Source organism: Belnapia sp. AC561 (genome assembly GCF_979252845.1).
In genome coordinates, this window is record NZ_CEEDBP010000015.1 from 55,683 (window position 1) to 110,221 (window position 54,539).

The 54,539-nt window shown below is 70.2% G+C and carries 54 protein-coding genes and 1 pseudogene (2 of these 55 cut by a window edge); 31 read left to right on the plus strand and 24 right to left on the minus strand.

Annotated elements, in window-relative coordinates:
- The 4 genes from AC0IW9_RS14215 to AC0IW9_RS14230 form a co-directional block, all read left to right on the plus strand.
- On the plus strand, positions 1-654 hold the 3' portion of the coding sequence (locus AC0IW9_RS14215; RefSeq protein ID WP_471648918.1) for an amidase. The gene continues 519 nt to the left of window position 1, outside the view; the window shows 654 of its 1,173 coding nt (coding positions 520-1,173); its start codon lies off the left edge, out of view; it ends in the stop codon at positions 652-654.
- A gap of 2 nt (positions 655-656) precedes the next feature.
- Entirely contained in the window at positions 657-1,052 is a 396-nt protein-coding gene (hpxZ, locus tag AC0IW9_RS14220; RefSeq protein ID WP_471648919.1) for an oxalurate catabolism protein HpxZ, read from the plus strand.
- 62 nt (positions 1,053-1,114) lie between these two features.
- Positions 1,115-1,390, plus strand: coding sequence for a BrnT family toxin (locus tag AC0IW9_RS14225; protein WP_471648920.1), 276 nt, complete (start codon positions 1,115-1,117; stop codon positions 1,388-1,390).
- Positions 1,353-1,682, plus strand: a complete 330-nt coding sequence (locus AC0IW9_RS14230; RefSeq protein ID WP_471648921.1) for a BrnA antitoxin family protein — start codon at positions 1,353-1,355, stop codon at positions 1,680-1,682. Before AC0IW9_RS14225 ends, AC0IW9_RS14230 begins: the two co-directional genes overlap by 38 nt.
- A gap of 6 nt (positions 1,683-1,688) precedes the next feature.
- On the opposite strand, the gene AC0IW9_RS14235 is transcribed toward AC0IW9_RS14230, so the two are convergent.
- Positions 1,689-2,141: a MaoC family dehydratase gene (locus AC0IW9_RS14235; RefSeq protein WP_471648922.1), complete on the minus strand. Its 453-nt coding sequence runs from the start codon at positions 2,139-2,141 to the stop codon at positions 1,689-1,691.
- Positions 2,138-3,286 (minus strand): MFS transporter, encoded by a 1,149-nt coding sequence (locus AC0IW9_RS14240; RefSeq protein ID WP_471648923.1) that lies wholly within the window; start codon positions 3,284-3,286, stop codon positions 2,138-2,140. The genes AC0IW9_RS14235 and AC0IW9_RS14240 overlap by 4 nt, the downstream gene beginning before the upstream one ends.
- A 102-nt stretch (positions 3,287-3,388) precedes the next feature.
- Between AC0IW9_RS14240 and AC0IW9_RS14245 the strand changes: the two genes are divergently transcribed.
- Together AC0IW9_RS14245 and AC0IW9_RS14250 are read left to right on the plus strand one after the other, a co-directional pair.
- A complete protein-coding gene (locus AC0IW9_RS14245; RefSeq protein WP_471648924.1) occupies positions 3,389-3,865 on the plus strand; it encodes a MaoC family dehydratase in 477 nt (158 codons plus the stop codon).
- Positions 3,862-4,848, plus strand: coding sequence for a tripartite tricarboxylate transporter substrate-binding protein (locus AC0IW9_RS14250; protein ID WP_471648925.1), 987 nt, complete (start codon positions 3,862-3,864; stop codon positions 4,846-4,848). Before AC0IW9_RS14245 ends, AC0IW9_RS14250 begins: the two co-directional genes overlap by 4 nt.
- Positions 4,849-4,854: 6 nt before the next feature.
- Here AC0IW9_RS14250 and AC0IW9_RS14255 read toward each other — a convergent pair whose 3' ends face one another.
- From AC0IW9_RS14255 to bdcA, 3 genes are read right to left on the minus strand one after another with little or no spacing between them, the layout of a single operon-like run.
- Positions 4,855-5,688 carry an HAD-IA family hydrolase gene (locus AC0IW9_RS14255; protein ID WP_471648926.1) on the minus strand — a complete coding sequence of 278 codons (834 nt, stop codon included), beginning with the start codon at positions 5,686-5,688 and terminating at the stop codon, positions 4,855-4,857.
- Positions 5,639-6,028, minus strand: coding sequence for a nuclear transport factor 2 family protein (locus tag AC0IW9_RS14260; protein ID WP_471648927.1), 390 nt, complete (start codon positions 6,026-6,028; stop codon positions 5,639-5,641). The genes AC0IW9_RS14255 and AC0IW9_RS14260 overlap by 50 nt, the downstream gene beginning before the upstream one ends.
- Before the next feature lie 50 nt (positions 6,029-6,078).
- Complete coding sequence (bdcA, locus tag AC0IW9_RS14265) at positions 6,079-6,792, minus strand: SDR family oxidoreductase (RefSeq protein WP_471648928.1); 714 nt, start codon at positions 6,790-6,792, stop codon at positions 6,079-6,081.
- Between the two features lie 75 nt (positions 6,793-6,867).
- On the opposite strand from bdcA, the gene AC0IW9_RS14270 reads away from it, so the two are divergent.
- Positions 6,868-7,494: a TetR/AcrR family transcriptional regulator gene (locus AC0IW9_RS14270; protein WP_471648929.1), complete on the plus strand. Its 627-nt coding sequence runs from the start codon at positions 6,868-6,870 to the stop codon at positions 7,492-7,494.
- Positions 7,495-7,525: 31 nt separating this feature from the next.
- On the opposite strand, the gene AC0IW9_RS14275 is transcribed toward AC0IW9_RS14270, so the two are convergent.
- The 3 genes and pseudogenes from AC0IW9_RS14275 to AC0IW9_RS14285 form a co-directional block, all read right to left on the minus strand.
- On the minus strand, positions 7,526-8,767 hold the full coding sequence (locus AC0IW9_RS14275; RefSeq protein ID WP_471648930.1) for an alpha/beta fold hydrolase: 1,242 nt from the start codon (positions 8,765-8,767) through the stop codon (positions 7,526-7,528).
- Between the two features lie 114 nt (positions 8,768-8,881).
- Positions 8,882-10,078: a dual-specificity RNA methyltransferase RlmN gene (gene rlmN / locus AC0IW9_RS14280; protein ID WP_471648931.1), complete on the minus strand. Its 1,197-nt coding sequence runs from the start codon at positions 10,076-10,078 to the stop codon at positions 8,882-8,884.
- A gap of 49 nt (positions 10,079-10,127) precedes the next feature.
- Positions 10,128-10,547, minus strand: a pseudogene (locus AC0IW9_RS14285) (invasion associated locus B family protein); the annotation flags it as partial.
- A gap of 78 nt (positions 10,548-10,625) precedes the next feature.
- On the opposite strand from AC0IW9_RS14285, the gene AC0IW9_RS14290 reads away from it, so the two are divergent.
- The 4 genes from AC0IW9_RS14290 to AC0IW9_RS14305 all read left to right on the plus strand — a co-directional run bounded on the left by AC0IW9_RS14290 (position 10,626) and on the right by AC0IW9_RS14305 (position 14,818).
- Positions 10,626-11,870, plus strand: a complete 1,245-nt coding sequence (locus AC0IW9_RS14290) for a class I SAM-dependent methyltransferase (RefSeq protein WP_471648932.1) — start codon at positions 10,626-10,628, stop codon at positions 11,868-11,870.
- A complete protein-coding gene (locus tag AC0IW9_RS14295) occupies positions 11,867-12,364 on the plus strand; it encodes a YdcF family protein (protein WP_471648933.1) in 498 nt (165 codons plus the stop codon). Before AC0IW9_RS14290 ends, AC0IW9_RS14295 begins: the two co-directional genes overlap by 4 nt.
- A 33-nt stretch (positions 12,365-12,397) precedes the next feature.
- Positions 12,398-13,297 carry a heme-dependent oxidative N-demethylase family protein gene (locus AC0IW9_RS14300; protein ID WP_471648934.1) on the plus strand — a complete coding sequence of 300 codons (900 nt, stop codon included), beginning with the start codon at positions 12,398-12,400 and terminating at the stop codon, positions 13,295-13,297.
- A gap of 306 nt (positions 13,298-13,603) precedes the next feature.
- Entirely contained in the window at positions 13,604-14,818 is a 1,215-nt protein-coding gene (locus tag AC0IW9_RS14305) for an acyl-CoA dehydrogenase family protein (protein ID WP_471648935.1), read from the plus strand.
- 141 nt (positions 14,819-14,959) lie between these two features.
- Here the strand turns inward: AC0IW9_RS14305 and AC0IW9_RS14310 are convergent, their stop codons facing one another.
- The 3 genes from AC0IW9_RS14310 to AC0IW9_RS14320 form a co-directional block, all read right to left on the minus strand.
- Complete coding sequence (locus AC0IW9_RS14310; protein WP_471648936.1) at positions 14,960-15,268, minus strand: DCL family protein; 309 nt, start codon at positions 15,266-15,268, stop codon at positions 14,960-14,962.
- Positions 15,269-15,281: 13 nt separating this feature from the next.
- Positions 15,282-16,133, minus strand: coding sequence for a BstA C-terminal domain-containing protein (locus AC0IW9_RS14315; RefSeq protein ID WP_471648937.1), 852 nt, complete (start codon positions 16,131-16,133; stop codon positions 15,282-15,284).
- 130 nt (positions 16,134-16,263) lie between these two features.
- The gene (locus AC0IW9_RS14320; RefSeq protein WP_471648938.1) at positions 16,264-17,244 is read right to left on the minus strand and encodes a Bug family tripartite tricarboxylate transporter substrate binding protein; all 981 of its coding nucleotides are present in this window, start codon (positions 17,242-17,244) and stop codon (positions 16,264-16,266) included.
- Between the two features lie 130 nt (positions 17,245-17,374).
- On the opposite strand from AC0IW9_RS14320, the gene AC0IW9_RS14325 reads away from it, so the two are divergent.
- Together AC0IW9_RS14325 and AC0IW9_RS14330 are read left to right on the plus strand one after the other, a co-directional pair.
- Complete coding sequence (locus tag AC0IW9_RS14325) at positions 17,375-18,133, plus strand: SDR family NAD(P)-dependent oxidoreductase (RefSeq protein ID WP_471648939.1); 759 nt, start codon at positions 17,375-17,377, stop codon at positions 18,131-18,133.
- A 13-nt stretch (positions 18,134-18,146) separates the two neighbouring features.
- Entirely contained in the window at positions 18,147-19,115 is a 969-nt protein-coding gene (locus tag AC0IW9_RS14330) for a tripartite tricarboxylate transporter substrate binding protein (RefSeq protein ID WP_471648940.1), read from the plus strand.
- Between the two features lie 648 nt (positions 19,116-19,763).
- On the opposite strand, the gene AC0IW9_RS14335 is transcribed toward AC0IW9_RS14330, so the two are convergent.
- Positions 19,764-20,498, minus strand: a complete 735-nt coding sequence (locus AC0IW9_RS14335; protein WP_471648941.1) for a DUF2459 domain-containing protein — start codon at positions 20,496-20,498, stop codon at positions 19,764-19,766.
- On the opposite strand from AC0IW9_RS14335, the gene AC0IW9_RS14340 reads away from it, so the two are divergent.
- Entirely contained in the window at positions 20,497-22,218 is a 1,722-nt protein-coding gene (locus tag AC0IW9_RS14340; protein WP_471648942.1) for a PAS domain-containing protein, read from the plus strand. The two genes, AC0IW9_RS14335 and AC0IW9_RS14340, sit on opposite strands and share 2 nt — an antisense overlap.
- 3 nt (positions 22,219-22,221) lie before the next feature.
- Here the strand turns inward: AC0IW9_RS14340 and AC0IW9_RS14345 are convergent, their stop codons facing one another.
- Complete coding sequence (locus AC0IW9_RS14345; RefSeq protein WP_471648943.1) at positions 22,222-23,010, minus strand: enoyl-CoA hydratase/isomerase family protein; 789 nt, start codon at positions 23,008-23,010, stop codon at positions 22,222-22,224.
- 133 nt (positions 23,011-23,143) lie between these two features.
- On the opposite strand from AC0IW9_RS14345, the gene AC0IW9_RS14350 reads away from it, so the two are divergent.
- A complete protein-coding gene (locus AC0IW9_RS14350; protein WP_471648944.1) occupies positions 23,144-25,201 on the plus strand; it encodes a calcium-binding protein in 2,058 nt (685 codons plus the stop codon).
- A 7-nt stretch (positions 25,202-25,208) separates the two neighbouring features.
- Here the strand turns inward: AC0IW9_RS14350 and AC0IW9_RS14355 are convergent, their stop codons facing one another.
- The 4 genes from AC0IW9_RS14355 to AC0IW9_RS14370 form a co-directional block, all read right to left on the minus strand.
- Positions 25,209-25,889 (minus strand): glutathione S-transferase family protein, encoded by a 681-nt coding sequence (locus AC0IW9_RS14355; RefSeq protein ID WP_471648945.1) that lies wholly within the window; start codon positions 25,887-25,889, stop codon positions 25,209-25,211.
- A gap of 91 nt (positions 25,890-25,980) precedes the next feature.
- The gene (locus AC0IW9_RS14360; protein WP_471648946.1) at positions 25,981-26,292 is read right to left on the minus strand and encodes an HU family DNA-binding protein; all 312 of its coding nucleotides are present in this window, start codon (positions 26,290-26,292) and stop codon (positions 25,981-25,983) included.
- A gap of 99 nt (positions 26,293-26,391) precedes the next feature.
- A complete protein-coding gene (locus tag AC0IW9_RS14365) occupies positions 26,392-27,360 on the minus strand; it encodes a Bug family tripartite tricarboxylate transporter substrate binding protein (RefSeq protein ID WP_471648947.1) in 969 nt (322 codons plus the stop codon).
- A gap of 61 nt (positions 27,361-27,421) precedes the next feature.
- Positions 27,422-28,348, minus strand: coding sequence for a ketopantoate reductase family protein (locus AC0IW9_RS14370; protein ID WP_471648948.1), 927 nt, complete (start codon positions 28,346-28,348; stop codon positions 27,422-27,424).
- A gap of 113 nt (positions 28,349-28,461) precedes the next feature.
- Here AC0IW9_RS14370 and AC0IW9_RS14375 point away from each other — a divergent pair, with 113 nt between their 5' ends.
- The 12 genes from AC0IW9_RS14375 (at position 28,462) to AC0IW9_RS14430 (ending at position 40,924) form a co-directional block, all read left to right on the plus strand.
- The gene (locus tag AC0IW9_RS14375; protein WP_471648949.1) at positions 28,462-29,055 is read left to right on the plus strand and encodes a glutathione S-transferase N-terminal domain-containing protein; all 594 of its coding nucleotides are present in this window, start codon (positions 28,462-28,464) and stop codon (positions 29,053-29,055) included.
- 59 nt (positions 29,056-29,114) lie between these two features.
- Entirely contained in the window at positions 29,115-30,332 is a 1,218-nt protein-coding gene (locus AC0IW9_RS14380) for an ABC transporter substrate-binding protein (RefSeq protein ID WP_471648950.1), read from the plus strand.
- Positions 30,333-30,371: 39 nt separating this feature from the next.
- Positions 30,372-30,797: an EVE domain-containing protein gene (locus AC0IW9_RS14385; protein ID WP_471648951.1), complete on the plus strand. Its 426-nt coding sequence runs from the start codon at positions 30,372-30,374 to the stop codon at positions 30,795-30,797.
- Between the two features lie 2 nt (positions 30,798-30,799).
- Positions 30,800-31,294: a GFA family protein gene (locus AC0IW9_RS14390; RefSeq protein WP_471648952.1), complete on the plus strand. Its 495-nt coding sequence runs from the start codon at positions 30,800-30,802 to the stop codon at positions 31,292-31,294.
- Positions 31,291-31,659, plus strand: coding sequence for a Rieske (2Fe-2S) protein (locus AC0IW9_RS14395; RefSeq protein ID WP_471648953.1), 369 nt, complete (start codon positions 31,291-31,293; stop codon positions 31,657-31,659). The genes AC0IW9_RS14390 and AC0IW9_RS14395 overlap by 4 nt, the downstream gene beginning before the upstream one ends.
- A 129-nt stretch (positions 31,660-31,788) precedes the next feature.
- Positions 31,789-33,723, plus strand: coding sequence for an acetate--CoA ligase (gene acs, locus AC0IW9_RS14400; RefSeq protein ID WP_471648954.1), 1,935 nt, complete (start codon positions 31,789-31,791; stop codon positions 33,721-33,723).
- A 293-nt stretch (positions 33,724-34,016) separates the two neighbouring features.
- Complete coding sequence (locus AC0IW9_RS14405; protein WP_471648955.1) at positions 34,017-34,967, plus strand: tripartite tricarboxylate transporter substrate binding protein; 951 nt, start codon at positions 34,017-34,019, stop codon at positions 34,965-34,967.
- A gap of 483 nt (positions 34,968-35,450) precedes the next feature.
- Positions 35,451-37,067 (plus strand): hypothetical protein, encoded by a 1,617-nt coding sequence (locus AC0IW9_RS14410; protein WP_471648956.1) that lies wholly within the window; start codon positions 35,451-35,453, stop codon positions 37,065-37,067.
- Positions 37,064-38,416, plus strand: coding sequence for a glycosyltransferase family 4 protein (locus tag AC0IW9_RS14415; protein WP_471648957.1), 1,353 nt, complete (start codon positions 37,064-37,066; stop codon positions 38,414-38,416). The genes AC0IW9_RS14410 and AC0IW9_RS14415 overlap by 4 nt, the downstream gene beginning before the upstream one ends.
- Positions 38,417-38,443: 27 nt before the next feature.
- Complete coding sequence (locus AC0IW9_RS14420) at positions 38,444-39,364, plus strand: hypothetical protein (protein ID WP_471648958.1); 921 nt, start codon at positions 38,444-38,446, stop codon at positions 39,362-39,364.
- Positions 39,365-39,527: 163 nt separating this feature from the next.
- Positions 39,528-40,202: an HAD family hydrolase gene (locus AC0IW9_RS14425; RefSeq protein ID WP_471648959.1), complete on the plus strand. Its 675-nt coding sequence runs from the start codon at positions 39,528-39,530 to the stop codon at positions 40,200-40,202.
- A 14-nt stretch (positions 40,203-40,216) separates the two neighbouring features.
- Positions 40,217-40,924 (plus strand): acylneuraminate cytidylyltransferase family protein, encoded by a 708-nt coding sequence (locus AC0IW9_RS14430; protein ID WP_471648960.1) that lies wholly within the window; start codon positions 40,217-40,219, stop codon positions 40,922-40,924.
- Between the two features lie 33 nt (positions 40,925-40,957).
- On the opposite strand, the gene AC0IW9_RS14435 is transcribed toward AC0IW9_RS14430, so the two are convergent.
- The 6 genes from AC0IW9_RS14435 to AC0IW9_RS14460 form a co-directional block, all read right to left on the minus strand.
- On the minus strand, positions 40,958-42,238 hold the full coding sequence (locus tag AC0IW9_RS14435; RefSeq protein WP_471648961.1) for an arsenic transporter: 1,281 nt from the start codon (positions 42,236-42,238) through the stop codon (positions 40,958-40,960).
- Complete coding sequence (locus tag AC0IW9_RS14440) at positions 42,235-43,464, minus strand: MFS transporter (protein ID WP_471648962.1); 1,230 nt, start codon at positions 43,462-43,464, stop codon at positions 42,235-42,237. The genes AC0IW9_RS14435 and AC0IW9_RS14440 overlap by 4 nt, the downstream gene beginning before the upstream one ends.
- Before the next feature lie 135 nt (positions 43,465-43,599).
- A complete protein-coding gene (locus tag AC0IW9_RS14445) occupies positions 43,600-44,763 on the minus strand; it encodes a hypothetical protein (protein WP_471648963.1) in 1,164 nt (387 codons plus the stop codon).
- A 341-nt stretch (positions 44,764-45,104) separates the two neighbouring features.
- Positions 45,105-47,573, minus strand: a complete 2,469-nt coding sequence (gene gyrB, locus AC0IW9_RS14450; RefSeq protein WP_471648964.1) for a DNA topoisomerase (ATP-hydrolyzing) subunit B — start codon at positions 47,571-47,573, stop codon at positions 45,105-45,107.
- Between the two features lie 55 nt (positions 47,574-47,628).
- The gene (gene recF / locus AC0IW9_RS14455) at positions 47,629-48,822 is read right to left on the minus strand and encodes a DNA replication/repair protein RecF (protein WP_471648965.1); all 1,194 of its coding nucleotides are present in this window, start codon (positions 48,820-48,822) and stop codon (positions 47,629-47,631) included.
- Positions 48,823-48,864: 42 nt separating this feature from the next.
- A complete protein-coding gene (locus tag AC0IW9_RS14460) occupies positions 48,865-49,191 on the minus strand; it encodes a TIGR02300 family protein (protein ID WP_471648966.1) in 327 nt (108 codons plus the stop codon).
- A gap of 138 nt (positions 49,192-49,329) precedes the next feature.
- On the opposite strand from AC0IW9_RS14460, the gene aroA reads away from it, so the two are divergent.
- The 4 genes from aroA (at position 49,330) to AC0IW9_RS14480 (ending at position 54,228) form a co-directional block, all read left to right on the plus strand.
- Complete coding sequence (gene aroA, locus AC0IW9_RS14465) at positions 49,330-50,679, plus strand: 3-phosphoshikimate 1-carboxyvinyltransferase (RefSeq protein WP_471648992.1); 1,350 nt, start codon at positions 49,330-49,332, stop codon at positions 50,677-50,679.
- Positions 50,679-51,317 (plus strand): (d)CMP kinase, encoded by a 639-nt coding sequence (gene cmk / locus AC0IW9_RS14470; RefSeq protein WP_471648967.1) that lies wholly within the window; start codon positions 50,679-50,681, stop codon positions 51,315-51,317. The genes aroA and cmk overlap by 1 nt, the downstream gene beginning before the upstream one ends.
- Positions 51,318-51,635: 318 nt before the next feature.
- Complete coding sequence (gene rpsA / locus AC0IW9_RS14475) at positions 51,636-53,354, plus strand: 30S ribosomal protein S1 (RefSeq protein ID WP_471648968.1); 1,719 nt, start codon at positions 51,636-51,638, stop codon at positions 53,352-53,354.
- A gap of 94 nt (positions 53,355-53,448) precedes the next feature.
- Complete coding sequence (locus AC0IW9_RS14480; protein ID WP_471648969.1) at positions 53,449-54,228, plus strand: enoyl-CoA hydratase/isomerase family protein; 780 nt, start codon at positions 53,449-53,451, stop codon at positions 54,226-54,228.
- Here AC0IW9_RS14480 and AC0IW9_RS14485 read toward each other — a convergent pair whose 3' ends face one another.
- Positions 54,229-54,539 carry the 3' portion of a tripartite tricarboxylate transporter substrate binding protein gene (locus AC0IW9_RS14485; RefSeq protein WP_471648970.1) on the minus strand. It continues 664 nt past the right edge of the window, so only the last 311 of its 975 coding nucleotides appear in the window; its start codon lies beyond the right edge, outside the window; the stop codon is at positions 54,229-54,231.

Here is a 54,539-nt window from a genome sequence, read left to right on the forward strand (position 1 = left end):
GATGCCGCGACCTTCGCCCGGGTGGCCGAGGTGATGCTGGGCGTGCCCATCCCCGAGGTGGCGCCGGCCAGGCTGCTGCTGGCGGAGGACTGTTTCGAGGTCTGCGATGCCGGCGTCGCCGAGGCGCTGCGCCCGGCCGTCGCCCGGGTGGCGGCGGTGCTGGGCGGCGAGCCAGTGCGGATGTCGCTCGGCCAGGGGGAGCTGGCGGCCTGGATGGACCAGCGCGGGGTGCTGCAGCGGGGCGAGACCTGGAAGACCTTCCAGCCCTGGATCGACGCGGTGAATCCCTGCTTCGCCTTCAACGTCGGCCGCAACCTAGCGGCGGCTTCGGCCATCACCCCGGCGCAGACGGCGGTGGCGCAGGTGGTGCGGGAGAGGGTGCGTGAGCGGGCGCGGGTGCTGCTGGAGGGTGGTGCGATCCTCTGCATGCCGACGACGCCCTATACCGCGCCGCGGGCGGATATGCCGCTCCACATGATCGATGCCTACTCGGACCGGCTGGGGCTGCTGACCTCCTTCGCCGGGCATGCGGGACTGCCGCAGCTGAACCTGCCGCTGGGGGAGATGTTCGGGAAGCCGATCGGCTTGTCGATCATCGCCTGGCGCGGCGGGGATGAGCGGCTTGTCGCGATCGCCCGGGCGCTGGAGGCATGACGATGCTGGAGCTGAACATCCCCGAGGTGGTGGCCGAGGTCCGGGCCGCCTTCGAGCGCTACGACGCCGGGCTGGATGCCAACGACGTGGCGGTGCTGGACGACAGCTTCTGGGATCATCCGCTGACGCTCCGCTACGGCGTGGGGGAGAACCTGTATGGCCATGCCGCCATCGCCGCCTTCCGGGCGGGGCGGACGCCGGCGCAGCATGCCTCCCGCGCGCGGCGGCTGGAGAAGACCATCATCACCACCTTCGGCCGCGACTTCGCCACGGCGAATACCGAATACGTGCTGCTCGGCAACGGCCGGCGCGGGCGGCAGAGCCAGAGCTGGGTGCGGACCGAGGCCGGATGGAAGGTGGTGGCGGCGCATGTGAGCATGCTGGCAGAGCCGGGCTAGGCACTTGAATCGGCCCCACAAAATGTATATACAATGAGTGCCCATCCCGCTCGGAGTCCGGCATGGAGTTCGAGTGGGATGAGCGGAAGCGGCTCGCGAATATCGACAAGCATGGCTTCGACTTCATCGATGTGTGGGAGCTGTTCGCCGGCGACAACATCAGGGCCGGCGCCAATCCGGGGCCGGATGGGGAGCAGCGGTTTCTCGCCACCGGTTTCATCCAGGGCATCCATGCCACCGTCATCGGCACGGTGCGGAATGGCGTGACCCGCGTAATTTCCCTTCGGAGGGCCAGGACAAATGAGCGGCGGCAGCACCAAGCGTTATTCGGCGGATGAACTGCGCGCCCTGGCGCAGCGTGGCCAAAGTCGCACTGACGCCGCCCGGATCCTGGGCCAGTCGGAGGAGGTGCTCGAACGTGCCATCGCCAATGATCCCGACTGGGACGACATGCCCGAGGATTGGCACGCGCGGGCCGAAGCCGTCATGCCCCGGCCCAAGGTGGCCGTCAGCATCCGGCTGGATGCCGATCTGGTGGACCAGTTACGCGCCAGCGGGCGCGGCTGGCAGACCCGGGTCAATGCGATCCTGCGGGCCTGGCAGGATGCGAAGAAATCCTCGGCCGCCTGACAAGCGTCATTCGGCCGGCCGCCGCGGCACCACCAGGTTCGGCAGGATGACCTGCACCGGCTGATCATCCTGGTTGAAGGTGGTGCAGCGGACCCGCAGCATGCCCTGCTGCGGCCGGCTCTTGCTGGGGCGCACCTCCAGCACCTCGATCTCGACGCGGATCTCGTCGCCCGGGCGCAGCGGGCGGGGCCAGCGCAGCTCCTCCATCCCACCGCCGATGATGCCCCCCTTGGGGCGGAAGTCGCTGCCGACCAGCAGCTTCATGGTCAGCGCGGCGGTGTGCCAGCCGCTGGCCGCCAGCCCGCCGAACATGGTGCCGCGCGCCGCGGCGTCGTCCAGGTGGAAGGGCTGCGGGTCGAACTCGGCGGCATAGGCGATGATCGCCTCCGCCGTCACCCGCAGGCGGTCCGAGTGGAAGACCTGGCCGGCGGTGAAATCCTCGAGGTACAGCTCCGTCATCCCCGCACTCCCCGTCTCGCATAGACCGTCAGGGCCAGCACGCCGAACGCCGCCAGGGCGAAGTCCCCGCGATAGCCGATGAATGCCAGCCCCAGCCCGAAGGCCAGCGATCCTGCGCTCTGGCCGAGGAAAAGCGCCAGGGCGAAGGCGCCGACGGCGGTGCCGCGGGCTTCCGGCAGGGCCTCGGTTGCCCGGGTCTGCAGCACGCCGTGGAACATGTAGAAGCCAAGGCCGAGCACCACCTGCACCGCCGCCACCATCGGCCAGCCGGTGGCCAGTGCCAGCACCGCGAGGCAGCCGGCGCAGCCGAGCCCGCCGATCGCCAGCAGCCCACCCTCCCCGAAGCGGCGCAACAGGGCGCGGGCGCCGCGGGTATAGGCGAAGGCGCCGATGCCGAAGCCGGCCACCACCAGCCCGGACTGCGCGGCGTTGCGGCCGAATTCCTCGATGAGGAAGGAGCCGACGAAGGGGAAGGCGCCGCCGAACAGCAGGAAGCCGTCGAGGAAGGCGACGCCCATCATCCAGCGACCGATCGGCCGGTGCAGCAGGTCCACATAGGCGGCCATGCCGCGGCCGGCGGCGGCATCCGCCGGGCGGCGCCAAAGGTTGCCGCCGAGCTTCCAGGCGAGGATGCCGCCGACGCCGAGCGCCAGGGCGCCGAGCAGCAGGAAGGGCATGCGCCAGCCCGCCGCCTCCGCCACCACGCCGCAGACCGGGCCGGTGATGAGCTGGGCCATGACCATGCCGGTAAGGAAGCGGCTGATCGCCACCTGGCGCTCGGCATAGGGCACGCTGTCGGCGATATGCGCCATCAGCAGCGGGATGACGGCGCCGGCGAAGCAGCCGGACCAGGCGCGCAGCAGCACCAGGGTCGGCAGCCCGGTGGCGAAGCCGCTGCCGAGCAGGCCGAGCCCGTAGAGCAGCACCGCGAAGCAGGCGATCCGCACCTTGCCCAGCCGGTCGCCCAGCGGCCCGGCGACCAGCTGCACCAGCCCATAGGGCAGGACGAAGCCGGCGATGACGGCGGTCGCCTGGGAGACGGTGACGCCGAGCCCGGCCGCGATCAGCGGCAGCAGCGGGTCCAGCATGCGCATCCCGGAGCCGGTGGTGAATCCGGCCAGGGCGAAAAGGGGGATGGGAATCATCGGTGCCCGATAGGGAACCGCATGCTGCGGTGCGTCAAGCCATGGCGGCGCGTTGACAGGCCCCACGGCGCCGAGGAGCCTGCGCAGCATAAGGAGACGCCCATGCCGGACCCGACCCCGCCCCTGCTCGGCCTCGGGCTGTACTGGCAGCAATTGGCCGTGGGCCAGCGCTTCCGCAGCTTCGGCCGCACCGTGACCGAACATGACCTGATGGGTTTCGTCGCCCTGACCGGGATGCAGGAGCCGCTGTTTGTCGATGCGACCCATGCCGGCGCGCTCGGGGCGCGGCCGGTGCCGGCGGCGCTGACCCATGCGCTGATCGAGGGGATGCTGCTGCGGGGCATGGTGCATGGCACCGGGCTGGCCTTGCTCGAGACCCATATCCGGCCGAAGGCGCCGGTGCGGGTCGGCGATACCATCGGCGCCGAGGTGGCGGTGACAGCGGTGCGCCCGACCTCGCGCGGCGGCCGGGCCGTCGTTGCCTGCGCGGTGCGGGTGGCCAACCAGCATGGCGAGGCGGTAATGGACTACGACGTGACCCGGCTGCTCGCCGGGCTGCCGGGAGAGAACGCAGAATGATCGACCGCCGCACCCTGCTGGCGCTGGGCGCCGCCACGCTTGCCGCCCCGGCCCTGGCGCCCCGGGCCTTGGCGCAGGGCAGCTTCCCCAGCCGGCCGATCCGCCTGGTGGTCGCCTTCCCGCCGGGCGGGCCGACCGACGTGGTGGCGCGCATCCTGGCCGAGCGCATGGGCCGCGACCTGGGCCAGCCGATCATCGTCGAGAACCGCGGCGGGGCGAATGGCAATATCGCCGCCGAGGCGGTCGCGAAGGCCGAGCCGGATGGCTATACCTACCTGTACAACACCTCCTCCATCGCCATCAGCCGGGCGCTGTACAGGACGCTGCCCTACGACCTGCTGCGCGACCTGACGCCCGTCTCCCTCACCGCCGCCTCCCCGCTGGCGCTGGTGGTGAACCCAGGCCTGCCGCCGCGAACGCCGGCCGAGTTCATCGCCTGGGTGAAGGCCAATTCGGGCAAGTTCAGCTATTCCTCGGGCGGGGTCGGCAATATCTCGCACCTCGTCACCTTCCTGGTGCTGCGGCACATCGGCGGCGATGCGGTGCACGTGCCCTATCGCGGCACGGCGGCGGCGCTGACCGATACCGCCGCCGGCAACGTGCAGTTCACCAGCGATACGGTGGTGACGGCGCTGCCGTTGATTCAGGACAACCGGGTGCGGGCGATCGCGGTCAGCAGCGCGGAGCGGACGCCGCTGCTGCCGGAGGTGCCGGCCATGGCCGAGGCCGGGCTGATGCCGGCGGGCTTCGATGTCGGGGCCTGGCAGGGCATCCTGGCGCCGGCCAAGGCGCCGGCGGCGGCGACCGCGCGGATGAATGCGGCGGCGGGCGTGGCGCTGGCCGACCCCGATGTGCGGGCCAAGCTGGCGGCGCAGGGCGCGCGGCCGACGGGCGGCAGCCCGGAGGACTACACGAAATACCTGACGAGCGAGATCGCGCTCTGGACCAAGGTGGTGCAGGAGAGCGGCGCGACGGCGGAGTAGCGGCGTTCAGGCGGGGAGCAGCAACGCCGGCAGCCCGGCGAGGTCCTTCAGCACGGCATCCGGCTGCCAGGCGGGGTCGAGGGCCTCGCCGTCCCGGTCGATCCAGACCGAGCGGATGCCGAGCTCGCGGCAGACCTTCAGGTCGGTGAACTGGCCCATCCCCACATGGATCGTCTCGTCCTGCGTCACCCCCATGCTGGCATAGGCATGGAGGAACAGGCGGTGGTCCGGCTTGTAGGCCCGGGCCTGCTGGGCGGTGACGACGAAGTCCACCGGCGTGCCGATCGCCGCCACGGTTCCGGCGATGAGGGCGTCGTCGGTATTGCTGATGATGGCGATCCGGTAGCGCTCGCGCAGCCGGGCGAGCGCGGCGGGCGCATCGGGATGGGGCGCGATCCTGCCGAGGATCGAGACCAGGGTGTCCTGGTCTGCTGCCGTGGCGGCGTGGCCGGCTTCGGCCAGCGCCTGGGTCAGGCTGGCCCGGAGGATCGGCCGGTAGTCCTGGAAGGGCGGCCGCTGCTGGTGCTCCGAGGCCAGCGCCCGCAGCCGGTCGGCCAGGGCGGCGGCGCGGTCGGGCGGGACCTCCGCCTGCAGATGCCGGGCCAGGATCGCGCCGGCCGCCTGCCGCACGGCATCATGCCAGCGGACCAGGGTGCCGTAGCAGTCGAAGGTGATGACCTTGGGCGGCGGATCGAGGGTGAGAATGGGACGGCCTCCGGAGGTGACGGGAGCAGGCGGGCCGCCACTCTGGTCGCCCGGCGCCGATCCGGGAAGCGGGGGGAGCCCGCGGTCACCCCGCCGGCGGGTCGAGCAGGACCCAAAGGCGGGAGATCCGGCCATCCACGACCTGCGCCGCGTCGGTGCCGGTCACGGCAACCGCCTCGCCCGGACCCGCGTGCCAGCGCAGGGTGCCGAGGCCGTGGTGGCCGACCGCCACGCCATCCGCGTGGAAGACGAAGGCAGGTCCGAATTGCTCCAGCAGGCGCCCCGCGACCTCGGAGATCGCCGCGCGGCCCGTCACGATGCCGGTGGGCTCGTACATCACGGGATCGGCGACGTAGAGCGCCTCCAGGGCCGCGGCGCGGCGGGCGGGATCGCGCTCGTTGAAGACGCGCTCGAGGTTCGCGCGAAGGAGATGGTCGAAATCCGGCTCCGGCGCTGCCGGGTCGTTGGTGGACATGATGAAGCCTCCTCAGGAATGGGGCGTTGCACGCAAGACGCTGCGCCGGATCAGGCGCCGAAGCCGCCGTCGATCGTGTGCATCGCCCCGGTCACGAAGCCCGCCTCGGGTCCCGCCAGCCAGGCCACCATGCCCGCCACGTCCTCCGGCCGCCCATGCCGCTTGAAGGCCATGGCGGGGTAGACCAATTCCTTGAACGGCCCATCCGCCGGGTTCATGTCGGTGTCGATCGGCCCGGGCTGCACGATGTTCACCGTGATCCCGCGCGGCCCGAAGTCCCGCGCCAACCCGCGCGCCATGCCCTGCAACGCCGACTTGCTCATCGCATAGGCCGAGACGCCGGGGAAGGAGACGCGGTCGCCGTTGACCGAGCCGATGACGATGATCCGCCCGCCTTCCGGCATCCGCCGCGCCGCCTCCACCGCCGCGTGGTAGGGCGCGGCGACGTTGATGCGGATCAGCCGGTCCACTGCGTCCGGGTCCTGCTCCAGCGGGTCGCCGAAGACGACGACGCCGGCATTCACCACCAGCACATCGAGCGGCCCGCTGCCCCGCACCCGCGCGATCACCGCATCGCGGTCGGCGCTGTCCGTCAGCGCCGCGGTGGCGCCGGTCTCGGTCGCCAGCCGCTCCGCCGCCTCGCGTGAGCCGGCATAGGTGAAGGTCACCGCCGCGCCCTCCCCTGCGAAGCGTCGCACGATCGCCGCCCCGATCCCGCGGCTGCCGCCGAGCACGAGAACGGACTTGTTCTGAAAACTGGCCATGAGACCCTCCTTGAGGTTCAACGTAGTAAGCGCTACATAAATCCTCTGAAGGGCCCGTCAAGGCATTTTGTATCAATGACTACAAATTCACCTCGCCCCCGGGGCCGCCCCCGGGGCCGCCCCCGGGGCTTCGACCCGGACCAGGCCGTCGCCACCGCCCAGCAGCTTTTCCATGCGCGCGGCTATGACGCGGTCAGCGTCGCCGACCTCACCGCGGCGCTCGGCATCAACCCGCCCAGCTTCTATGCCGCCTTCGGCAGCAAGGCCGGCCTCTATGCCCGCATCCTCGGCCGCTACAGCGCCGCCGACGCCCTCCCCCTGGCCGAAATCCTGCGGCCCGGCCGTCCCGTGGCCGAGGCCCTGGCCGCCCTGCTGGAAGAAGCCGCCCGCCGCTATGTCGCCGACCCGGCAGCCGCTGGCTGCACCGCCCCGGCCGCCGCCGGTTGCCTGGTGATCGAGGGCGCGCGCTGCAACGACCCCGAGGCGCGGCAGGCCGCCCGCGCCCTGGCCGCCACCGGCGAGGAGGCCATCCGCCGTTTCGTCGCCGCGAGTCATCCGGACACGGCCGAGCGCCTGGCCGACTACGTCGTGACGGTGATGACCGGCCTGTCCAGCATGGCCCGGGAGGGCCAGGGCCTGGATCGCCTGCTCGCCACCGCGCGCCTCGCCGGCCTTGCTCTGCCGCAGGCGCTCCAGGCCTGAGCGCCGATCCGGGACCGGCCGCGACAGGCGCTCAGCCGCCCGCCTTCGGCAGCGCGGCGCAGTTGCTCGCCGCGGCTTCCCCGGCGAAGCGGGCGGCAACCCAGGCATGGGCTTCCTCCGCCCCGCCGACCATCACGCCGTTATGGTCCCGCCCGGCGACCGGCCGATAGGCGAGGCCGGTGCCATTGGCGCAGAGCTGCCCGGCCAGGCTATCCGTCCAGCCCGGCGGCACGGTCCTGTCGGCGGTGCCCTGCATGATCATGGTGGGGGCGGCGATGCGCAGGCTGCCCGGCTCGTTCGCGGCGGCCATGGTGCCGAAGGCGGCGACGTCGGGCTCGGGCAGGAATTGGTCCTTCGCCGTGGCGGTGGACCAGTAGCCGGTGGTCAGCGCATGGGTCATGCAGCTCACGTGCAGGTCCGGCAGATGCACCAGCGCGGTCGGCGCCAGCATCCGCGTCAGGTCGATGGCGCGGTTGGTGCCGGCATAGGATTGCAGGGTGTAGAGCACGTAGGGCAGCGACAGCTCGACATCCGCCGCCTGCCGCACCGCATTCAGCCGGCCCATGATCTGCGAGCCGGGCGCGAAGGCCAGGGTGCCGACATGGGTGAACTCCGGCAGGTAGTCCGGCCCCAGCGCCCCGGTGAACAGCGCGGCATGGCCGCCCTGGGAATGCCCCAGCACGGCGTAGCGGGTGCCGAGGCCGGGCTCGACCTGCCGCGCGGCGCGCAGCATGTCGAGCGCGTTCCAGGCATTCGTCCGGCCCTGCAGGAAGGGATGCGGCTCCGGCGTGCCGAGGCCCTCGTAGTCGGTCGCCACCACCGCATAGCCGCGGGCGACGAAGCCATCGAGCAGGGTGCGGAGGCCGGCGAGATAGGGGTGCTCCGGCCCGGTCGGGGTATCCAGCGACGGTGCGCAGACCGGCGCCAGGCCGGTGGTGCCATGGGTCCAGGTGATGACCGGCCAGCCGCCGGCCGGCGGCTGGCCGGGCGGGATGGCGACGGTGCCGGAGACGGCGGTGCTGCCGCCGGCCGCGGCGGTGGAGCGGTAGAGGACCAGGGTATTGCGGGCGGCACTGGCGAGGGAGGCCTCGGCGGCCAGCGGCCGGGCCCAGATGACCGAGCCGCGTTCCCCCGCCGGCAGCGGGCTGGGTGCCTGGTAGAAGGCGGTGCCGGCCGGGCCGGGGCGCACCGGCTGCGCCATCCCGGCCAAACCCCATCCGGGCAAGGCCAATCCGGCGAGCAGCACGATGGTGCGCGACACGACAGCAAGCATGGCAGAATCCCCCGGATGCGGCCGCGCCCGGGACTCGTATCCAAGGCGAAGCGATGCAACCGCTATCGCCCAATGATTACCGGAAGGCAACCAGCGCGCGAGAACGCCGGGGCGTCAGGCGACGGCCTTGCGGCTCCGCTCGCTTTCCGTCTTCAGCTGCCCGCAGGCGGCCGAGATGTCCCGCCCGCGCGGCCGGCGGATCGGGCTGGAATAGCCGGCATCGTTGAGGATGGCGGCGAATTTCGCCGTCTGCTCATGCGTGCTGGTCAGGTAGGGACTGCCGGGCCAGGGGTTGAAGGGGATCAGGTTGATCTTGGCCGGCAGGCCGGCCAGCAGCCGCACCAGCTCCCGCGCCTCGGCCTCGCTGTCGTTCACGCCGCGCAGCATGACGTATTCGAAGGTGATGCGGCGGGCGTTGGAGGCGCCGGGGTAGCGGCGGCAGGCGTCGAGCAGCTCGGCGATCGGGTATTTCCGGTTCAGCGGCACGATCTCGTTGCGCAGCTCGTCCGTCACCGCATGCAGCGAGACGGCGAGGTTGACGCCGAGCTCCTCGCCGCAGCGGTCCATCATCGGCACCACGCCGGAGGTGGACAGCGTGATGCGGCGGCGGGACAGGCCGATGCCCTCCCCGTCCATGATGATCCGCAGCGCCTTGGCGGTATTCTCGTAGTTATAGAGCGGCTCGCCCATGCCCATGACCACGATGGTGGACAGCAGCCGCGGCTGGTCGTCCTTCGGGCTGGGCCATTCGCCGTAGCTGTCCCGCGCCGCCATGAACTGGCCGACGATCTCGGCGGCGCCGAGGTTGCGGACCAGCTTCTGGGTGCCGGTATGGCAGAAGCGGCAGGACAGGGTGCAGCCGACCTGGGTGCTGATGCAGACGGCGCCGCGGTCGGCGTGGCGGTCGGGGATATAGACCGTTTCCACCTCCTGCCCGTCGCGGTAGCGGAAGAGGAATTTGCGGGTCTCGTCGGCGCTGGTCTGGACCTCGGCCGCGGTGGGGCGGCCGACCACGAAGCGTTCGGCCAGGCGGTCCCGCAGCGGGCCGGCGATGCTGGTCATGCGGGCGAAGTCGGTGACGCCCTGGTGGTAGATCCAGTGCCAGAGCTGCTTGGCGCGGAAGGGCTTCTCGCCCAGCGTTGCCAGCTCGGCGACCAGCTCCTCCCGCGTCAGCCCGACCAGCTCGCGGCGGCCGTCGGGCAGCGTCGCCTCGGGCGGGTTGAAGAGCGCCGACTTGGCGAGGACCCGGTCGCGCTCGGCGACGGTCAGATCGCTCATCGCCGGGCGGGCATTCCTTGCTGATGGCGTCATAGGCCTGGCTGAAGCCGGCGAGGGAGAAGCTGTCGGTCACCGTGCCGCGGCCATTGGCGCCGGGGCCGCGCAGCACCGCGTCGCGGCCGCTGCGGAAGGCCCGCACCACGGCGGCGCCGTCCCGCGCGGCGGCGGTGGAGCCGGCGGTGTAGAAGAGCATCTCGTTGGCGCTGATGGTCGCCATCACGTCCGCATTGCGCGAATAGGCATAGCCGGCGGACATGGTGACGGTATCCCGCCCGGTATGGCGGTGGGTGACCGTCAGCAGCACGCCCTGGCGATTGGGGCCTTCGCTCCGTGTCGGCTTGGTGAAGGCGTAGCAGACCTTCTGCCCGCCCTCCGCATAGGTGGCGGCGATCCAGGACTGGAAATCGCCCAGCTTGCGCGGGCGCGCCTGCTGCTGTTGCGCGAGCGCAACCGGAGCCATGAGGAGAAGGATGGGAAGGGCGAAGCGAGGAAGCACGCGCATGGCCGCTAGATACGAGCCCCGGGCGCCACCAGCAATGGGGGTGGTCGTCCCGGCGCCATCCCCTTATGCAACCCGGCCATGACCGATGCCGCCGATGGCCACCTCGCCGCCCAGTACGAGGCCTTCCCCTACCCCGCCCGCGACCCGCGGGAGGAGGCGAAACGGCTGATCATCGGCAGCCCGAGCCATCTGCGGGAGATCGACCACTGGATCTTCGGCGCCCGGCGGCCTGCCTCCACGCCGCTCCGGGCGTTGGTCGCCGGCGGCGGCACCGGGGACGGCACCCTGATGCTGGCGCAGCAGATGGCCTGGGCGGGGCGGGGCGGCAGCATCACCTGGCTGGACCGCAGCACCGCCGCCCGGCAGGTGGCGGCGGCGCGGGCGGCGGCGCGCAAGCTGGAGAACATCCGCTTCGAGCAGGGCTCGTTGCTCGAGCTCGAGGGCTCCGGCCTCGGCCCCTTCGACTACATCGACTGCTGCGGCGTGCTGCACCACCTGCCGGACCCGCTGGCCGGGCTGCGGTCGCTGGTCTCGGTGCTGGCGCCGGGCGGCGGGCTCGGGCTGATGGTCTATGCGCCGCATGGCCGGACCGGCGTCTACATGATGCAGGATGCGCTGCGGCTGCTGGCCCCGGCGACCGAGGCCCCGGCCGCCCGGGTCGATGCCGCGCGGCGGCTGTGGCGGCAGGCGCCGGAGACGGCCTGGCTGAAGCGCAATCCCTGGCTGACCGATCACATCTCCGGCGGCGATGCCGGGATCTACGACCTGCTGCTCAACCCGCGCGACCGGGCCTATACCGTGCCGGAGCTGGGGGCGCTGGTGGCCGCGGCCGGGCTGCGGATCGCCTGCTGGGTGGAGCCGGTGCGCTACGACCCGGACAGCTACTTGGCGGACCCGCGGCTGCGCGCCCGCACCGCCGCCATGTCCCCGCTGGAACGGGCGGCGCTGGCCGAGGCCATCACCGGCAACATGGGCATCCACATCGTCTACTGCGTCCGCGCCGGGGATGCGGAGGTTTCGCCGCCCTGGGAGGATCCGGCGGCGGTGCCGACGCTGCGGGAGATGGATGGCGCGGCGCTGGCCAAGGGGCTGCCGCGGGACGGCACCATCCCGGTCAGCTTCGACGGATTGCGGGTGAACCTGCCGCTGCCGCGGCTGGCCGGGGCCATTCTGCAACGAGTGGATGGGCGGAGGTCCTTCGGCGAGATCGCCGACGAGATGGCGGCGAACGGCGTCTCGCGGGAGGCCTTCTGGCGCGACCTGGCGCTGCTGCGCAAAAGCCTGGAGGCGATGAACCGCCTGCTGATCACCGCGCCCCCGTGACGGCCGCCATCATCATCTTCGGCGCCGCGGTACGGCCGGATGGCAGCGCCAGCCCGACCCTGCAGCGACGGGTGGAGGCGGCGGCCCGCCTCGGCGCCCGGCTGGAGGCGCCCGTCTTCATCCCGACCGGGGCCAAGGGGCGCCATGGCGAAGCGGAAAGCACGGTGATGGCGGCACTGCTGGGCGAACTCGGCGTGCCGCGGGAGCAGATCACCGAGGAGCCGACGGGGACCGATACGCTGTCCTCCGCCATCGCCTGCCGGCGGCTGCTGCGCGGCCATGCCGGGCCGGTCTTCGCCGCGACCAGCCGCTTCCACCTGCCGCGCTGCCTGCTGGTGCTGCGGCTGCTGGGGCTGCCGGCGCGGCCGGTGCCGATCGGCGGCTCCGCCCGCGGCGCCGGGCTGCTGCAGCGCTGGTACTGGCGGCTGCGGGAGATGCCGGCCATCCCCTATGACGCCGGGCTGGCGATCTGGCACCGGCTGCGGGGCGGATAGGCTAGGCTGGCATCAGCCGCGCCGGAGCCCCGCATGCTGCCCCCGCCCCTCCTGCCACCACCCGTCCTGCACCTGCCCTATGGCCCCGGCCCCTTCCGCATGGCGATGGGGCTGGTGGCGATCCCGCCCTCCGCCTGGATCGAGATCGACGACCAATACGGCCCGCAGCTGGCCGAGCGCCGGCGCCTGCTGGCCGAGCGCCCGGCCGAGGTGGTCGCCGCCCTGCCCGGCACCGAACCCGTCCAGGCGGAGCTGCGGGACAGCCTGGTCGCGCATCTCTGCGACCGATACCCGGACTGGTTCCGGCGGGACGGCGGGCGGCTGCACAACCGGCTGACCGGCGAGGCGCTGGACCCAGCGGCCGCGCCGCTGCCCCTGGTCGGCCGGCTGGTACAGGAGGATTTCTGCCTGCTGCAGGAGGAAGCGGGCGGCCTCCGGCTGATCGGCGCGGTGCTGTGCTTCCCGAGCGGCTGGCGGCTGGGCGAGAAGCTCGGGCATCCGCTCGGCCCGATCCATGCGCCGGTGCCGATGTACGCGGAGACGCTGGAACGCCCGGTGGACCGCTTCCTGACCATGCTGCGCCCGGGACGGCTGGCGATGCGGCTGAACTGGTCGCTGATGGATGACGCGACCCTTCACCGCGCCCAGGCGCATGGCCGGACCGACCATGCGGCCGCGGTCACCGCGGCGAATGCCGGCACGGCGCTGGTGCTGCGGGTGGAGCGGCAGACCTTCTGGCGGCTGCCGGAAAGCGGGACCATCGCCTTCGGCATCCGCATCCACATCACCCCGCTGCACCGGGTGGTGGCCGTGCCCGGCGAGGCGGCGCGGCTGCGGGAGGCGGTGCTGGCGCTGCCGCCGGAGATGCAGCGCTACAAGAGCCTGCTGCCCTTCCGGGCGGCGGTGCTGGGCTATATGGAAGGGCTGGCCTAGCTGCGGGCGAAGGGTGGCGGGGCACCCGGGACGAGGTCGGCGCCGAAGACGTCGCGGTCGTCGGTGGCGACGCGGAGGTTGACGCCCGGGCTTCGTGCTCGGGTTCGATTGCGGGCAGAGCGAGCCGGTGGTCGAACCCAGCGGCGATTCCCTGCCGGCCAGGACCGCAGCCTCGCCGGGGTGGGCGCAAATGGTGACGTCGCGGCAAGGCCCGGGCCATGCCCTCCTGTCCCCGCCGTCATTGACAGCAGCCCCCCTCGACCCGAGATTTGGTCGGGCGACCAAGAACAAGTCCGAGGGACGGCGATGACGACAGCGATGGCACTGGCCGATGTCACACCCTTGCTGGCCCGCCCCGATCCAGGTCGGACCGAGCCCGCCGTCCGGGCCCGCGCGGTCGCCCCCCTCATCAACGCCGCCGGCCCGGTCATCGAGGCCAACAAGGCGCTGCCGCCCGAGGTACTGGAGGCGATGCATGGCGCGCGGCTGTTCCGCACCCTGCTGCCCCAGGCCTATGGCGGCGACCAGACCACCCCGGCCGCCTTCTACCGGATGATGGAGATCGTCGCCGCGGCGGATGGCTCCACCGGCTGGTGCCTCTGCCAGGCCTCGGGCTGTTCCATCGCCTCGGCCTATATGGCGCCCGAGGTCGCGCGGGAGATCTGGGGGCCGGCGAATGCGGTGCTCGCCTGGGGCTTCGGCAATGGCGTGGCCAAGATGGTGCCGGGCGGCTATCGTGTCAGCGGCACCTGGGCCTTCGCCAGCGGCAATCGCCACGCCACCTGGATGGGCGGGCATTGCCGGGTGATCGAACCCGATGGCTCGGTCCGCAAGAACCCCGACGGCAGCCAGCACGAGCGCAGCATGCTGGTGCCGCGGAGCGTGCCGCGCTTCCACGATGTCTGGAACGTGGTCGGCCTGCGCGGGACCAACAGCGACACCTATACCTACGACGATATCTTCGTGCCGGAGGAGTTCAGCGTCTGCCGCGACAGCGACGCGGAGCGGCGGGTGCAGGCGCCGCTGTACCAGTTCACCACCAGCCATCTCTACTCGGCCGGCTTCGCCGGCGTCTCGATCGGCATCGCACGGGGGCTGCTGGATGCCTTCGTCGATCTCGCCAAGGGCAAGACCGCCGCGGCGACGACCAAGCCGCTGCGCGACAGCGAGGTGATCCAGAACGGCATCGCCCAGGCCGAGGCCAAGCTGCGCTCGGCCCGCGCCTGGCTGATCGAGGTGCTGGAGGAGGCGCATGACGTGGCGGAGACCACCGGGCGCATCACCATGACCGAGCGGGCGATGATCCGGCTCGCCACGACCTCCGGCATCCAGCGCGCCAAGGAAGTGGCGGAATGGGCCTATCACGAGGCCGGGGCGAGCGCGATCATGCTCTCCGGGCCGTTCGAGCGGCGGATGCGGGACATCCATGCGTCATCGCAGCAGGTGCATGGGCGGAGCGCGCATCTGGAGATGTGCGGGCAGCATTTCCTCGGGATGAATCCGTCGGGGCGGTTTTTTTAGGGAAGTATTAAGCAGGGCCGGGAGAAGGTATTCTCCCGGACCCTCATCTATTTTTGGAAGTTTACTACTTTCATAGCAACGAGCATCATTCTCCCATCAATGTTGTATTTATACCTAGCTAACCACGCAGGAGCCACCCCATTAGTCGTAGGGTTTTGCCCCAAGGCAGTGCTTGTATGAGATATCTATCCGGCTTCCATCCAATCGCACTATCCAAAAGCATTTTCCTTTGTAGCCATCGGGAGCTGCTTCTACGACAAAGTAGTTGATACCCGACCCTATCTTCTCATCCCGTTCATCATGGCGGTTGAGAAGAGCGGTTAGCTCTGCGCCATCATTGTCATATACGCGATCCCCAACTCGGTAGCGGTTGAGCATAGCTCTAAAAAAACTCGTTCCGTATCCGGCTTTTTCAAATATTCTTGTATCAATTATTATTTTTCGAACCATGCTATTTCCCCATCTAAACCTTTTCTATTTGCTTTGGCTGGTACATAGCACCAATCTGTTGAGCGACCTGCTTTCCGCCAAGGAGATGAGATTTCGTCAGCAGGTATTTTGGATACTTGGTTGGAAGATAGTCGTGCTTAAACCAATGCCGAAATGCCGGTAGCGCTGCGTCAGGATAAGCCCACGGCTCTTGTGGATTGCTTTGCGATTGAGGGTAATAAGAAGGATAATTGTGTTGATATTTTATGCGAGGCCCATACAAAGCCTCTAAGTTTACCTCTGACTTCGACCAGTAGTTCCCCCACGTCAATCCGACGCTTATATCCGGAACAGTGCGGTCGTTTACAGGCAGTCCGGCATTGATCAAGTCAGAAATGAGGCCATTCACTTCATTGAAAATGATGAAATATCCATCTGGAGCACTATCTGTTAAAATGGAAACGCGGTCATGAAAATAGCGCCATTTGTCGGCAGGCACATAATCTAGCGCATCAAAAATATACTTTTGAAGGCCATACGTAGCCAATCTGCGATAATTATCCATCGCAATTTGATTTTTGTTTTGCGCTTCAAAAGCATAATACTCAATTATTGCTGTACAGACTATGTCAGGATAAGCGAAATGTGTTTGTCCAGACCTCTTTGTGGCAATATACAATTCAGGCTCATTGTAGCCTTTTCCAGCCAACGATTGGCGAAGCCAGGAGAACCGATTTTTACCGAGCACTTCATCATTGAAATGCTCTGCCCATTCTTGGGTAATATCATAGATAACACTTCGCGCGACATTGGCGATTCTTGAAAGCCCGCCCTGTGTCAGAAATGGAATGCCATTTTCTAAGACTCCCATTTCGACACCGTTCACGTCCTTCTGGACCTGAATCCCGATGTCCAAAATTAGTTGACTCTGGGAAATCGGCTGAGATGCCATTTGACCCTCTACACCAATAGATTGGTTTTTCCTTCATACCATTACACTATGATATCAACTGGCGCTACTCTGCAATCGCCCCGGCCCGCAGCGCCAGCGCGCCCCAGCGCTGGCCCTCGGCGGCGATCAGCGTGGCGAATTCATCCGGGCTGCGGCTCGCCACCGCCGCCGTCGCCGCCAGGGCGAAGCGGTGGCGGACATCGGGCAGCAACAGGACTTCCGCCACCGCCTGGTGCCAGCGGCGCAGGATCTCCGGCGGCGTGCCGGCAGGCGCCAGCAGCCCCTGCCAGGAGCTGGCGGTGAAGGCGGGATAGCCGGCCTCCACCATCGTCGGCACCTCCGGCAGCGCCGGCACGCGCTGCGCGGTGGTGACCGCCAGCGCCTTCAGCCGCCCCGCCTGCACCTGGCCGAGGGCGGAGGAGAGCGTCACGAAAAGCCCGTGCACGTCGCCCGCGGTCGCCGCCGTCACCGCCGGGCCGGCGCCGCCGGGATAGGCCACATGGACCATGTCGAGCCCGCCGGCCAGCTCGCGCAGCAGCTCCATCTCCAGCCGGTTGAGGCTGCCGGCGCCGGGCGAGCCGTAGTTCACCTTGCCGGGGTTGGCCTTCGCATAGGCCACCATCTCCCGCACCGAGCCGAAGGGCGCAGAGGGATGCACCACCAGCGCATCCGGGGTTTCCGAGACCAGGGAGATGGCGGCGAAATCCTCCACCGGCTTGATGCGCAGCGTGCGGGCGAAGACGGTCGGGTTCACCGCCAGCGTGCCGACATTGCCGAGGAAGAGGGTATAGCCATCCGGCGCCGCCCGCCCCGCCGCCTCCATGCCGACGTTGCCGGCGGCGCCGGTGCGGTTCTCCACCACCAGCGGCTGGCCCAGCGCGGCGGAGAGATGCGGCTGCAGGATGCGGGCGGCGAGGTCGGTGGCGCCGCCGGGGGCGAAGGGGACCACCAGGCGGATCGGCCGGTCCGGATAGCCCGCGGCGCGGGCGCCGGGTGCGGCCGCCAGCAGGCCAAGCGTCGCAAGCACTCCGCGTCGATCGATCATCCCCGCCTCCGTCCCTGGTCCGGCCTTCTCGGGGCCGTTGCGGCAACGATGGCATTCCCGCCGGATGCGCGCCAGCGGTGCCGGCCCGGATGGGGTGCTACACTCCGGCCATCGAAGGGGAGGCTCCGGCATGGACATCAAGGGCATCGCGGCATTGGTCACCGGCGGCGGCTCCGGCCTCGGCGCGGCGACGGCGGAGGCGCTGGCGGCGGCCAGCGCGCAGGTGGTGGTGATGGACCTGCGGCAGGAGGCCGCGGCGGCGGTCGCCGCGCGGATCGGCGGCGTCGCCGTCGCCGGCGACGTGGCGGACGAGGCCGCGGTGGAGGCGGCGCTGGATGCGGCGGCGGGCCTCGGCCCGCTGCGGCTGGCGGTGAACTGCGCCGGCATCGCCCCGGCGGCGCGCGTTGCCGGGCGGCAAGGCCCGCATCCGCTGGGGCTGTTCGAGCAGGTGGTGCGGGTGAACCTGATCGGCACCTTCAACGTGCTGCGGCTCGCCTCCGCCCGCATGGCGGCGCTGGAGCCGCAGGCGAGCGGCGAGCGCGGGCTGGTGGTGAACACCGCCTCCATCGCCGCCTACGAGGGGCAGATCGGCCAATGCGCCTATGCCGCGAGCAAGTCCGGCGTGGTCGGCCTGACCCTGCCCGCGGCGCGGGAGCTGGCGCGCTTCGGCATCCGGGTGATGACCCTGGCGCCGGGGCTGATCGAGACGCCGATGCTGGCCGGGCTCGCCCCGGAGGCGCGGGAGGCGCTGGGCAAGCTGCCGCTGTTCCCGAACCGGCTGGGACGGCCGGATGAATATGCCAGCATGGTGCTGGCCATCGCCGCCAATCCGCTGCTGAATGGCGAGACGATCCGACTGGACGGCGCGCTGCGCCTCACCCCCGCCTGAACGGGAGTTCGCCATGCTGCTGCGCCTGCTGTTGCTGACGGTCCTGGTGCTCGGCAGCGGCGCGGCGCGGGCGGCCTTCCCGGAGCCGGGGCGACCGGTGACGGTCATCTTGCCCTATCCGCCCGGCGGCGGCAGCGACCTCTCGGCCCGTGCCCTGGCGCCGGTGCTGGAGCGGGAGCTGGGCACGCCGGTGGTCATCGTGAACCGGCCGGGCGCCAATTCGCAGATCGGCATGGCGCAGACGGCCCGTGCCCGGCCGGATGGCTATACCCTGGCCTATGGGCTCTGGCCCTCGACCATCACGCTCTATCTCGATGCCGCGCGCAACGCGGGCTTCGCGCGGGACAGCTTCACCCCGCTGGCGATGCATGTGATCGACCCCGGCACCATCATCGTCCGCAGCGACAGCCCCTACCGGTCGCTCGGCGACCTCATCGCCGCGGCCCGGGCACGGCCGGGCGACCTCCGGGTCTCCGACCCCGGCATCCTGAGCTGGGAGCACCTCGCCTCCCTCACCCTGCAGAAGCAGCACGGGATCCGCGTGAACCAGATCCACTACCAGGGTTCGGCGCAGGAGCTGGTGGCGCTGCTGGGCGGGGAGATCGAGGTGGCGCTGGTCGCCGGCGGCACCGCCATGACGCAGACCAGGGCCGGCACCGCGCGGACCCTGGCGGTGCTGGATGCGGCCGAGAGCCCCTTCCTGCCCGGCGTGCCGACCGCGGCCTCGCTCGGCACCCGCATCGTCGCCGGCTCGGCCCGCGGCTTCGTCGCCCCGGCCGGGCTGCCGCCGGAGGTGGAGGCGGCGCTGGCCCAGGCGCTGGAACGCGCCATCACCGGCGCCGAGCATCGGCAGAAGATGCAGGAGCTCGGCCTGCCGATCCGCTTCCTCGGGCCGGCCGCCTTCCGCGACTACTGGGCGGCGGAGGAGGCGGCGCTGGCGCCGCTGGTGCGCGAGGTGCTGGAAGGCAAGGCGGCCGACTGAGCCGCGCGCGGCCATGGGCTGGCCCGATGGTTCGTCGCGCGATTCACGCCTTCGGTGTTTCCGCCTCAGGCGATCACGCTCTAGGCGCGGGCACTATAGGCCGGGGCCGGCAGGCGTTGCAGCGGGGCCACTTGGCTGGGGCCGGGCCGTCGCCAGGCCGGCGCTTCCGCATTGTCCCGAAATTGCGGCGCCCCGAAACTATTGGCGGCGCAGCCCGGCAGGGCAGCGACGAGCAGCAAGGCCAATACCCGATACAGCATCGCCCCAATCCCCATTCGGTCGATGACGCCTACCGTCGCATGCTCGCCTGGCCTTGTCCCCTGGGATTTCACGGTTTTGGCAGCCACGGTGCCGGGAATTCGCCATGCCGATCGCGCGGCAGGCGGAACCAAATTCCGGGCCCGGCGTAGAGCCGCAGCGGCGCGGCGCCGCGCCTTTCAATGAGGACCAGTCATGCGCAGCTTCACCCTGTTGATCCTCGCCACCCTCGGGCTGGCGGGATGCGTCAGCTTCAGCAGCAGCAACCCGAACCCGCCGGCACGGGACACCGTGGTCGTTCCCTCGCGCTAGGAGATTTTCGCCTGAATTAAGCGCGCCCAGGTTGCGGCGCGGCGCTGCCACCGGCACTCTCGGTATCCGGTGGCCGGCTCATCCCATCCCGTCCCGGGCGAGGCCCGGGGCGGGTTGGGGCAGGATGCCGTCCTGGCCAAAGCGCCGCTGCGCCGCGATCGTGCCGACCCGCGCCATGACCTGCTGGGCCAGCACGATCCCATCCGCGTGCAGCGGCAATCCGGCGACTGCGAGCGCTTCGGCGGTCCAGGTATTGCAAGTATAGGTGGCGGCGTAGGTGATCGTGGACGCATGGAAGACACTGCCGGGATAGGGGCCCGCCGCAATGGGCCGCAGCCGATCGCCGGGGCCCAGGCCAGCCCGGTCGAGGCTGCCCGCGAGGAACTGCTGCAGCCGGGCGAATTCCGGCCCCGCCAGCGGCAGTTCGACCACAGCGCCCGGGCCGAAGGCCGCCTCCGGCGTGGCGGCCAGGGCGGTCAGCAGGATGGCGCCGCGACCGGGCAGCAGGGCGCGCAGCATGGCCAGCGGGCCCGCCCCCGGCTCCAGCAGATAGGCGCGGTCGCCGAAGCCGAAGACGAGGTGGCGCAGGCCCGGGAAGTCCCGCGCCAGGCTGGCGAGCTCCGGGATCAACGCCCAGCCCGGCCCCGCGACCGGTACCGCGATATCGGTATGCCAGCCCCGCCGGACGACATGGACCAGGATCCCGTAAGGTCCGGCCGCCATGGCTGCCGGCCGCGGCAGGGTGGCGCAGGCGGCGGCGAGAAGCGGCGCCAGCAGCAGGCCTCGCCGGCCCAGGCGCGCGGTGCCGGCCATGCCCGATGACGGCGCCGGCGGGCTGAAGCCGGCCTCGCCGGCGTCCCCCGCGCTCCCGCTTTCCCCGGCGCTGGGTGTGGCACTGATCTTCGCCCTGGCCATGGTCCTCGTCGCGGTCTTGCCGCATTGGGCGGCCGAAGGCGGTGCGGCGTGGTACGGCGTGGCCACGCCGGTCGCAAGCCTCGGCATCCTGATCGCCGCCCTGCTGTTCATGCGGCGCCAGCATGACAAGGCGCTGGCCGAGGCCGCCCGTCGCCTGGCCGAACTCGGCAGCCGCATCGCCACCGGTGCCGCCGCGCTGGCCGCCAGCGAGGCGCGGCTGCGGCGCGCCCAGCGCATCGGCCGGGTCGGCGGCTTCGAGATCGACCTGCGCTCCGGCCTCAACCACCGCTCCGGCGAATACATGTCGGTCCAGGGCCTGCCGGGCGAGGAACGGATCGAGCGGCACCAGGACTGGGTGGACCGGTTGCATCCGGAGGACCGCGACCAGGCCGAGCGGATCTTCCGCGAGGCGATCGCCGACCAGTCCGGCGCCACCGACTATGCCCAGGAATACCGCATCATCGCCCCGGATGGGGAAATCCGCTGGATCGCCGCCCGGGGCGAGATCGCCCGCGATGCCGCGGGACGCGCGCTGTTCATGGTCGGCGCGCATGTCGACATCACCGAGTTGAAGCAGGCCGAGGCGGAGCGGCGGGTCAGCGAGGAGAGGCTGCGGCTGGCGCAGGAGGCCGCGGGCCTCGGCATCTGGGAACGGGACCTGCTGACCGGCGAGGCCGTCTGGTCACCCGAGCAGTACCAGCTCATGGGCTTCGACCCGGCCGAGCCGCCGCCGCATCGCGACGTGATGCGGGAGCGCGTGCTGCCGGAGGACCGGCCCGGCCTGGTGATGGAGCGGATGAGCCTGGGCCAGGCTTCCGCCTTCCGCGCCGATGGCGCATTCCGCCACCAATTCCGCATCCGCCACCCGAAGGATGGCGACGTCCGCTGCATCCTCGGCCTCGGCCGGGTCTTCCGCGGGGCGGATGGCCAGCCGAGCCGCATCATCGGCGTCAACCTCGACATCACCGACCGGGTGCGGGCCGAGGAGCGCCAGGCGCTGCTGACGCGGGAGCTGGACCACCGGGCGAAGAATGCGCTGGCGGTGGTGCAGGCGGCGCTGCGGCTGACCCCGCGCGACGACCCGGATGCCTTCGCCCGCGCGGTGCAGGGCCGCGTCGCCGCGCTGACCCGGGCGCACACGCTGCTGGCCGAGGGCGGCTGGACCGGGGCCGAATTGCGCGCCGTGCTGCAGGGCGAGCTGGATCCCTTCCTCAGCAAGCCCGGCCAGGCGGTGCTGGAGGGGCCGGCGGTGATGCTGGCCGCGGTGGCGGCGCAGCCGATCGCCATGGCGGTGCATGAGCTGGCGACCAATGCCATGAAATACGGCGCGCTCTCGGCCTCGACCGGCCAGGTCGCGGTGCGGTGGCGGATCGCCGGGGAGCGGACGCTGGAGATCGACTGGGTGGAATCCGGCGGCCCCGCCGTGGCGGGCGGCCCGGCCCGGCGCGGCTTCGGCACCCGGGTCATCGAGGCGACCCTGGGCGGGCAGCTCGGCGGCACGGTGGCGAAGACCTGGGCGGCCGATGGCCTGCAATGCCGGATCACCCTGCCGGTGGCGCGGGTGACGGTGGTGGCCCGGGCGATGGAGGCACCGCCCGAGCTATCCTTCGGGACCTGAGGCCTAGAGCTTCGGCAGGTTGAAGCGGTCCGCCGGGTCATCCCAGCCCTTGAAGCGCGGCGGGCGCTTCTCGGCGAAGGCGGCGCGGCTTTCCATCAGGTCCGACTTCGCCCCGTGGTCGTGCAGCTTCGCCGCCAGCGCCTCGAATTCCGGCGCCGGCTTGGGCCGCATCTGCCGCATGAGGTGGATGGTGTTGACGCGGGAGGCCGGCGGCAGCGTCAGCAGGTGCGCCGCCATCTCGAGCGCGGTCGGCAGCAGCGCCTCGGGCGCCACCACGCGGTTCAGGAAGCCCAGCTCATGGAAGCGCTCCGCGGTGAAGCGGTAGCCGAGCGCCATCTCCAGCGCGATGGCATAGGGCAGGTTGGCGATGGTGCCGTGGTTGTAGCCGCCGAGCAGCCAGCGCTTGGCCTCCGAGACCTCGAAGACCGCGCCCTGCACGGCGACGCGGAGGTCGGTGCGTTCCACCAGCATGAAGCCGCCGCCCATGGCGAAGCCGTTGATGGCGGCGATGACCGGCTTCTCCAGCGCGCCGGTCATGAAGGGGTCCTCGCCCGGCGGGCGGCGGCCGCCCGGGGCGCCGTCGGCGAGGGATTCCTTCATGTCCTCCCCGGCGCAGAAGCCGCGGCCGGTGCCGGTCAGGATGCCGACCTCCAGCTCCGGGTCGGTGCGGAAGCTGGTCCAGATCTCGGCCAGTTCGCAGCGCAATTCGTGGTTCAGCGCATTCATGCGTTCCGGCCGGTTCAGCCGCACCACCAGCACCTGCCCATGCCGTTCGGTCTCGACAACGCTCATCGCCGCATCCTCCTGCCGGTTCGCGCCAGTCTGTGGCGGCAGGCGGCAGGGCGCAACGTGCGGGGCGGATGGATGCGCCTCCTGCGGGAGTGAAGGAGACAAAGCCTCTCCTCCTGGGCTAGTCTCCGGGGCCATGGCCCAATTCGTCGTCGCACCCGATCCGACCTTTCCCCAGGACATCCCGGGGTTCATGCGGACGGGGGATTTTCCCTATCTGACGGTGGTGGCGGCGACGGCCACGCAATACGTGGCCACCATGCTGGTCGGTAATCCCTATGCCTCCAGCGGGGGACCGGCGCAGGTCGAGGTCTCGCTGCAGTTCAAGGGCACCGGCATGGTGTTCGACGGCGCAATCCCGGTGGGCGGCACCATCACCGAGATGCTGCGGCTGCAGACCGGTGCGGGCGAGCCCTTCCTGTTCGTCGATGGCATCAGCATCCCGGGCAGCCTGCTCGGCGCGCTGATCCGCGCGCATGACGAGGCCGGCATCGCCGCGCTCTTCCTCGGCAGCGACGACACCATCACCGGGTCCTTCAATTCCATCGCCGCCTATCCGCCCGGCGATCTGCTGGATGGCCATGCCGGCAACGACACCATCTTCGCGCGCGAAGGCCATGACACGCTGCTGGGTGGCGAGGGCCAGGACCAGCTCTTCACCGGCACGGGCAACGACCTCGCCTATGGCCAGGGCGGCAACGATACCCTGTTCGGCGAGGCGGGCAACGACACGCTGGATGGCGGCGACGGGGCCGATGTCCTCTATGGCGGCGTGCAGGACGACAGCCTGCTGGGCGGCATCGGCGCCGATAGCCTCTTCGGCGAAGCGGGCCGCGACACCATCCGGGGCGAGGCCGGGAACGATGTCATCGCCGGCGGCGTCGAGGACGACTGGCTGGATGGCGGCGAGGACAACGATAGCCTCGTCGGCGATGCCGGCAACGACACGCTGCTGGGCGGCGCGGGCGCGGATTCGCTTTATGGCGATACCGGCGCCGACAGCCTCGATGGCGGCGGCGGGAACGACACGCTGGATGGCGGCAACGACGGCGATGCGCTGACCGACCTCGGCGGCGACAACCTGCTGCTGGGCGGCGACGGCCAGGATACGCTCATCGCCGGCGCGGGCAACGACACGCTGGATGGCGGCCCCAACCCGGATGCGATGCAGGGCGGCGCCGGCGACGACGTCTACTATGCCGACGATGCCGCCGACCTCGTCATCGAGAATCCCGGCGAGGGGACCGACGAGGTCCGCAGCGCCGCCAGCTTCTCGCTCTATGCCAATATCGAGAACCTCACCCTCATCGCCGCCACCGGCAACAGCTTCGGCATCGGCAATGCGCTCGGCAACGTCATCACCGGCAACGAGGGCGAGAACCTGCTGCTCGCCGGCGCCGGCGCCGATACCGTCTATGGCGGCCGCGGCAACGACGCGATCCAGGGGCAGGCGGGGGCCGATAGCCTCTTCGGCGGCGACGACGCGGATACCATCCTCGGCGGCGACGATGCGGACACCATCGACGGCGGCGCGGGCAGCGACGTGCTCCATGGCCAGGCGGGCGACGACAGCCTGGTCGGCGGCGCCGGCTTCTTCACTGATACGCTCATCGGGGGCGATGGCCGCGACACGCTGCGGGGCGACAGCGGCGCCGGCGACTACGATGTGATGGAGGGTGGCGCCGGCGACGACCTCTATGTCCTGGATACGCCCGCCGATCAGGTCGTCGAGGCGCCGGGCGGCGGCACGGATACCGTCGTCGTGGATTTTGCCGGCATCGGCTATACCCTGACCGCCAATGCCGAGACCCTGGTGCTGCTCGGCCGCACGCCCTTCGGCATCGGCAATGCGCTGGACAACCTGCTGGTCGGCAATGCCGTCGCCAATGCCCTGCTGGGCGGTGCCGGCGGCGATACGCTGGATGGGCGGGGCGGCGACGACCTGCTGTTCGGCCAGGAGGGCGCCGATGTCTTCCAGTTCCGGCCGGGCGGCGGCCATGACTTCGTCGCCGACTTCACCCGCGGCGCCGACCGGATCCAGCTGATCGACTTCGGCCTGGGCAGCTTCGCCGCGGTGCAGGCGCTGACGCAGGATGTCGGCGGCACCGCGGTGATCAGCCTCGGCGCCGATTCCATCCTGCTGGGCGGCATCGCCGCGGCCAGCCTGACCGCGGCGGATTTCATCCTCGGCTGAGGCTGCCTCAGGCGACCTTCTTGCCGAGGTGCGGGAACATCGCCAGCTTCGCCGCCTCGTCCATGTCCGCCTTGAAGGCGTGCTTGTCCTTCAGCGCCAGGGCGCGGGCGGCGGCGGGGCGGGCGCCGACCATGTCCATATGCCGCTTCACGTTCGGATAGCCGGCCATCGCATCCGGGCCAAGCACGAAGGGCACCAGCCGCGACCAGCCCCAGAGCGCCATGTCCACGATGGAATAGGCGTTGCCCACCATGAATTCGCGCCCGGCGAGGTGGGCGTCGATGATGCCCCAGTGGCGCTGCGCCTCGAAGGTATAGCGGTTCACCGCATAGTCCTTCGGCTCCGGCGCGAAATTGCGGAAATGCACGGCCTGGCCGGAATAGGGGCCGATGCCGGTGGCGATGAACATCAGCCAGGACAGCATCTGGCCGCGGTCGGCGGCACCCGGCAGGAACTGGCCGGTCTTCTCCGCGAGGTAGAGGAGGATGGCGTTGCTGTCGAAGACGGTCTGGTCGCCGTCGACGATCACCGGGACCTTGGCATTGGGATTGATCGCCAGGAATTCGGGGGTGTGCTGCTCGCCCTTGCGGGTATCCACCGGCACCGGCTCATAGGCCAGGCCCATTTCCTCGAGGCAGAGCGCGACCTTGGTCGGGTTCGGGGCGAGGTTGTAGTAGAATTTCAGCATGTCCGGTCCTCCCGTCGTGGGGACCGGATAAGGCAAGTGTTTCGGCCGGGAAGCAAGACCCGGCTGCGGGTTGCCCCGCAGCCGCGCCAGCTCAGGCCTTGGCGGCCTTGCGCTTCGCCTTCTTCATGCCGGCCAGCGCCGCGTCCTTCAGTGCCGGGCTGGCCTTGAAGCGCACGGTCGCGCCGGCCTTCACCGCCACCTTCTCACCGGTGCGGGGGTTCAGCGCGCTGCGCTTCGCCGTCTCGCGCACGATGAAGGCACCGAAGTCGGGAATGGTGAAGCGACCGGTCTCGACGATTTCCGCCTTGATGGCGGCGATGATGTCGGTCGCGAGCCCATTGGCCGCCAGGGTCGGCATCTCGGTGGACTTGACGATGACGTCGGTCAGAAACTTCTTCGACACGCACTGCACTCCTTTGGATTCGCGCGGCATAGCGTGAACCGCGCGGTTTGTCAGGGGCAACATCGCCGGAAGGCGGGGCAACATGCGGCGATGGCCGGATCACTCCACCGTGGCACCGGAAAGTCGCACCAGCTCGGCCACGCGGGGCAGCTCGGCGGCGAAGAAGCGGCCGAATTCCTCCGGCGTGCTGCCCACCGGCTGGTAACCAAGCTGTTCCAGCCTTTCCCGAGTCTCGGGCAGCCGCAGCCCCGCCGCCACTTCGCGGGACAGTCGGTCGACTGCCATCGGCGGCGTGCCGGCCGGGGCGAACAGGCCGAGCCAGCTGTTGAAGCTGTAGCCCGGCACCGCTTCCGCGATCGCCGGGATCTCCGGCAATTGGGCGGAGCGCGCCTCCCGCGTGATGCCCAGCGCCCGGACCTGCCCGGCGCGGACCTGCTGGAGCGCCTCCACCACCGGGGTGAACATCAGGTCAAGCCGGCCGGAGACGAGGTCCGTCATCGCCGGCGCGCCGCCGCGGTAGGAGACCTGGGTGAAGCTGACCTTGGCCTGGTGCTCGAACAGCGCCATGGCGAAATGCTGGGTGCTGCCGGCGCCGGCGGTGCCGCAATTCAGCTTGCCCGGCTGCGCCCTGGCCAGCGCCAGCAGCCCGGCCAGGTCCCGCACCGGCAGGCTCGGGTGCACCACCAGCAGCGCCGCGCTGAGTGCCACCAGGGAGACCGGGGCGAAATCCTTCACCGGGTCGAAGGGCAGGTTGCGGTACAGCGCCGCATTGGTGGCATGCGAGCCCATGGAGGCGACCACCAGGGTCTGCCCGTCCGGGGCGCTGCGGGCGACGTATTCGGTGCCGACGTTGCCCGCCGCGCCGTTCCGGTTCTCGACCAGCACCGGCTGGCCGAGCCCGGCGGTGATGGCCTGGGCCAGCACCCGGGCGGTGGTATCCGTGCTGCCGCCCGGGGCGAAGCCGACGACCAGCCGCACCGGGCGGTCCGGGCTCCAGCCCGGCTGCGCCGCGGCGGGGCGGATGAAGGGCAGGGTGGCGAGCACCGGCAGCAGGCTGCGGCGGTCCATGGGCGTTTCCTCCTCGATCGGCGGGGCGTTGGCCGCCCTCGCCTCTTGGTCTGCGCGGCGTTCAGGCGGCGGGGGTGCCTTCGACATAGGGCTTCAGCGCCGCATAGATCATGGCATGCACCGGCGTCGGCACGCCCAGTTCCCGGCCCATCGCCACCACCTTGCCGGAGAGCCAGGGCAGCTCGATCCGGTTGCCGCGGATCAGGTCGATCGCCATGGAGGCCATCATGGTCGGCGGGGCATTCTTGTTGAAGCCGGCCATCTTCTGTTCCACGTCGGGCGGCAGCGGCACGCCCCTGGCGCGGGCCACATCCACCACTTCCTGGTAGGCGGCGGCGAAATAGGGCGCGATATCCGGGTCGTCCCGCAGCTTGCCGATCGGCTGGCGGGTGAGTGCGGTCATCCCGGCATTGCTCGCCAGCATGATGAACTTCATCCAGAGCTCGGTGACGATGGCGGTGCTGAGCGTCGCATCGAAGCCGGCCTTCTGGCACAACGCGAGGAAGGCCTCGGCGCGGGCGCTGCGGGTCCCGTCCAGCTCGCCGAAGATCATCCGCATGAAGGTGCCGGTCTGGCGGATGACGCCGGGCTCGGCGATGGTCGCGCTGATCTGGGCGACGCCGCCCATCACCGCGCGCGGGCCGAGGATCGGCAGCAGCCGCTCGCTGGCGTCGATCCCGTTCTGCAGCGGCAGCACGGCGGTTTCCGGCCCGACCATGGGGCGGATGCGCTCGCCGGCGCTCTCGACATCCCAGAGCTTCACGCAGAACAGCACCATGTCCACCACGCCGATGGCGGCGGGATCGTCGGTCGCCTGGGTCGGCAGCAGGTGGCTTTCGCCGCGGCCGCCCTCGACCCGCAGCCCCTTCTCCCGCATGGCGGCGAGATGGGCGCCCCGCGCCAGGAAGGTCACATCCGCCCCGGCCTTGGCCAGGGCCAGGCCGAAGCCACCGCCGACGCCGCCGGCCCCGATTACCGCGATCCGCATATGCCGCTCCTGATGCTTTCCGCGATCATCGGGGGTTTTGCCGTGGCCGTCCAACCTTGCGGGGTTCCTCCGGCTGACCCATGGTTCGCGCCCGGAATCCGGAGGGACCGTCCATGAAGATCGCCTTTTCGCCAGCCAGCCCCTATGTCCGCAAATGCACCGCCAGCGCCATCGCCCGCGGCGTGCCGCTGGAGAAGTGGACCGTCGGCACCACCGACCCGGCGCTGCTGCCGGTCAACCCGCTCTCCAAGGTGCCCTCGCTCGTCACCGACGACGGCGTCTCGCTCTACGACAGCCCGGTGATCTGCGAGTACCTCGACAGCATCGGCGATGCGCCGAAGCTGTTCCCGCCGGCCGGCCCGGCCCGTTGGAAGGCGCTGCGGCAGCAGGCGCTGGCGGACGGCATCCTGGATGCCAGCCAGCCGCGCCGGCGCGAGGTCGCGCTGCCGCAGGACCAGGGCCGCATCGACTACATCGTCCAGCAGCAGGGCAAGGTCGCCCGCGCCCTGGACGTGCTGGAGGCGGAGGCCGACACGCTCGGCATGCTGACCACCATCGGCGAGATCACCATCGGCTGCGCCCTCGGCTACCTCGACTTCCGCTTCCCGCACGAGCCTTGGCGCCCGGGCCACCCCAAGCTGGACGCCTGGTACGCCAAGGTGGTCGCGCTTCCGCCGCTGGCGGAGACGATGCCGCCCCCGGGCTGAGACGGGCTTGGCGTGGTGGCGGCGACCTGGGATAGTTTCGCCCAGGGAGAACAACCACCATGTCCAAGATCGAACGACGCGCCCTGCTCGCGGGGCTGACGGCGGCGCCATTCGCCGCGCCCGGGCTGGTCCGGGCACAGGCCGCCCGGCCGGTGCAGATCGGCCTGCTCAGCGACATGAGCGGGCCGTTCAAGGATGTCGGCGGGCCGGGCAACCGTGCCGCGGCGGAGCTGGCGGTGCAGGATTTCGGCGGCAGCGTGCTCGGCCGCCCCATCACCATCCGCCAGGCGGATGATCAGAACCGTGCCGACGTGGCCTCGGGGCTGGCGCGGGAATGGATCGACAACCTCGGCGTCGACGTGCTGGCCGATGGCGGCGCCTCCTCCTCCGGCCTTGCCATCCAGGAGGTCTGCCGCGAGAAGAAGCGGATCTACATCTGCACCGGGCCGGCGACCTCGGACATCACCGGGGTGAAGTGCTCCCCCTATGGGATGCACTTCGGCTTCGATACCTATGCCCTGGCGCATGGCACCGGCACCGCCCTGACCAAGTCGGGCGGCGACAGCTGGTACTTCATCACCTCCGACTATGCCTTCGGCCATGCGCTGGAACGCGACACCATGTCCGCCGTCCGGGCCAATGGCGGCCGCGTGCTGGGCGCGGTGCGGGCGCCGCTGAACAACGCGGATTTCTCCGCCTTCCTGATCCAGGCGCGGGCCTCCGGCGCCAAGGTCATCGGCATGGCGCTGGCCGGCGTCGACCTGCAGAACTGCATCAAGCAGGCGGCGGAATTCGGCATCACCCGCGGCGGCATCAAGCTGGCGACCCTGCTGGTGCAGGTGACCGACGTGGTCGCGCTCGGCCAGAAGACCTGCGAGGGCATGGTCTATACCGACAGCTTCTACTGGGACATGACGGAGGCGACGCGCGCCTGGGGCCGGCGCTACATGGCGAAGATGAACAGCCCGCCCGGCCTGCAGCATGCCGCGGTCTATACCGGCGTCACCCATTGGCTGAAGGCGGTGAAGGAGACCGGCGGGCTGGATGCCGATGCCATCGCAGCGAAGATGAAGGCGACGCCGGTGAATGACTTCTACAACGACAACGTCCGCCTGCGGGAGGATGGCCGGACGCTGCACGTGATGTACCTGTGGCAGGTCAAGCCGGCCGCCGAATCCCGCCACCCGTACGACTTCAACAAGCCCCTGGCGACCATCGCGCCCGAGGATGCCTGGCGGCCGCTGAGCGAGGGCGGCTGCCCGCTGGTTCGGGCGTAAGGGCTTGGCTAGGATCATCCCCGCAACGGGGATGATCCGATGGCCCATTGGCTGGTGAAGAGTGAGCCGGACGCGTTTTCCTGGGACCAGCAGGTCGAGAACAAGGTCGAGCCCTGGACCGGGGTGCGCAACGCGCTCGCCGCCAAGAACCTGCGGGCCATGCGGACGGGCGACCTCGCCTTCTTCTACCACTCCAACATCGGGAAAGAGATCGTCGGCGTGGTCGAGGTGGTGCGGGAAGCCTATCCGGATCCGAGCGACGAGACCGGCCGCTGGGTCTGCGTGGACATGAAGGCGGTCTCGCCGGTGCCGCAGCCGGTAACGCTGGCGACCATCAAGGCCACCCCGGAATTGGCCGATCTGGCCCTGATCCGGCAATCGCGCCTTTCCGTGATGCCCATCGAGGAGGCGCATTGGGCCATGCTCTGCCGCATGGGCGGCTGGAAGCCCTCGAAGCGGAGGTGAGCATGAAGCTCGAAGGGTCCTGCCAGTGCGGCGCGGTGACATTCCGGGTGGAGAGCGCGCATCCCTATCCCTACCAGCGCTGCTACTGCTCCATCTGCCGGAAGACCCAGGGCGGCGGGGGCTATGCCATCAACCTCGGGGCGGACAATGCCACCCTGAAGGTCACCGGGCGGCAGCACATCGCCATCCACCATGCCAAGGTGAAGAACCCGGAGGATGCCCGCGCCCATCGCAGCGCCGCGGAGCGCCATTTCTGCAGCCGGTGCGGCAGCGCCCTGTGGCTCTACGACGCCCGCTGGCCGGAGCTGGTGCATCCCTTCGCCTCGGCCGTCGATACGCCCTTGCCGGCGCCGCCGGAATCGACCCACATCATGCTGGAATTCAAGCCGCCCTGGGTGGTGGTCGAGGCCGGCCCGAAGGACCGCCGGCACGACCGCTACCCGGAGGAAAGCATCGCCGGCTGGCACGAACGGCTCGGCCTGACGAAGGACGCATGATGGGTGAGGCGGCGGTCGGCGCGGATGAACGGATCCTCTGCCGGGAGGACGAGATCGCCGAGGGCGCGGCGCGCGGCTTCCCCGCCGCCCCCGGCAGCTTCACCGGGCTCTTCGCGGTGCGGAAGGCCGGGCAGGTGATGGTCTACGTGAATTCCTGCCCGCATATCGGCCTGCCGCTGGAGCCGCTGCCGCATCGCTTCCTGGATACCCGCAAGACCCATATCATCTGCTCGGTCCATGGCGCCCGCTTCCGGATCGAGGACGGGGTCTGCACCACCGGCCCCTGCGTCGGCCAGGCGCTGGAGGCGGTGCCCTCCCGCGTGGTGGAGGGGATGCTGGTGGTGCCGGCGGCTGCCGGATTGTAACGCTGGCCGCAGGCCTGAGGCGCCGCTTTCCACGGCCATTTCGCGCCACGGCCCGCGCACCGATTGACGCCGCGCAAGGCCGCATGGACAAACTCCCCCTACAAAGCGCTACCCCAGGGGAGGCCCATAATGTCCGAGACCCAACTGATCGCGGTGAAGCCGGCCATTGCCGGGCACGCCCTGGTCACCGCCGATCAGCACAAGGCCATGACCGCGGCCGCCGCCGCCGACCCCGCCGGTTTCTGGGCCAAGGAGGCCGGTCGTGTCGCCTGGATGACGCCGCCGACCATCATCAAGAACACCAGCTTCACCGGCGACGTTTCGATCCGCTGGTTCGAGGACGGCATCCTCAATGCCTCCGTCTCCTGCCTCGACCGGCACCTGGCGACGCGCGGCGACCAGACCGCCATCCTCTGGGAAGGCGACGACCCCAACAGCGATGCCAAGGTCACCTACCGCGACCTGTACGAGCGGGTCTGCCGCCTCGCCAATGCGCTGCGCGACCTGGGCGTGAAGAAGGGCGACCGGGTCTGCATCTACCTGCCGATGATCGTGGAGGCGGCGGTCGCCATGCTGGCCTGCGCCCGGGTCGGCGCCGTCCACTCCATCGTCTTCGGCGGCTTCTCCCCGGACAGCCTGGCGTCGCGCATCCAGGACAGCGAATGCACGGTGCTGATCACCGCGGATGAGGGCCGCCGCGGCGGCCGCTCCGTCGCGCTGAAGACCAATGCCGACGATGCGCTGGCGACCTGCCCCAGCATCCGCGCCGTGGTGGTGGTGAAGAATACCGGCCGGGACGTGCCGATGCAGGCCGGCCGCGACCATTGGTACGAGGCGATCACCGCCGGCCAGCCGGCGGATTGCGCGCCGGAGCCGATGGGGGCGGAGGACCCGCTCTTCATCCTGTATACCTCGGGCAGCACCGGCAAGCCGAAGGGCGTGCTGCATACCACCGGCGGCTACATGGTCTGGGCCAGCTACACCCATGAGCTGGTCTTCGACTACAAGCCGGGCGAGATCTACTGGTGCACCGCCGATGTCGGCTGGGTGACCGGCCATACCTATATCGTCTACGGCCCGCTGGCCAATGGTGCGACGACCCTGATGTTCGAGGGCGTGCCGAACTACCCCAGCGTCTCCCGCTTCTGGGAGGTGGTGGACAAGCACCAGGTGAACATCTTCTACACCGCGCCGACCGCTATCCGCGCCCTGATGCGCGACGGCGAGGCGCCGGTGCAGAAGACCAGCCGCAAATCTCTGCGGATCCTAGGCAGCGTGGGCGAGCCGATCAATCCGGAAGCCTGGCTCTGGTACTACCGCGTGGTCGGCGACAGCCGCTGCCCGATCGTCGATACCTGGTGGCAGACCGAGACCGGCGGCATCCTGATCTCCCCCCTCCCCGGCGCGGTGGACCAGAAGCCCGGCTCCGCCACCCTGCCGCTGCCCGGCGTGCTGCCGGCGCTGGTGGATGGCGAGGGCAACCGGCTGGAGGGCGCGACCGAGGGCAACCTCGTCATCCTCGATAGCTGGCCGGGCCAGGCGCGCACGGTCTATGGCGACCACGAGCGCTTCATCCAGACCTACTTCTCGACCTTTCCCGGCACCTACTTCACCGGCGACGGGGCGCGGCGGGATGCCGACGGTTACTGGTGGATCACCGGCCGGGTGGATGACGTCATCAATGTCTCCGGCCACCGCATGGGCACCGCCGAGATCGAGAGCGCGCTGGTCGCCCACCCGAAGGTGGCGGAGGCCGCCGTGGTCGGCATGCCGCACGACCTCAAGGGCCAGGGCATCTACTGCTACGTGACCTTGAAGACCGGCGAGGAGCCGACCGAGGCGCTGCGCAAGGAGCTCGTCGCCTGGGTGCGGAAGGAGATCGGGCCGATCGCCTCCCCGGATGCCATCCAATGGGCGCCGGGCCTGCCCAAGACCCGCTCCGGCAAGATCATGCGCCGCATCCTGCGCAAGATCGCGGCGAACGAGACCGAGGCCTTGGGCGATACCAGCACCCTGGCCGATCCCGGCGTGGTGACGGAGCTGGTCGCCAACCGCGTCGGCTGAGGGGAACGGGGCGTGAATCGCGGCGCGGTCACGCCCAAAAATGAGTCCTTGGAATCAATATGATGGTCCGAGTCGCTGGAACGAATCGCTGACGCGCGACTCGGACCGGGCAAAAAGCCTTCCGCCACAAGCGCTTGTGGGTCTCGGGCCCGGACTCCCACAAGCCCGTTCGCCATCCGGTCCCGCGCCCCGTCCGAGTCGCGGCCCGGCGCAACGGGCGGCCGTGGCCTGAAAAGGCACCTCCCCGGGCCGGCCGGGGGCGCGTAGCCTCGGCGGCAAAACGGGGGGACGTCATGCAACCGAAATTCCGGGCGGGCCGCTGGCTCGCGCTGCTGCTGGCATTGGCCGGCCCGGCCGCGGCGCAGGACTGGCCCGGGCACCCGATCCAGCTGGTGAACCCCTATCCCGCGGGCAGCACCACGGACCTGCTGGCCCGCGCCCTGGCGCCCGGCCTCGCCGCCCGGCTGGGGCAGCCGGTGGTGGTGGTAAACCGGGATGGCGCGGCCGGCAGTGTCGGCATCGCCGCCGTCGCCCGGGCGGCGCCGGATGGCTATACCCTCAGCTTCAGCGCCACCACGCCGCTCATCGTCAACCCGCTGATGCGCAGCGATACCGGCTACCGGCCGGAGGCGCTGGAGGGCATCTGCCAGACCTACGACCATGCCTTCGCCATCGTCGTCGCGCCCGGGTCCCCGCTGCGCAGCCTGACGGAGCTGCTCGCCGCGGCCCGTGCCCGCGGCAGCCTGCAATACGGCCACCTCGGCACCGGCTCGATCCAGCACCTGGCCGGGGCCTCGCTGGCCCAGGCGGCAGGGGTGGAACTGGAGCCGGTGGTCTATCGCGGCGACGGGCCGGTGGTGCTGGACGTGACGGCCGGGCGCATCGACTTCGGCATCACCGTCGCCGCCTTCGCCGTCGGCCAGCCGGTCCGCGCCATCGCCATCATCGCCAATGACCGCTCCCCGGGCTTTCCCGAGGTGCCGACCCTGCGGGAAAGCGGCTTCGATGTCGCCGTCAGCAGCTATGGCGGATTGCTGGCGCCGGCCGGCCTGCCGGAGCCGATCCTCGCCCGGCTGGAGGCCGCCTGCGCCGGGGCGGTGACGGACGAGGCCTATGCCGCGATGGCCCGCCGCACCCTGCAGCCGGCCAATCACACGCTGGGCCGCGCAGCCTTCGCCGAGCGCATGCGGCGCGATGCCAGCGACAAGGCCGCGCTGCTGCGCCGCATCGGGCTGCTGCAGTGATACGGTGCGATGATGGCGGGCGGGCGGGCGGCGTTTCGGGCGTTACATTGGCGATGATAACCTATCGGTAACTGATGCCCGATAAGCCTACCCGAACAGAATGCTGCATTCGTTTGTGTCAGAGACAGTTTTCTTACTGTGCTCATCTTGTTCGACATGGTCGATATGATTGTCGAACAAAATCTGCGTGTCGGTCGGTCGTCCAACTGTCATGATCTGCTGCTCAGAGGGGTATAGCAGGCCATGATGTTTCGATTTACTGGTTCGATGCCCTTGACGTGAGGTATGCTGCAACTGCACAAAGGCGTGGTGTTCGCTCGGCGGAATGCCGCCCGTGAGATCTCATCTCCGATGTTCGATGATGGCTACGCGACGGATGGCGATAACGGGGGCATCATGACGACTTTTGTTGATATGCCTCAGACGAAGGCTGCAGATGCTGCCGGCTTGCGGCACGGGCGTCGCTGAGCAGTCGCCGAGCCGATGAATGCCCTCCCCGCCCCGACCGACCTCGACCTGCATGGTGTCCTGACGGCGCTGGGACAGGAGGCCGCGGAACTGGTGTCGCAGCCGCTGCGGCCGGTTTCCGAGAATCTTGCAGGCTACGTCGAGACTCTCTGGGCCGAGCGGCCCGGCGTCATCTGGCTCACCGGCTGGGTCCGGCGGGATGCGGGGCAGGAATTCGCGGTGGTGCTCGCGGATCGGCGGAAATACGCCGGGGCCGTCGCGCTGGCCTGCTACGAACGCCCCGATCTGCCGGCCAATGCGCATGCCTTCGTCGGCCTGCTGCAGAGCGATTGGCAGCCCAGCCCGGAAACCACCGACCTCTTCGTCTTCATCGGGCCGGAGCTGAAGCAGTTCATCCGCAGCGTCAGCCCGCTGCGCCAGCAGGATGGCCCGGCCTTCGCGGCCGAATTCGGCCGCGTCCAGGCGCTGTGCCATGCCGGCCGGGTCAATGCCCTGCGCGGCGCGCTGCTCAACGGGCAAAGCTGGCTGCCGGATACCTCGGCGCTGTCCGGCGCCACGGTGAAGGCGGCGGCGGATGAGATCCTGGCGCTGCCCGGCTTCGGCTGCTTCGTCCAGGGCTGGCTGCTGAGCCCGACGAAGCGCCTCGTGCGGCTTTCGGTGAAGCTGGCCGACCGCGTACTGCACAGCATTCCCGGCGGCCTCTACTTCCTGCCGCGGCCGGACCTCGGCAATGCCGCGCCGAACATGCCCGGCCTGCTGGACCGCGCCGGCTTCGTCGCTGTGCTGACCGGTCCGCTGCAGCCGGAGGATCTGGTCGCGCCGGTCCTCAAGGCCTGGTTCTCCGACGGCACCTCGGTGAATTTCTCGCTGGACCCGATGGCGGTGCGCCGGCTTGGCCATGCGACCAGCTACGACGCGGCGCTGCGCCTGTTTCCCGCGCTGACGAGCGAGACCTTCTTCGAAGGCTGCGCCCGCGCCATCCGCCACGAGGTCATCGGTCGCCTGGCCGCGTCGCAGCCGCTCGGCCGCATCGTCACGGCGGAGCGCACCATCATCGCGGTGCTGCCGGCGCATGCCTCCGACGCCCGGCTGATGGTGGACCAGCTCGCCGCCAACCTGCGTGGCCGCACCCCGGCACCCGCGGTGGCGCTGATCGCGGAACAGGGCGCCGCCCGCGCGCAACTGCCGCTGCTGGCCGACTGGGTGCGCCATGCCACCGGCCTGCCCTGCGCCACCTTCACCGTCGAGGATGCCGGCCGGCCCTTCTTCGCGCTCGCCGGTATCCTCGACATGCTCGGCGCGACGCGCTTCATGTTCCTCGGTGCCGGCGCCTTCCCGAATGCGGCCGCCTGGACCCAGGGCCTCGACATCTTGTCCGGCTGCGACGGGGAGCTTGCGGTCATCACCGCCCCCCAGGGCGCCACGCTGGCCGGGATGGTCTGGACCACCGCCGCCTTCAAGGCACACATGGCCGACGTCGGCGCGCCGATCGGCTCGACCCATGCCGAGGGCATCCTGCGGCGCCGCAAGCGGCAGGCCGGCACCGCCCGGATCACCTCCGCCGGCGGCCGGCTGGACCAGCTGCTCGAACGGGTGGATGCCGCCACCATGGCCGAGGACCGGCAGTCATGAGCCTGGAGCTGGACCCGCGCCTGCAGGCGCTGCTGCCGATCGCCATCATCTCCCATGCGCATCCTTCCATCTCGAAGGGCGGTGCGGAGATCGCCGCGCATACGCTGTTCCTCGGCTTGCAGAAGCTCGGGATTCCGGTGGTCTTCATCGCCGCGGTGCCGCTTCATCTGCGGGACCGGCTGGACCTGCGGGCGGATGAGTATGCGGTCTTCTACGACCCGGCCACCTACGACCATCTCTACCAGCTCGGGGATGCTTCCTCGCTGGCGCAGCTGCGCGGCATCCTGGCGGAGACCGGGGCGAAGCTGCTCAACTTCCACCACTTCCTGAATTTCGGGATCAATGCCCTGCGCGACCTGTCGCGGGAGCCCGATCTGCGAACCGTCGTCACGCTGCATGAGTTCCTGTCGATCTGCCACAATCACGGGCAGATGGTGACCCGGCCGCAGCAGGGCCTCTGCAATGCCGCCTCCGACAATGCCTGCGGCGCCTGCTTCCCCGAGCTGGGCTGGCGGCGCATGGGCCTGCGGGCGGATCTCTTCCGGGATAGCTTCTCGGCGGTGGATTTCTTCATTTCGCCCAGCCAGTTCCTGGTCGACCGCTTCGTCGGCTGGGGGCTGCCGGCCGTCCGCATGGGCGTCATCGAGAATGGCCTGGCCCGCGCCATTCCCGAGAAACGACCGGCGAGAACCGGCGAAACGGCCAAGACCTGGGTCTTCGGTTACTTCGGCCAGGTGACGCCCTTCAAGGGCGTGGACGTCCTGCTGGATGCGGCCGCGCGACTGGCCACCATGCCGTCCGTCGCCGAACGCATCGACATCCGCATCAACGGCAACCTTGTCGGCATTTCAGACAACTTCGGCAAGAAGCTGGAGGAATTGACCGCCGCATTGCCGTTCCTGCGGTTTCTCGGGCCGTATGAGAATAGCGGCGTGCTCGATCTCATGGCAGAATGTGATTACGTGCTGACCCCCAGCGTCTGGTGGGAAAACTCGCCGGTCGTGATCCAGGAAGCCTATGCCGCGGGCCGGCCGGTGATCTGCACCGGCATCGGCGGCATGGCCGAAAAGGTCAGGGACGGTATTTCCGGCCTGCATTTCCGCCGGGGTGACGCCGCGGATCTGGCCCGGGTCATCGCCGGTGCGGCCGATGAGGCCGCCTACGCCAAACTATTACAAAATATTCCCGAGCCCTACGATACTACGGAAATGGCAAGGCGGTATCTGTCCGCCTACGCCGATGCGACGAAACCCGATTCGATGAAATCCGAGCCTGATATTGTCGCCGTAAAGCCATCAGTGCCCGGCACGATACTTGCTCGAGGTCAGTCCAGAAAACGCGGCCAATAAACTGTATTCAATCGACGGAGTCATGACGTGATCAAAGGTGCGATCGAAGAAGTTACACCACAACTGGTATCCGGCTGGATCTATTCCAAGCTGTCGCCGCTGCGGGACGCGCTCATCCTGGCCTTCTCGGATGGTGTCTGCATCGGCACCGGGCGCGTCGACCGCTTCCGCCAGGATCTGGCGGATGCCGGGCTGGACGACGGCTACCTCGGCTACAGCTTCAGCATCAGCCTGCCGGACGGGGCCGACGTCGCCTCCGTCGTGGTGCGCCTCGATGGCTCGGAAGCGGTGCTGCTGCAGCGCACCAGCCGCGTCGGCGGGCAGGAGACGGGCAACCGGCTCAAGGAGCTCAGCGTCGATGACATGTTGCGTCGCATTCGCTGGCTGCGCCGTCGCAACATCATCGCCGGCACCGAATACGACTTCCTGCGCGGCCTCGCCCGCTTCGGCGTCTATGAGGTGCCGCTCGACCTGAATCCCGCGATGCCGCAGCAATCGCCGGAGGAAACCGCCGCCATCCTCGGCAAGAAGCTGCTCGAACTCACGGTCCTCAACGAGGTCACGCTGAAGTCCGATCGCGTCAGCGAAGTGGACAACATGCTGCAGGCGATCCGCAACGGCGCCGATCCGTCGAGCGGCGTGAACCATGTCATCCTCTGGAGCCCGGTGCAGACCCGGGTCGGGGTGGTCGAGGGCGGTCATCTCAGCGGCAATGGCATCACCGATGCCGCCGGCGCCGTGGATTATCACCTGGACCCGTCGAACCTGCTGGTGCTGCACAGCGGCTGCGCCGTGGTGCCGCGTCCGGGCGGCGTCTATCGCTCGCTGCTGGTGATGAGCGGCACCGCCGGCGCCGATGTCGCCGAGCCGGGCCCGGCCCGGCTGGCCGAGGATGTCCGCCCCGTGCCGGTGCCGGTGCCGGCCCGCGCCGTCGCCGCGCGCCGCTGATCCAGGCGCTTCGGGAAACGACCGGCCGCTTCTCCTCCGGGGCGGCCGGGCGATCCCATCGTTTCCTGCAGGTCGAGGTTGCTTCCTTGCACGTGCCCAGGTCTTCGATTCCCGCATGCGCGCCATGATCCTGGCCGCATCCTTCAGTTAGGGCTGCATATCCATGAAGGCGCAGGTTCAGGCTGTCGTATTCGACTGCGACGGCGTTCTGCTGGCATCGAACCGGCTGAAGACCGCGATCTTCCAGCAGGTCCTCGATGCCTCGGGCTTCTCGGAAGGCGACATCCGCCGCTTCAGCAAGTTCCAGCAGGCCAATTTCGGTATGTCCCGCTACCGGCTGTTTGATGCCCTGCTGGCCTGGCCGGACCTCGAGCCGCGGCCCGAGACGACGCGCGACACCCTCTGCGCGGCCTATGGCAAGGCGCTCTATTCCCGCTACGTCCGCTGCCCCTCCACCCCTGGCATGCTGGACGTCATCCGCGGCCTCGCCGAGGCCGGCATGCCGCTCTACGTGGTTTCCGGCTCGGATGGGGCGGAGCTGAATGCGGTCTTCGCCGAGCGCGGCCTGGCCAAGTGGTTCCGTGCCATCCATGGCTCGCCGGCGACGAAGGCCGACAACCTCGCGCTCGTCGCCGCGCATCTCGGCATCCAGGCGCCGATGCGGGACGTGGTCTTCGTCGGCGATGCCGAGGCCGACTGGAAGGCCGCCGAAGCGACCGGCTGCCGCTTCGTCTATGCCGACCATTTCTCCACCGCCAAGCCACGCATGCGGGCCCTGGCCGCGGAGATCGGCTTCCCCCGGATCCGCGACCTCCGCGAGCTTTCGCCCCAGTTATAAGGTGACGACGTCCGATGCCCGTAATCGCCTTCCTGCCTTGCCGCGCCGGCAGCCAGCGGGTTCCCCACAAGAATACCCGCCCCTTCGCCGACCGGCCCGACGGGCTGCTCGGCATCAAGCTGGAACAGCTCCTCGCCTGCACGGCGATCGACGAGGTCATCCTCTCGACCAACGACGAGGCGGTCATCGCCATCGCCCAGCCCTGGCTGCAGGCGCATCGAGGCCGCATGCGGCTGGATCGCCGGCCGGACCACCTCTGCGCCTCCTCCACCCGGACGGACGACGTCATCGAATACGTGCCGAGCATCGTCCCCGATGGCGACGTGCTCTGGACCCATGTGACCTCGCCCTTCTTCGGGGCCGAGGATTATGCCGCCGCCATCGCCGCCTATCGGGCCGCGCGCGCCGCCGGCACGCATGACAGCCTGCTCGGCGTGACGGAGCTGAAGACCTTCATCTGGAACGGCGAGGGCCGCCCGATCAACTACGACCGGGCGCAGGAGAAGTGGCCGCGCACCCAGACGCTGACGCCGCTGTACGAGGTGAACAGCGCCATCTTCATCGCCCCCGTCCCCGTCTACCGGGCCTGCGACGACCGGGTCGGCGAGCGGCCGCTGATCTACAGCATCCCCAAGGACAAGACGGTCGACGTCGATTGGGAGGAGGATTTCGTCATCGCCGCGGAGCTCTGGCGCATCCGCAAGGAAGCGCACGCGGTCTGAGGCAAAGGCCGGGGCGGCTGGGCTGCCCCGGCCTCAGAGCCGGACGAAGCTGGCGGCCACCGCCAGCAGCAGCGCCGGCGGCATGACCAGCGCGCCGAGGCGCAGGAATTGCCAGGCCGTCACCACATGCCCCTCGCGCCGCAGCGCGATGAGCCAGAGGATGGTCGCCAGCGACCCGGTCACCGAAAGGTTGGGCCCGAGGTCGACGCCGATCAGCACCGCCGCCCGCACCGCCTCCGGCACCTGCGCCAGTTCCACCACCCGCCCTGCCACCAGCCCGGCCGGCAGGTTGTTCACCAGGTTGCTGCCGAAGCCGGTGACCAGCGCCGCCACCCAGCCGGCCAGCGGCACGGAATGCTGCACCTGCCCCGCCAGCAGCCGGGCCAGCGCGGCGGTGACGCCGGTCCGCTCCAGCGCCTCCACCAGCACGAAGAGCCCCGCCACCAGCGGCAGCACGCCCCAGGCGATGCCGCGCGCCACCGCCAGCGGCCCGCAGTCCGACCGCAGCAGCACCAGCCCCGTGGCGGCCAGGCCGGCGACAAAGGTCGGCAGCCCCAGCGGCCAGTCCCAGGCGGAAGCCAGCAGCAGCACGCAAGCCGTCCCGGCGATGCCCAGCGCCGCCATGCGCCCGCCCGCCGAGAGCGCCGGCACCGCGATATCGGAGACCACCGGCGCCCGCAGCGCCGCCCGCTGGGTCAGCCGGAGCATCCCATAGGTGGCGAGGATCGCCGCCAGCGAGGGCAGCGCATAGCGCGGCAGCCAGTCCAGCAGGGGCGGCATCTGGCTGCCGTAGATGACGAGATTGGCCGGATTGGAGATCGGCAGCACGAAGCTCGCCGCATTGGCGATGAAGGCGCAGGCCAGAAGATAGGGCAACGGGTGCTTCGCCTGCGCGGCCCGGACCACGGCCGCCACCGCCGGCGTCAGCACCACCGCCGTCGCATCGTTGGAGAGGAAGACGGTCACCAGCGTGCCCACGCCGAAGACCAGGGTGAAGAGCCGCGTCGCGGAGCCCTTGGCGAGCCGCGCGGCGCGGGCGGCCAGCCAGTCGAACAGCCCCTCCTGCCGGGCGAGCTCGGCCAGCAGCATCATGCCGATGAGGAAGAGATAGACATCGGTGCCGCGGGCGACGCCGGCCAGCGCCGCCGCCACCGGCAGCAGCCCCAGCAGCACCAGCAGCGCCGCGCCCGTCACCGCCCAGACGTATTCCGGCCAGGCGAAGGGCCGCAGGATCACCCCGGCCGTGGCGGCCGCGACGATGCTCCAGGTGGTCCAGGGCGAAGCCGCCAGGGTGGCGATCAGGGCGGCGATCATTCGGCCGGGCCGGCCGCCAGGGCCCCGGCTGCCGGCGCGTCGTGCGGGGCGGTCTCCGGCATCAGCCACCAGAACAGCAACCCGCCGCAGACCGCCAGCGCCCCCAGGGTCAGGAAGGCGGCGTCATAGCCCGCCTGCACCGTGATGACCCCGGCCACCGCATTGCTGACCGAGGCGCCGATGCCCGAGGCGGTGGCGATGGCCCCGAGGCTGACGTTGAAATGGCCGCTGCCCTTGGTCAGGTCGGCGACGATCACCGGGAACAGCGCCCCGAAGAGCCCGGCCCCGACGCCATCCATGGTCTGCACCGCCAGCAGCCACCAGGCATCGTCGGAGACGGTATAGAGCAGCCCGCGCAGCGCCAGCACGGCGAAGCCGGCGAGGAAGAGCGGCTTGCGCCCCCAGAGGTCGGCCCGGCGGCCCACCAGCATCGCCATCGGCACCATGACCAGCTGCGCGCCGACGATGCAGAGCGAGAGCATCGCCGTGCCCCGGTTCAGGTCCTGCTGCGCCAGCTTCTGCCCGACCAGCGGCAGCATGGCGGCATTGGCGAAGTGGAAGAGCGCGACGCAGACGGCGAAGACCAGCAGCGGCCGGTTGGCGAGCAGCGCCCGCCAGGCCGAGGGCTGCTCGCCCCGCGGTGCCCCGGCCGCCAGGCCGCGCGCCACGTCGTGGTCGATCGCCTCGCCCGGGATGGCGAGCACCGAGACGAGGCTCGCCGCCGCCATCAGGCCGAGCAGCACGAAGACCGCGATCGGCCCGTACCAGAGCGACAGTCCCCCGGCGGCGGCGGCGGCGAAGGCATTGCCGGCATGGTTCCAGGCCTCGTTGCGGCCGGTCCGGCGGGTGAAGGCGGCATGGCCGAACAGGCCGAGGGTGATGGCCACCACCACCGGCGGGAACACCGCGGAGGCGGCGCCGCTGGCCACCTGCGCCGCGGCCACCGGCCAGAAGCCCGGCCAGAGCGGGATGACCAGGCAGACCCCGGCGACCACCACCGCCGCGACCGCGACCAGGGCCCGCTTGGCCCGCAGCGCATCCACCAGCGCCCCCGCCGGCGTCTGCGCCAGCAGCCCGGCGATGCCGGCGATGGAGAGCACCAGCCCGGTGCTCGCCTGGTCCCAGTGATGCACCGCCAGCAGATAGACCGCGAGGTAGGGGCCCAGCCCGTCGCGCACATCGGCGAGGAAGAAATTCAACGCGTCGAGTGCGCGGTTCTGACGCATGGCGGCCGGTCTCCGTGATCCTGACGGGCAAGATCGTGGACGGAACGCGATCGTTCCCGGCATTGTCACGATATCGTTGCGACGATCCGCTGCCGGCTGCCGAACGGATGGCAGCCCTGTCATGCCAGGGCAGGCTCAGGCGGCGATGGCGGGGGCCAGCCTGCGGTCGGCGATCTCCTGGATGGCGAGCATCAGCCGGGGCGAGAGCCCGGCCCGCAGGATCTCATGCAGCGGCGACTTGACCTGCGCGAGGTCGAGGGTGTCGGACTCGTTCATCTGCGGCTCCGGCTTCGGCTCCAGCAGGCCGATCCGGCCGAGCGCGACGAAGCAGGTGCGCGAGGCCTTGCAGACATTCAGCAGGTCGCCGAGCACCCAGATGTTCCGCATGACATCCTGGGAGATCGCGCATTTCGGGAATGCCATGACGCCGCGCTCCAGCGTCTCCCGCGCCAGATCGCGCTGGCCCTCGGCGGTCAGCAGCAGGCCATGGATCAGGCAGGCATTCACCAGGTTCAGCGCGCTGACCGGGGAGATGGTGACATGGTCCGTCTGCGCCGCCGCCAGGCCGAAGAGCCGCGTCGCATCCGCCAGCCGGTCCTGGCAGATGGACAGCAGGCCGCAGACCGTGGCCAGCGACACCGTCCAGCGCACCAGGGTCCAGTTCGGGGTGCTGGTCCTGGCCAGTTCCGCCGCCCCTTCCTCGACCACCCGCAGGCCTTCCTCGCAGATCCAGCCCATCAGCTCGCGGTCGTTGTCGTCGAAGCTGCGGAAATTCTTCTCCAGCAGGCGATGCGCCGGGATGGTCAGGGAGGCGGCGCGCACGTCGAAATCGGTGAAGCGGCCATAGGCGGACATGGCGCCCAGCAGCAGCAGCGTCGGGTCCTTGTAGCGGCGATGGTGCAGCTGGATCTTGTTGAAGAAGTCGTCCCGCGTCGGCAGGGCCAGGGCTTCGAGCAGGTCGCCCGCGACCTTGGTGACGGGGCAGCGGAAGGGCGGCGCGCCGCTCTCGCTGCCGACCACCACGCCGAATTCGCGCTGGCGGCGCAGCTTCCACAGCGGCAGCCGGGTCGGGCCATACTGTAGCGGGGCACCATGGGCCACCGGCGGCATCTGCAGGGCCATGATCGTCATCTTGCCGAGGTAGAGGCGCAGCTTCGCACCGGCCAGGGCTGGCGGCATCCGGGTGATGGTGACCCGGAATTCCGCGGCATCGTCGTCCGGCACCAGCTCCGAGGAGACTGTCAGGGTGCTCGCCAGGGCTGATTCGATCTCTGAATCCGCCATGGTTTCTAAAGACATGAATGAGACCCTTTTGCCGGCCGGTTGCCACCAAGCATCAACGCCTTGTATCGCTGGCCTGCCAGCTTGCGCAACCTTTGCGATGCAACAGCCACCGGCTTGATCGCTACCGCTTCCGCCGGCGACACTAACCATGCCGCGGCGGCACTCTCCGCAACAGTATGCGCGGTGAAGAAAGGCTGCGGATGCTTCGGCGCGTCTCGCAGGACTGGTCAATTCCACCGGCCCGACCGGCATCACCGCTATCGCAAGCGGCAACGGCTCTTGCTGGCAAAACATTATGAGACATAAATGTTCCAGCAACCAAAGGAGGCCGGTCCTTCGACCGGCCTCGTTCTTTCCTAGACGTCCAGGTTGGCCACCTTCAGCGCATTGTCCACGATGAAGGCCCGCCGCGGCTCCACCACATCGCCCATCAGGGTCGAGAAGACCGTCTCGGCATCCTCCACGTCGGTCACCCGCACCCGCAGCAGGGTCCGCACCGTCGGGTCCAGCGTGGTCTTCCAGAGCTGCTCCGGGTTCATCTCCCCGAGGCCCTTGAAGCGCTGGATGGTCAGCCCCTTGCGGCCCTGCATCAGGATCCGCTCGAAGGCCATGACCGGCCCCTGGACGGTGGCGCTGGTGCTGTCCAGCATCAGCGTGGCATCGGTGCCAAATTCCTGCGCCAGGATGCCGCGGCGCTCATCCAGCCAGCGCGCCTCGGCGCTGCGCAGCGCCGTCGGGTTCAGCATGTGCCGCTCGGTCACGCCGCGGACGACGCGGGACAGGATCAGCCCATCGGCATCGGCCGTGGCCTTCCAGCCCTTCTCGTTCGGCAGCGCCAGCGCATCCAGCCGCTGCGCCAGCACCTGCGCCGCCGCCAAGGCCCGCTCCGGCTCCAGGGTCAGCGCCCCGGCGACGGCCGCCTGCTCGACGATCTCGCTCGGCACGGTGGCCGCCAGCCGCCGCACCCGGCTGGTGACCTGGCGCAGCACCTCCATCTCGGCCCGCAGCTCGGCCCCGGCCAAATCCCGCCCATCGGCCAGCCGCAGGGTGGCGCCCGACAGCGCCTTCTCCAGCAGGAAGTCCTCCAGCGCCCGGTCGTCCTTCAGGTAGCGCTCGTCGTTGCCCCGCTTGGCCCGGTAGAGCGGCGGCTGGGCGATGTAGAGGTGCCCGCGCTCGATCAGCTCGGGCATCTGCCGGAAGAAGAAGGTCAGCAGCAGGGTGCGGATATGGCTGCCGTCCACGTCGGCGTCCGTCATGATGACGATGCGGTGGTAGCGCAGCTTGTTCGGGTCGAACCCGCCCCGCGCCGGCTCCCCGGGCCCGATGCCGGTGCCGAGCGCGGTGATCAGCGTGCCGATCTCCGCGCTGGACAGCATCTTGTCCATCCGCGCCCGCTCGACGTTCAGGATCTTGCCCTTGAGCGGCAGGATCGCCTGCTGGACGCGGTTGCGCCCCTGCTTGGCGGAGCCGCCGGCGCTGTCACCCTCGACGAGGAAGAGCTCGCACTTGGACGGGTCCTTTTCCTGGCAATCGGCCAGCTTGCCCGGCAGCGTGCTGAACTCGAGCGCGTTCTTGCGGCCGACCTTGTCCCGCGCCAGCTGCGCCGCCTTCCGCGCCGCGGCCGAGAGCACCACCTGCTCGAGGACGGTCTTGGCCTCCTTCGGATGGGTCTCGAACCAGTGGCTGAGGGCATCGGCGACGGCGACATGGACCACCGGCTGCACCTCGGACGAAACCAGCTTGTCCTTGGTCTGGGAGGAGAATTTCGGGTCCGGCACCTTCACTGAGATGACCGCGGTCAGGCCCTCCCGCATGTCGTCGCCGATCAGCTCGACCTTCTCCTTCTTCGCCAGATCCTCGGCGTATTTCATCACCACGCGGGTCAGCGCCTGGCGGAAGCCGGCCTGGTGGGTGCCGCCGTCGCGCTGGGGGATGTTGTTGGTGAAGCACAGCGCCACCTCGCGCGGGCTGTTGTTCCACCACATCGCCAGCTCGACCTTGATGCCCTCGACCTCCTTGCTGACGGCGGCGATCGGCGGCCGGAACAGCGGTTCCTTGCCCTGGTCGAGGTATTCCACATAGGCGGTCAGCCCGCCGCGGAATTGGAAGAAGACCTCCGCCGCCGGCACGTGCCGGTCGTCCTTCAGGGCGATCGCCAGGCCGGAGTTGAGGAAGGCCAGCTCCCGCAGCCGCCGCTCCAGCACCGCGAATTCGTACTCCACCTTGGTGAAGGTGGCGCTGCTCGGCTTGTAGGTGACCTCGGTGCCCTTGCGCTCGGGCGAGGGGCCGACGATCCGCAGCGGGTCGGTCGCCACGCCATGCTCGAAGCGGATGAAGTGCTCGATCCCGTTGCGCCAGATCTTCACCTCCATCCATTCGGACAGGGCGTTCACCACCGCGGCGCCGACGCCGTGCAACCCGCCGGAGACCTTGTAGGAGTTCTGGTTGAACTTGCCGCCGGCATGCAGGCGGGTCAGCACCACCTCGGCGGCGGAGACCCCCTCCTCCTCATGCATGTCGACCGGGATGCCGCGGCCGTCATCCCGCACGGTGACGCTGCCGTCGCCGTTCAGGGTGACCTCGACCCGGGTGGCATAGCCGGCCTGGGCCTCGTCGACCGAGTTGTCGATGATCTCGAAGGCCATGTGGTGCAGGCCAGAGCCGTCATCGGTATCGCCGATGTACATGCCGGGCCGCTTGCGGACGGCGTCGAGGCCCTTCAGGACCGTAATGGATGCGCTGTTGTAATCGGCCCCGTTCTGCTGAGCCGCGGTCGGCTCGAGCTCGGAAGGGGTGGATTCGGCGCGCGCGGCGTCATCACTCATGCCGGCGGCAAACTCCTCGTGCGATCGCTATGGGGACAGCCCGTTATATAGGGATTCAGAGGCCCCGAGGCATCGCTAAATCGCTATCCGGAACGAGTTCTCCGGGGGTGGCGCGGAAGGCCTCTGCAATGCCGGCAAGGGGCCGGAATACAGCCCCGTCCGTGCCGGTCAGGAAGGCCTGGGCAGGAAGGGCAGCCAGGGCGGCGAACAGGGCCTCCCGCCGCCGCTGGTCGAGGTGGGCGGCGACCTCGTCCAGCAGCAGCAGCGGGGCGAAGCCGCGCGCCGCGGCGATCAGCCCGGCATGGGCCAGCACCACCGCCACCAGCAGCGCCTTCTGCTCCCCGGTCGAGCACAGCGCCGCCGGCAGGGCCTTGGGCACATGGGTGAATAGCAGGTCGGCCCGGTGCGGGCCCTCCACCGCGCCACCGGCCGCGGCATCGCGCCGCCGGTTCGCGGCCCAGCTTGCCCGCCAGTCCTCCTCCACCGCCAGCGCCGGGGCGGTATCCAGGGCGGTGGCGACGGCGCAGTGCAGGGCCAGATGGGCAGCGGGGAAGGCGCCGGTGATGCCGCCTTCCAGGGTGGCGTTCAGCCGGCCGACCAGGCCGCGGCGGGCGGCGGCGGCGGCCACCCCATGCCGGGCCATGGCATCCTCCAGCGCCGCCAGCCATTGCGGGTCCACCCGGCCTTCCCGCCTTTCCTGGGCCAGCAGCCGGTTGCGCTGGGCCATGGCATTCTCATAGGCGGCGACTTCCCGGGCGTGATGCGGCTCCAGCGCCCAGACCAGGCGGTCGAGGAAGTGGCGGCGGTCGCTGGCGCCATCCTGGAACAGCCGGTCCATCTGCGGGGTCAGCCAGACGGTGGCGACGCGCTCCGCCAATTCGGACTGGCGGCGCACCGGCTCGCCGTCCAGCCGGAAGACCCGGCGCTCCGGGGGACCGCCTTCAGGCGTGCCGGTGCCGATATCGAAGCCTGACCATGGCTCGCTCTCGAAGCGCCCGGCCGCCGCCCAGGGCAGCGGCGCCCCGTCCTGGCGCCGGCCCAGCTCGGCCGTCCGCGCCCCGCGCAGCCCGCGTCCGGGGCCGAGCAGGCTGATCGCCTCCAGCAGGTTGGTCTTGCCGACCCCATTCTCCCCGGACACCACGACGATGCGGGCGTTGAAGGGTACGGTCAGCGCCGGGTAGCTGCGGAAGTCCCGCAGCATCAGCCGGGTGAGCAGCAGGGCGGGAGCCAGGGGGACAGGCAGCGCCATCAGCGCAGCCAGCCCCCTTGGCCGCCCCCCTGTCCGCCCAGATCAGCCCTCTTCGTCGCGGTCGCCTTCGACCTCGATTTCCTCGCCGATCGCATCGGCCTCGTCCTCAAGCTCCTCGGCGTCCTCGACCGTCTCATCGGCCTCCACGTCCTCCAGCTCCACCTCGTCGGAATCGGCCTCCGGCGTGGTCGCACGCTTCTTCACCTTGTCCTCGGCCGGCAGGGAGCCGGCGGACCGGCGCAGCCGCGGCTGCTCGGCCGGCTGCTCGGTGCCGCATTTCGGGCAGATCGCCGGGGCGCGGGTCAGGTCGTAGAATTTCGTGCTGCAAGCGACGCAGACACGCTTGAGGCCCAGTTCGGGCTTGGCCATGGGGGAAGCCTCATGCTTTGGATCCCGCCCGGGCGCAGGATACGGACGAAGGCTGCGGTTCGGGCGGGAAAAAGGGTGCAGCGCATTGCCACGGGGCGGCGGCCCATGTCAAACGCCCTCATCCTTGAAGGCCTGGCCATGGTTCACTCCGCTTCCGTCACGCCGCTGCGTGCCCGCGCCCCCGCCGCGCCGCTCTCGGGCACCCACCGGGTGCCGGGGGACAAGTCCATCAGCCACCGCGCGCTGATGTTCGGGGCCCTGGCCATCGGCACCACCGAGATCACCGGCCTGCTGGAAGGCGAGGATGTGCTGCGCACCGCCGCCGCCATGCGGGCGCTCGGCGCCACGGTGGAGCAGACGGGCGCCGGCGCCTGGCGCGTCTCCGGCCGCGGGGTCGGCGGGCTGGTGGAGCCGGCCGATGTGCTGGACATGGGCAATTCCGGCACCGCCGCCCGGCTGCTCTGCGGCCTGCTGGCCGGCCACCCGATCTTCGCGGTGATGACCGGCGATGCCTCGCTGCGGCGCCGCCCCATGTTGCGGGTGACGGTGCCGCTGGCCGCCGCCGGCGCGACCTTCTGGACGCGGGAGGGCGGCCGCCTGCCGCTCGCGGTCCAGGGCGCGGCGGAGGCCATGCCGCTCGACTACCGGCTGCCGGTCGCCTCGGCCCAGGTGAAATCCGCCTGCCTGCTGGCCGGGCTCTGTGCCCGCGGCACCACCCGGGTGGTCGAGCCGGAGCCGACCCGCGACCATACCGAGAACATGCTGCGCCACTTCGGCGCGACGGTCCGGGTCGAGGACACGTCCGAGGGCCGGGTGGTCGAGCTGGAGGGACAGCCGGAGCTGGTCGCCGCCCCCATCCTGGTCCCCGGCGACCCGTCCTCCGCCGCCTTCCTCCTGGTCGGCGCCCTGCTGGTCCCGGGCAGCCGGCTGACCATCGCCAATGTCGGGCTGAATCCGCTGCGCACCGGGCTCTTCACCACCCTGCGCGAGATGGGCGCGGCGCTGACCATCGAGAATGCCCGCACCGAGGGCGGCGAGCCGGTCGGCGACCTGGTGGCCGAATACGGCCCGCTCCGCGCGGTGGACGTCCCCGCCGGCCGGGCCCCGAGCATGATCGACGAATACCCCATCCTGGCGGTCGCCGCCGCCACCGCGACCGGCACCACCCGCATGCGCGGCCTGGCGGAGCTGCGGGTGAAGGAAAGCGACCGCCTGGCCGCCACCGCCGCCATGCTGGCCGCCAACGGCATCGAGGCGACGATCGAGGGCGATGACCTGCTGGTCCATGGCCAGGGCGGGCCGATCCCCGGCGGCGGGCTGGTCGCCACCCATATGGACCACCGCCTGGCGATGAGCGCGCTGATCATGGGCCTCGCCGCCCGGGCGCCGGTCCGGGTCGATGATGCCGGCTTCATCGAAACGAGCTTCCCCGGCTTCGCGGAATTGGTGAACCTGGCCGCCGGCGGTGACGCCATCGGGAGCCTGTGATGAACGCGCTGGTCATTGCCGTGGATGGGCCGGCCGCCGCCGGCAAGGGGACCCTGGCGCGCCGGCTGGCCGCCGAACTGGGCCTGCCCTACCTGGATACCGGCCTGCTGTACCGCGCCACCGGCCGCCGCGTGCTGGATGCGGCGGGCGACCCGCGCGATGCGGCGACCGCCGCCGCCGCCGCCAGCGCCCTGACGCCGGAAGACCTGGCCCGCGGCGACCTGCGCGGGCCGGAGGCCGACAAGGCCGCCAGCGCCGTCGCCGCCATCCCCGCCGTCCGCGCCGCCCTGCTGGACTGGCAGCGCGGCTTCGGCCGCCGCCATGGCGCGGTGCTGGATGGCCGGGACATCGGCACAGTGGTCTTCCCGGACGCCCCGGTGAAGCTCTTCGTCACCGCCAGCCCGGAGGAGCGCGCCCGCCGCCGCTGGCTGGAACTGCAGGCCAAGGGCGCCACCGCCGCGCTGGAGGTGGTGGCCGCCGAACTCGCCGCGCGGGACGAGCAGGACCGCCAGCGCGCCACCGCCCCGCTGAAACCGGCCGAGGATGCGACGGTGCTGGACACCACGACGATGGACGCCGAAGCGGCGTTTTCCGCCGCCATGGCGCTGGTCCGGTCGAGGCTTGGCGGGCCGGTTTGATTCCGCTTGACGAGCATCCGGTGAAAGCCTAGCCAACCTCGGCTGCGAGCCTTGCGAGGCTCGTGGCGCCTGCGGTTGCGCTGGCAGCGTCACGGCTTCGTGGTGTCGCTCGCGCTGCCTGAGGGCCGGAACCGGGTGGGCCGATACGCCGCCCAGGCACCAGGGTCGCAAGGCGATTGAACCGGTCCCCCAGGGAAATCCCATGGGGAGGTTCCGCCACCCGATCACGTCGTGTCCAGCCCAAGGGATTCAATCCCTCGGTTGGGGGCGCAGGACCACCGCCCATAGCTTTTGGGCAGTTCGGGACAGACAGAACGCATGGCATCCGCCACAGCCCTCGCGCCAAGCGCGGGGATCGAAGACTTTGCTGCAATGCTCGACGAGACCCTCGGCGCCGATACCGGCTTCGCGGGCTCCGTTGTCACCGGCCGCGTCATCCGCGTCGATGACGACTTCGCCGTCGTCGATGTCGGGCTGAAGAGCGAGGGGCGCGTCCCCCTCAAGGAATTCGCCCCGCCGGGGCAGAAGCCGGAAGTGAAGCCCGGCGACGTGATCGAGCTTTTCGTCGAGCGCTACGAGGACCGTGACGGCTCCATCGTGCTCTCGCGCGAGAAGGCCCGCCGCGAGGAAGCCTGGACCAACCTGGAGAAGGCCTATACGGCCAACCAGCGCGTCAATGGCGTGATCTTCGGGCGCGTGAAGGGTGGCTTCACCGTCGATCTCGGCGGCGCGGTCGCCTTCCTGCCGGGCAGCCAGGTCGACATCCGCCCGGTGCGCGACGTCGGTCCGCTCATGGGCAGCCCGCAGCCCTTCCAGATCCTCAAGATGGACCGCGCCCGCGGCAACATCGTGGTCAGCCGCCGCGCGGTGCTGGAGGAGACGCGCGCCGAGCAGCGCTCGGAGCTCATCCAGGGCCTGAAGGAAGGCATGATCCTCGACGGCGTGGTCAAGAACATCACCGACTACGGTGCCTTCGTGGACCTCGGCGGCGTCGACGGCCTGCTGCACGTGACCGACATCGCCTGGCGCCGGATCAACCATCCGTCCGAGGCGCTGAACATCGGCCAGCCGGTGAAGGTGCAGGTCATCCGCTTCAACTCGGAGACCCAGCGCATCAGCCTCGGCATGAAGCAGCTGATGGCCGATCCGTGGGATGGCGTCGCCATCAAGTACCCGGTGCAGGGCAAGTTCAGCGGCCGCGTCACCAACATCACCGACTACGGCGCCTTCGTGGAGCTGGAGCCAGGGGTCGAGGGTCTCGTGCACGTCAGCGAGATGTCCTGGACCAAGAAGAACGTCCATCCGGGCAAGATCGTCGCCACGTCGCAGGAAGTCGACGTCCTCATCCTGGACGTGGACGAGCCGAAGCGCCGCATCTCGCTGGGCCTCAAGCAGGCGCAGGGCAATCCCTGGGAAGTCTTCCAGGAAGCCAACCCGCCCGGCTCCGTGGTCGAGGGCGAGATCCGCAACATCACCGAGTTCGGCCTGTTCATCGGCATCGGCCCGGACATCGACGGCATGGTCCACATGTCCGACCTGTCCTGGGACACCGCCGGCGAAGCCGCGATGGCGAACTTCAACAAGGGCGACATCATCAAGGCGAAGGTCCTCGATGTCGACGTGGAGAAGGAGCGCATCTCGCTCGGCGTCAAGCAGCTCGAGGCCGATCCGGCCGCCGAAGTGCTCGACAAGGTCCGCAAGGGCGACGTCGTGACCTGCATCGTCACCCAGGTGCAGGCCAACGGCATCGAAGTGCGGGTCGAGGACGTGCTCACTGGCTTCATCCGCCGCGCCGAGTTGGCGCGTGACCGTGGCGACCAGCGCCCCGACAAGTTCGCCGTGGGCGAGAAGGTCGATGCGAAGGTCACCGCCGTGGATCGCGCCGCCCGTCGCCTGGCCCTGACCATCAAGGGCAAGGAGATCGAGGAGGAGCGCGAGGCGATGAAGGAATACGGCTCGACCGACAGTGGCGCCTCGCTGGGCGACATTCTCGGCGCGGCCATCCGCCGCCGCCGCGAGCAGGCCGGCGAGGAGTAGGACCCGGCTCGCCGCAAGGCGGGACGGACCAGGGCCGGCGGGGGCAACCCCGCCGGCCTTTTTTTATGCGTGCAGTCAGGGCAGGGTGCGACCCATGTCGAACCCCCTCCTCGTCGAGCGCTCCGGCGCCGTCACCCGCCTCCGCTTCAACCGGCCCGAGCGGCTGAACGCCATCGATGCCGACATGGCCGCCGCCCTGCGCGAGGCCGTCGCCCTGCTGCCGCAGGACCCCGATCTGCGCTGCGTCGTGCTCTGCGGCGCCGGCCGGGCCTTCATGGCCGGCGGGGACATCGGCGCCTTCCAGGGACCGCAGGCGCTCGCCGAGATCCGCCGCATCCTCGGCCCGATGCATGAGGCGGTGGCCGGGCTCGCCGCCCTGCCCGTCCCGGTGCTGGCCAGCGTCCAGGGGGCGGCCGCCGGCGCCGGCCTCTCGCTCGCCTTCGGCGCCGACCTGGCGATCGCGGCGGAGGAGGCGCGCTTCGCCCTCGGCTACCTCAAGCTTGGCACCGTGCCGGATTGCGGCGGGACCTGGGTGCTGCCGCGGCTGCTCGGGCTGCGGGGCGCCATGGGCATGGCGCTGCTGGAGGATGAACTGGACGGCCGCGCGGCGCTGGCCGCCGGGCTGGTGAACCGTGCCGTCCCCGCCGCCGAGCTGGAGGGGGCGACCGAGGCCCTCGCCCAGCAGCTCGCCAGCGGCCCGACGCTGGCCTTCGGCCGGGCCAAGGCCCTGTTGCGCGCCGCCGGCACCCGCCCCCTGCCGGCCCAGCTCGAGGCCGAGGAAGCCGCCTTCCTCGCCTCCGCCGGTACCGCCGACTTCGCCGAGGGGGTGGCGGCCTTCCTCGGCCGCCGCAGGCCGGCCTTTACGGGAGGCTGACTACTCCACCGTCACGTTGGCGGCGGTGATGACCTTGGCCCAGCGGTCCACCTCGCCGCGCAGGAAGACGCCCGCTTCCTCCGGCGTGCTGCCCACCGCATCGAAGCCGAGGTTGCGCAGCCGCTCCGCCGCGGCCGGGTCCTGCACGATCTTCGCCACCTCGGCCGAGACCCGGGCCACGATCTCCCGCGGGGTATTGGCCGGGGCCAGCAGCAGGCACCAAGTCGAGGAGACGAAATCCGCCAGCCCGCCCTCCGCCAGGGTCGGGATCTCCGGCGCCCAGGCCGGGCGGGCGGCGCTGGCGAAGCCGA

What these genes read in the sequence shown, in the direction of transcription:
- hpxZ (WP_471648919.1), top strand. Translation starts at nt 657, where the DNA reads ATGCTGGAGCTGAACATCCCCGAGGTGGTGGCCGAGGTCCGGGCCGCC.
- AC0IW9_RS14225 (WP_471648920.1), top strand. Translation starts at nt 1,115, where the DNA reads ATGGAGTTCGAGTGGGATGAGCGGAAGCGGCTCGCGAATATCGACAAG.
- AC0IW9_RS14230 (WP_471648921.1), top strand. Translation starts at nt 1,353, where the DNA reads ATGAGCGGCGGCAGCACCAAGCGTTATTCGGCGGATGAACTGCGCGCC.
- AC0IW9_RS14235 (WP_471648922.1), bottom strand. Translation starts at nt 2,141, where the DNA reads ATGACGGAGCTGTACCTCGAGGATTTCACCGCCGGCCAGGTCTTCCAC.
- AC0IW9_RS14240 (WP_471648923.1), bottom strand. Translation starts at nt 3,286, where the DNA reads ATGATTCCCATCCCCCTTTTCGCCCTGGCCGGATTCACCACCGGCTCC.
- AC0IW9_RS14245 (WP_471648924.1), top strand. Translation starts at nt 3,389, where the DNA reads ATGCCGGACCCGACCCCGCCCCTGCTCGGCCTCGGGCTGTACTGGCAG.
- AC0IW9_RS14250 (WP_471648925.1), top strand. Translation starts at nt 3,862, where the DNA reads ATGATCGACCGCCGCACCCTGCTGGCGCTGGGCGCCGCCACGCTTGCC.
- AC0IW9_RS14255 (WP_471648926.1), bottom strand. Translation starts at nt 5,688, where the DNA reads ATGGCCGGATCTCCCGCCTTTGGGTCCTGCTCGACCCGCCGGCGGGGT.
- AC0IW9_RS14260 (WP_471648927.1), bottom strand. Translation starts at nt 6,028, where the DNA reads ATGTCCACCAACGACCCGGCAGCGCCGGAGCCGGATTTCGACCATCTC.
- bdcA (WP_471648928.1), bottom strand. Translation starts at nt 6,792, where the DNA reads ATGGCCAGTTTTCAGAACAAGTCCGTTCTCGTGCTCGGCGGCAGCCGC.
- AC0IW9_RS14270 (WP_471648929.1), top strand. Translation starts at nt 6,868, where the DNA reads ATGACTACAAATTCACCTCGCCCCCGGGGCCGCCCCCGGGGCCGCCCC.
- AC0IW9_RS14275 (WP_471648930.1), bottom strand. Translation starts at nt 8,767, where the DNA reads ATGCTTGCTGTCGTGTCGCGCACCATCGTGCTGCTCGCCGGATTGGCC.
- rlmN (WP_471648931.1), bottom strand. Translation starts at nt 10,078, where the DNA reads ATGACGCCATCAGCAAGGAATGCCCGCCCGGCGATGAGCGATCTGACC.
- AC0IW9_RS14290 (WP_471648932.1), top strand. Translation starts at nt 10,626, where the DNA reads ATGACCGATGCCGCCGATGGCCACCTCGCCGCCCAGTACGAGGCCTTC.
- AC0IW9_RS14300 (WP_471648934.1), top strand. Translation starts at nt 12,398, where the DNA reads ATGCTGCCCCCGCCCCTCCTGCCACCACCCGTCCTGCACCTGCCCTAT.
- AC0IW9_RS14305 (WP_471648935.1), top strand. Translation starts at nt 13,604, where the DNA reads ATGACGACAGCGATGGCACTGGCCGATGTCACACCCTTGCTGGCCCGC.
- AC0IW9_RS14310 (WP_471648936.1), bottom strand. Translation starts at nt 15,268, where the DNA reads ATGGTTCGAAAAATAATAATTGATACAAGAATATTTGAAAAAGCCGGA.
- AC0IW9_RS14320 (WP_471648938.1), bottom strand. Translation starts at nt 17,244, where the DNA reads ATGATCGATCGACGCGGAGTGCTTGCGACGCTTGGCCTGCTGGCGGCC.
- AC0IW9_RS14325 (WP_471648939.1), top strand. Translation starts at nt 17,375, where the DNA reads ATGGACATCAAGGGCATCGCGGCATTGGTCACCGGCGGCGGCTCCGGC.
- AC0IW9_RS14330 (WP_471648940.1), top strand. Translation starts at nt 18,147, where the DNA reads ATGCTGCTGCGCCTGCTGTTGCTGACGGTCCTGGTGCTCGGCAGCGGC.
- AC0IW9_RS14340 (WP_471648942.1), top strand. Translation starts at nt 20,497, where the DNA reads ATGCCCGATGACGGCGCCGGCGGGCTGAAGCCGGCCTCGCCGGCGTCC.
- AC0IW9_RS14335 (WP_471648941.1), bottom strand. Translation starts at nt 20,498, where the DNA reads ATGGCCGGCACCGCGCGCCTGGGCCGGCGAGGCCTGCTGCTGGCGCCG.
- AC0IW9_RS14345 (WP_471648943.1), bottom strand. Translation starts at nt 23,010, where the DNA reads ATGAGCGTTGTCGAGACCGAACGGCATGGGCAGGTGCTGGTGGTGCGG.
- AC0IW9_RS14350 (WP_471648944.1), top strand. Translation starts at nt 23,144, where the DNA reads ATGGCCCAATTCGTCGTCGCACCCGATCCGACCTTTCCCCAGGACATC.
- AC0IW9_RS14355 (WP_471648945.1), bottom strand. Translation starts at nt 25,889, where the DNA reads ATGCTGAAATTCTACTACAACCTCGCCCCGAACCCGACCAAGGTCGCG.
- AC0IW9_RS14365 (WP_471648947.1), bottom strand. Translation starts at nt 27,360, where the DNA reads ATGGACCGCCGCAGCCTGCTGCCGGTGCTCGCCACCCTGCCCTTCATC.
- AC0IW9_RS14370 (WP_471648948.1), bottom strand. Translation starts at nt 28,348, where the DNA reads ATGCGGATCGCGGTAATCGGGGCCGGCGGCGTCGGCGGTGGCTTCGGC.
- AC0IW9_RS14375 (WP_471648949.1), top strand. Translation starts at nt 28,462, where the DNA reads ATGAAGATCGCCTTTTCGCCAGCCAGCCCCTATGTCCGCAAATGCACC.
- AC0IW9_RS14380 (WP_471648950.1), top strand. Translation starts at nt 29,115, where the DNA reads ATGTCCAAGATCGAACGACGCGCCCTGCTCGCGGGGCTGACGGCGGCG.
- AC0IW9_RS14385 (WP_471648951.1), top strand. Translation starts at nt 30,372, where the DNA reads ATGGCCCATTGGCTGGTGAAGAGTGAGCCGGACGCGTTTTCCTGGGAC.
- AC0IW9_RS14390 (WP_471648952.1), top strand. Translation starts at nt 30,800, where the DNA reads ATGAAGCTCGAAGGGTCCTGCCAGTGCGGCGCGGTGACATTCCGGGTG.
- AC0IW9_RS14395 (WP_471648953.1), top strand. Translation starts at nt 31,291, where the DNA reads ATGATGGGTGAGGCGGCGGTCGGCGCGGATGAACGGATCCTCTGCCGG.
- acs (WP_471648954.1), top strand. Translation starts at nt 31,789, where the DNA reads ATGTCCGAGACCCAACTGATCGCGGTGAAGCCGGCCATTGCCGGGCAC.
- AC0IW9_RS14405 (WP_471648955.1), top strand. Translation starts at nt 34,017, where the DNA reads ATGCAACCGAAATTCCGGGCGGGCCGCTGGCTCGCGCTGCTGCTGGCA.
- AC0IW9_RS14410 (WP_471648956.1), top strand. Translation starts at nt 35,451, where the DNA reads ATGAATGCCCTCCCCGCCCCGACCGACCTCGACCTGCATGGTGTCCTG.
- AC0IW9_RS14415 (WP_471648957.1), top strand. Translation starts at nt 37,064, where the DNA reads ATGAGCCTGGAGCTGGACCCGCGCCTGCAGGCGCTGCTGCCGATCGCC.
- AC0IW9_RS14425 (WP_471648959.1), top strand. Translation starts at nt 39,528, where the DNA reads ATGAAGGCGCAGGTTCAGGCTGTCGTATTCGACTGCGACGGCGTTCTG.
- AC0IW9_RS14430 (WP_471648960.1), top strand. Translation starts at nt 40,217, where the DNA reads ATGCCCGTAATCGCCTTCCTGCCTTGCCGCGCCGGCAGCCAGCGGGTT.
- AC0IW9_RS14435 (WP_471648961.1), bottom strand. Translation starts at nt 42,238, where the DNA reads ATGATCGCCGCCCTGATCGCCACCCTGGCGGCTTCGCCCTGGACCACC.
- AC0IW9_RS14440 (WP_471648962.1), bottom strand. Translation starts at nt 43,464, where the DNA reads ATGCGTCAGAACCGCGCACTCGACGCGTTGAATTTCTTCCTCGCCGAT.
- AC0IW9_RS14445 (WP_471648963.1), bottom strand. Translation starts at nt 44,763, where the DNA reads ATGTCTTTAGAAACCATGGCGGATTCAGAGATCGAATCAGCCCTGGCG.
- gyrB (WP_471648964.1), bottom strand. Translation starts at nt 47,573, where the DNA reads ATGAGTGATGACGCCGCGCGCGCCGAATCCACCCCTTCCGAGCTCGAG.
- recF (WP_471648965.1), bottom strand. Translation starts at nt 48,822, where the DNA reads ATGGCGCTGCCTGTCCCCCTGGCTCCCGCCCTGCTGCTCACCCGGCTG.
- AC0IW9_RS14460 (WP_471648966.1), bottom strand. Translation starts at nt 49,191, where the DNA reads ATGGCCAAGCCCGAACTGGGCCTCAAGCGTGTCTGCGTCGCTTGCAGC.
- aroA (WP_471648992.1), top strand. Translation starts at nt 49,330, where the DNA reads ATGGTTCACTCCGCTTCCGTCACGCCGCTGCGTGCCCGCGCCCCCGCC.
- cmk (WP_471648967.1), top strand. Translation starts at nt 50,679, where the DNA reads ATGAACGCGCTGGTCATTGCCGTGGATGGGCCGGCCGCCGCCGGCAAG.
- rpsA (WP_471648968.1), top strand. Translation starts at nt 51,636, where the DNA reads ATGGCATCCGCCACAGCCCTCGCGCCAAGCGCGGGGATCGAAGACTTT.
- AC0IW9_RS14480 (WP_471648969.1), top strand. Translation starts at nt 53,449, where the DNA reads ATGTCGAACCCCCTCCTCGTCGAGCGCTCCGGCGCCGTCACCCGCCTC.